We start from the raw sequence: 54,830 nt of genomic DNA, 5'->3' as shown, positions 1-54,830 counted from the left end.
TAATAATAAGTTAGTTGTGTTGTTTTTTAAGGGCCGAATAGCACCCGGATTCTCGTCATCTTTTGTAAATTCTCATTTACTTCTGGATTTGACATTTGATAAAAATATTTGGAAGGCTCGGATGTATAACAGATTTTATGTTAAATGAGAAAACACAGAACAAGAGGAAAGGAGGGGTTTGACGAAAGTTCTTGGTTTTGTACAAGGAGGTGGGACTTTGCTAGCAGGGCAACGAAATTGAACTTATTGGTGTCATAATTGCAAAAACTTGTGCTATGAGACTGATCTTCTTCACGATTTTCTTTTTGACAACTATAGTGGCTCGTGCACAGTGGAAAACGAGTCTAGGGATCAATATCCCTCCGGTCATAGCTAAGTCCATTGAAATTAGTTCAGAATTGAGCCGACATTCAGGATATTCCCTGAATTTTAATATCGGCCATACATTCAATACAGGGCATACCGGCTTAATAGATCATAAAGTCAATGACGGGATCAGCGAGAGAAGCACTTCTGGAACTTTTGTTAAAGCAGGGGTAAGGCTATATCCTACATCGATTTCGGGAAAACAGAAAAGAAATCATTTTTTCGTAGGGGCATCCCTTATCCTGTCACAGTACAAGCAAACTGCTTTACAACAAAATTTATTAGAAGATGCGGGGTTTATGGATATCCGTATACCTGTCTCGGTAAAGGGAACGACCCTATTCCCTGCTGCGACTATTGGGTTTCAGCATAACTTGACCAGGTTTTTGATATTGGATTGGGGTGTTCAAAAATCGTTTGTTATTCGGGAGAACAATTATTTGGGGCGAAGGGAGCGCAACTATCAACCTGGTGCAGGATCTGCCCAATCTGATCCGTTTATCGGATATTTTCAGGGGATAATTGCCTTCAAATACCGGTTTCGTTAATAGAAGTTAGTCTAATAATTGATAAAACACACAGTTATGAACCTAGCACGTTTTATCTTGATACTAATGGTGTTGGGATGTAAGAGTGTTGAGAACCTCAAGCCGGAGTGCTTGGAGAAAGAACGAGACAGCTCAGGCTGCTATGCTGTTTATAAGCCGGTCTGTGGATGCAATGGGAAAACGTATAGCAATGATTGCGAGGCCAGAGCCCATAGCATCACATCTTTCACTGATGGCGAGTGTGCAAAGTAATTTGTCTTGAAGAACGCTCGTTCTGTGCGACACTGCGCGCCGGCCTGTCGGACGGCCAAAATCTATCCTAGGTTTGAATATGAATCACTCAGAGAATAGCGAAAAGAACACTTACAGCCCTTCTTTTGATAAGAAACTCAAAGAAGCCAGATCCAGTAAAGCAAAAGGGGAGCTGATCCCGGTCAATCCGGAGAATGTATGGGAAAGTATCGAATCCAGATCGGAGCGGGATAGCATATAGATTAGCATAAAAGCTATTTGGTTTCATGACGACAGGATCTTTATCCGGATGGCATCAGGCGAAGAGCGAGGCATGCCGCTAGAGTGGTTTCCCAGGCTCTTCAACGCTTCCCAGGCAGAGCGCGAGCGGTTCGAGCTTTCTCCGTTTGGGATCCACTGGCCGGATCTGGACGAAGATTTGAGTTTTGAGGGGTTTAATACTTATTCGAAGACATAGGCCAAGTTACTGGAGCCAGGCATAGATAGAACAAGGGCCTGTTCTGTGTTTATGCGAAGTTCTTCGATTAGTGCAAATGAAAAATAGCATCTCGCCTCAAATTGAATGGATCAGAAGCGCTTCATGGCGCTAATCCTTTAAAGTTTTAACTGAAATAGTTAACGAAGGTAATCCACCTAAATCACAATAATTCCCAGAAGTAAGCCCTTGAATATAAGAGAATTGGATAGTATCTCCAATTATACGGCGGTCAAGCGGCACATTGCCGACAAGTACCACATTCTCATAAGTGGCAGCGGGGTTAAATGTATCAAATGGGCCTTCTAGATTAGAGAAAAATTTCCAATCTTCTCCTTTAAACGAGCCATTAACTATTTGCATAACTGTTCCGCCACATGTCGGTTTAAGAATTTTGGCTGTTAGAATCTCGGAAACCTCATTTTCGGAACATCCTGTTTCGAAAAGAAATAGGATCGCCATAAAAATAAAGCCTAGTATAGTTCTCGTCATTTCTAAAATTAAAATTAACAATCAAGGCTTATCCTAGACACAGTACTAAGCCGGATCGTTGTAATCATTCTAGCCGCATTGAAATGATAATAGTACGAAAAGACAGCGCCGCACGAAACCCCCGTTTTCTGACACAGTTATTGCTGTTTGCGCTGGACAAAAGTTGATAGGTCTTCTATCGGAAGATTTACAGTACCAGTTTCCATCCAGAAACACTTGTAAAATTTGGCATATGCGCTGGAAAATTGACGCGGGTATATGTCTCAGATAACCTGCGTTTTTTGAGAACAGATGACATATCAACTTACTATGCTTTTAGTTATACCAAAGCCGTCTTAAATCATTATCTCAAATTTCTATGTCTAATTTTTTATCTTTGACTGAATAAGTAAGACAATTGATATGATTTTTGGGTATGCCCGGGTTTCAACCCAAGATCAGAACTTGAACCTGCAAATCGACGACTTGAAAAAATCGGGATGCGAGCGCATCTTTCGGGAGAAAGTGTCTTCTGTCAAAGAGCGGCCCGAGCTGAACAAGCTGCTCGACATGGCCAGGGAAGGGGACACCATCATTGTTTGGAAGCTCGATCGACTTGGACGTTCATTAAAAGATTTGATCCATCTAATCAATGAATTTCAGCAAAGGCAGATCGGCTTCCAGAGCCTGAATGATGCCATCGATACGACAACCGCGCAGGGCCGGTTATTCTTTAACATATTTGCCTCGCTGGCAGAATTCGAGCGTGACCTGATCCGGGAACGGACAAAGGCTGGGCTTTCGGCCGCGCGCGCCAGGGGAAGGATGGGAGGGAAGCCCAAGGGTCTGAGCACGGCAGCCATGTCCAAGGCGCATGCCGCTAAGGCACTCTACGATAAAAGAGATAAGACAGGCGAAGAGATCGGAAAAGTCTTAGGTATTAGTAGGGCCACTGTATACCGGTACATTAAAGAGATCGAGCAGCAGCACCGCCCAGAAAATGAAAAACAATCATCAGCACAAAACTAAGTACGATGCAGCAGACTGTCGCATTTTTGTCCGAATGGGGCAATGATAACCTTGATTTTTCCAAGCGCGGGCCGGAAATATCTACCACTCATTTCATCATTACGGCTATCATCCTCGATAAAAAAGACGTTCCTGCTGCTAAACAGGTCATCGAGACGGTGCGTAACCGGCATTTTTCCGGAGACGTACTGGATTCTAACCTAACGGCCAACAATCACGAAAAGCGCAAGATGATCCTCGAAGACCTTGATGAAGCGCCATTCAACGTTTTCTCCGTCGTTGTCGACAAGCGGCAGTTAATAGGGGAGGGGCTGCGTTATAAGGGCTCTTTCTATAAGTTCCTTCACAGCCTGGCAGATCGGGAGCTTTTCCGTTTGCTGCCAAACCTTGACCTAGTGTGTGGCCCGATCGGGGAAGACACTTTTATGAAAGGGTTTGTCAAGTATGTTGAGCAGAACCATATCTCCAATCTATTCAATGAGTCCACCTTTGGCTTTGCCGGAATTGAAAATGACGGCTTAGTCCAAGCGGCGGGCTACATCGCCGGTACACTTGCGCGTTGTTACGACGAGACTGTAATCACTGACCAGCGCGGTGAGTTTATTGAACTGCTGCGGCGCAAGCTACTGTCGATACAGTTTTTCCCTGACACTTTCGGTACGAGCATGGCACCCGCGCCATCTACTGGCGAAAACTTCAATGAGACTCTGGCCACATTAAGCACCAACCTGGCCAACGACTTTCTGCACCGCAAATCAATGAGCTTAGTTCCGCAGGTGAAAGACCAGGTAAGCTCCCTGGGATACCTGCTTTTTCATTTCAGGCATATCAATCCTACCCGGTACATCACCAGCTTTGAACTAATGGAGCACATCAGGGCAAGGACGGGCAAGAAAGTTTCCTTACATTACTTTCAGACAAAAGTGATAGCCCAACTCCGGGACGCAGGCGTTCTGATCGCAAGTAGTTCCCGAGGGTACAAGCTGCCGGCGAGCGAAGCTGACCTTTATGATTTTATTAGCCACAGCAACACCATTATCTCGCCTATGCTATCCCGGATAAAGCGGTTCCGCGACCAGGTGCACACAGCCACTTCCGGACAAATCGATATCTTGGCTCACGACGAGTATTCCTTAATACGAAAAGTTGTGGTTGAGTTCTAAACTTAGCATCCATGGAGTACAAACCTTTGGCAGATCTAATTGAGGATCAGAAAGCGTATAATGCGATTTTCGAGCTGGTAACAGCTGACTACGGGCCGACTGAATTTGGGTACGTGGAAGACTCCGAACTCGGCTGTCTAACCCTGTGGGAAAAATATAGAAGCGGTACTACCCGGCACATTCATAGTACACATGATGGCAGTATCGAGCACTCTTGCGGAGACCAGCTTGAACCAATTGGTAATGTCTTTAGCCTCGTTGACCAGATCAGGTCTTTGGGATATTCTGCTTTTCTTCCAGGTTTGCCGCAAATACAAATATGTTCAGGGCTTCAACTAGGGTAGCTCGCATTTTGATCTTTTCAATGCCGATGCAATCACCTGATGCATGTCGTAGTATTGGTATTCTGCAAGCCTGCCGCCGAAAATTACATTCGGTGTGTTTTCTGCAAGTTTCCTGTAGGCTTTAAATCGTGTCGTATTTTTGTGGTCATTGATAGGATAGTAGGGCTCTTTTCCCGCAGTCCACTCAATTGGGTATTCGTAAGTTATAATTGTTTGCTTTTGGTTACCAAATTCAAAATGCTTGTGTTCCACTATTCTTGTATATTCCGAGACAGGGTCAGTGTAGTTGATGATTGACACTCCTTGGTAATTAGGAGTGTCGATGAGCTTTGAGACGAACTTTAAACTTCTATATTCTAGATTGCCGAAGTGAAATTCGAAGAACGCATCGATTTGACCAGTAAATACAATTTTGGACGCCAGAGAGTCCCAATACGACCTGTCTTTAAAGTAGTCAGTATTCAGCCTGACTGGTGTTTTGGCTAATAGACCATTGGTCAGCCTGTTGTATCCTCCGATTGGTATCCCCTGATATTTATCCTGAAAATAGTTGTTGTTGAAGGTGAATCTCAGAGGGATTCGTTTTATGATTGATGCCGGCAGATGTTTTGGATGTCGCCCCCATTGTTTGCGGGTGTAATCTCTGATCAGCGTTTCGTAGATATCCTTACCTACCAGGCAGAGAGCCTGGTCTTCCAGGTTTGTTATCTTTCGACTTATAAAGTCGGCAGTCTGATCCGCAATTTTTTTCCGGGCTTGCTCAGGAGTTGAAGTTCCCCATAACTGATAAAATGTGTTCATGTTGAAGGGCAAATTGAAAAACTTTCCGTTAGCGTTGGCCAAAGGTGTATGTACGTAATTGTTAAATTCAACAAACAAACGTACGTAATCCCATATACCTTGGTCGTTGGTGTGAAAAATGTGCGGCCCGTAGCTGTGAACATGAATACCCTCAGTAAACTCGCAGTACGTGTTGCCTCCAGCATGAGATCGTTTGTCAATAACGAGGCACTTCTTTCCCGCTTTTGTCATTTCGTGTGCGAAAACAGCGCCCCATAGCCCGGCGCCCACGATCAGGTAGTCATATTCTTTCATCGGATAGTTTTTTATAAGTCAATGGCTGGCTCTTGCTCTTGATAATCCTTTCAAGAAAGCCGCGCTTTTTATTTATTTTGGAAGCATATCGTAGGCGGCCCAGTTTCCAGGGACTCTGTTTGTGTTATTTGACCTTTGCGCGATAAAGGGTATTCTGATTAAGTTTATTTTAATAATCCTGCGGCGGGGCAATTCCGCGACAGAGACGGCTATGATCGTTTGTTAATTTATCACCCCTGATGTTAGTCAATGTCAGATCCAGATTCTTATAAACTGGTTACTTTCTGATTTTTTGATGGAAGTAAAATGGTCGGTACAAAAAATACAATTACAGGCAGGTACGAGATGATCCCTCCGCAAATTCCCACTGCGAGGGAAGTCCAGAATACCTGGTTTGGAGCGATAACGAGCATCGACACCTGCGAGATCACGATGCATGCAGCGTATAACAAAATCGATTGAAGTTGTTGTGTCACGGCCAGACAATAGGCTTTCAGCGGGGGGAGACCTTCGGTTCTGGAGATGTTGTTGTAAACATTGATAAGCAAAATCGTTGGGAATGATATCAGACCGGCTAAAAGAAGCAAAGATGCGTAGCCTCCATAGTCAAAGGGTAGGTCAAGTCTGTAGAAGGCCGCCATCAAGCCGGCATATGACATCATAATTGCTCCAAAGAGTGCAAAAGGTTGTCTAAGCGATTCAAACATGACTGCTGCGATGATGAAAGTCAGGATTAGTGAAACGCCAATCAGCAAGTAGTGCTTCGAACCTTCAGATTCCCATAGTCCAGAAGTTTTCCTTTCCGCAGTGAATCCTATCGGAAGCTCTGCCCGCAGAGAGTCCAGCGATCTATCCAAGAACTCGCGTCCGAATGCTACACTTCCCAAATAGTCAAAAGTGATCAACCTGACGTAGTTTTGATCTACCTTCCGTATTGTTGGGGCAATTCTTTCTCTAACCAAGCTATTTTGTGATACGAACTTTACATAGCTACTGTCCGATATCCCGACTGGTTCGTTGTAGAGCTGATACACATCCAGGGTGTTGTTGCTTTTTGGGCGAACCCTTATGCCGATCCGTACATCGTTGTGAAATGTAAAAAGGTCTGCTTCTGGCCTGGTATTATATCTGCGAACTTCCTCGGTTAGTTGATTTTGCGACAGGCCGTATGTTGCCATTAAGAATGGGTCGGGGCGAATTCTGAAAGCTTGTAGGTCTTTTAGAAAGGTAACGCCTGGAACGTTATTGATGTCGATATTTTGTATTCTCGGATGCAGGAGAAAGCGAGCCTCAAGGTTTTGGGCAATGCTGGTAAGTTGGCTATAGCTATAGCCTTTTAAAAGAACTGTGAAGCTGGCGCTTCCAGCGTCATTGACATTTACATTAAACCCCTGTCCAACACCAACAATATTCCAGTCAACGCCACTCATTTCTGAGGAAAGGAGAATAGCCCTTTCTTTCAAAAGATGTGGGAAGCTTCCAGTAGAGTAGGGTTCACGAAAGTAAACCGTTATTGAGCCAAACTGACCGCTGCGAACCTGCGATACAAACCGCCTAATCTCAGTGAATTTGAGGAGCTCCGTTTCAAACCGTGCAATCAACTGGTTCATCTGCTCTGTCGTACTGTGATTTGGTAAGCCAGCGTTAATATGTAAGGTTGTTTGCTCGGAACTCGGTCGGGCTGCCCTTTGTCGAACGTAAGTGGTGAACAACCGAAGGACTCCTCCAAGCCATTTGTTCGAGAGCTCCCTCATATCATTGTTCTGCCACTTTTCACCGATAAAGTGATTGTAGGTTCGAGCCAGATTTGAATCAGCTTTGATTTCGGGAGGAATTAAAAAAAATGGTAATCCAAAAAGTAAAAGTCCGACAAGGAGTACCGACTTTCTGTATCGAACAACTACATTCAAGGCGCGGAAATACGACTTATTTAATTGGAAGATTATTGCATCCGGAGCCGGTGGTCTTGGATAAGTTCGGAGACTGAACTGTGCCAGAATTGCAGGCACAAGCCACATACAGGTGAAAAAGGACAGGAGCTGAGTAATTAGCGTTATGGTAGCGAATTCTGTCAAATTTTCTCGCGACTCAACCGGAAGTATCCAGATTACGGACAGGGTTGCAGCTGCCATTATAGAGCTTCCAAGGAGCGACAAAATGCCAATATTAATCCGGTATCGATGGTAGTTGCGGTAGACAAAAAACAAGTTTCCGCCCATTAAACCGATAGAAAAAACAATCGTGGATATAGAGGAGAGGTCAACCGGAATTTGGAAGATGTACAGTATTAGAAAAGTTATAAAAGTATTCGCCAGAACGCCGGACAACAAGATACATACTCCCTGCATGCTACGGAAGCATACAATGTTGAGAAGGGTCAAAAGAGTTAAGGTAAGTGCAAGCTGCCATTTTATTTGAGAAAGCCGGCCGGTCAGTTCTTCGGCGGCATCATAGTCTAAATCTACATTATAGGTAGGTTGCGATTCAGCCTGTATTTTTGCAAGCACTTCCCGAATAGCTCTCCCTGTGCTAATTTGGTCGGCGTGTGGCGAAGAAAGGATGATCATCTGGATAGCTTGCTTACCATTGATCCTAAAGTAGCTCATTGGAGGCTGTTCGCTTTTTTGAGAGACGGCAATATCTGACAGTCTGAGGATCCGTTTCTTCGATATGAGAGAAATGGGTAAGTCTCCAAAGTTCGCCGTATCTGATACGGGTGCCAGCGAAAGACTCGTTTTGCTCCCGTTTGGACTATTTATCCAGCCAAGATGTGTCCGTTGTTCATTCAATCCGAGCATTTTTGTCAAGTCGGTGTCATTAATTTTGAGGCTATTAGCTAATTTTCTGTCGTATTCTATTTGCCATTCCTGGTCGCGGCCTCCAAAAATTTCCACTGAACTTACTCCAGCTAGTGCCAGCAACATCGGTCTCAATGAAGTTTCTGCATAGCGACGCAACTCTGCGGATGATTTGTGACCACTCAATTGCAGGCTCAATAATGGCTTTATGTTATGCCCATTAGAGTTGCCTATCGTTATTTCTGGATAACTGACGCCGGGCGGTAGTTGCCTATATACATGCCTGATCAGCGATGCGATTTCGAATCTAGCACGATCCAGGTCCGCTCGAGAGTCGAGCTCAATTGTAATACTTCCACGATTGTAGTCTGATGATGAGCTGACATGGTCTACTCCCTGCACAGTTCTAATAATCCCTTCAAGTGGGGTGGTTACCTGCAGTTCCAAGGAACTTGGCATCGCATGTGGCCAGGAAAAGGATACCAAAAGACTTTTCTCATAGTGATCATTTATCAATTGTAGCGGAATGAAAGGTATTAGAAAAAGCCCCAAAAGACTCAGTGTAGCAAAAACCGAAATGATTGTGTACCCCTTGTTCATATGCGAATCTTTTGACCACCTGCGACGTCGATGAGTGATCTTTAAAGACAATTTATCTGATATTGTTTTTGACCAATTTTACCAGGGAAACTATGCCGGAACGACCTTTATAAATAAAATTGCGCAAAATTGGTTAAATCAAATATTTTCTTTGCTTTTTTTTATACGTATACATACATTTACTTTCAGTTACATTGCTTGAATTTGATATTCAAAGAAATATCTTAGCTGCGAGATTATAAAATATTTTATTGTTTTTTAGCGTAATATCTAAAATTAATTAGAGAATTCAGTAAATACTTCCTTGTTGGATAAGAAAAAATAGTAGGTGACGATTATTCTCATAGTTGAACACCGAACACCTATATTACTTTCAATTAAAAGGCAAATAACTGACATTAATAAAGCACCTTCTTAATCCGTGTTTAAAAAATTTAACTCAACTGTTAAATGAAAAAAGCATTTGCAAAGGTATTAATCGCTAATAATGATTCACTACAAACTGAGGCACTGATCGGACTACTTTCAAAAGAAGTTGACTTAGAATTTCGACATATATCTCACCAGGATCACATTCTTGAAGCATGCAACGAATTAAATCCAAATTTTATCATACTTGGCCATACCATGCAACCAGCCGGTTTGGTGGACTGGATCTGTAAATTGCAGAAATCAACTGGTGGGGCGCACTTTATCTCGCTGATTCCTGATATCTGCCCAATTGAGATTGCGAAGCTAAGGGCCAGGTGCTTAACGACAATTCTACATGTGGTTGATGCCAGGCTACACTTGTTGCCAACAATCCGTAATGCAAAGCAATTACCCTATATATCACCATGTATTCAAGCAGTTGTTGGTCATTTCCCTCCGAAGGATCATGCTTTGCGAAGGCTCTCTAAAACAGAGTTAAAAATCACCTCGTTAATTCTGGGAGGATATAGTAATAAATGTATTACAGAAAGACTATCCAGATCGCAGCAAACTATCGAGGGGCATCGTAAGAATATAAAAGAAAAACTTGGCGTGACAGGAGGCAAGAATTCGCTAATTGATCACCTTGTTCCATTCACGTCTTGGGTTGTAGCGGAAGTGCTTTAAAATGCCTTTTTTATAATTTAAAATAGGTATATTGATAATTTGTTTTGTTCTTACTTTTGGCCCAGTGCAGTTTAGTTGTCACTTAAACAATTTAATTTCATGGAAAAGTCAGAAGTTACAAAAAGCCGGGTTTTGCGTAAAATTATGCTGGGTACCAGCGCAGTAGTGATGGCTGTTGGTCTGGTTGCGTCCTTCGACGGAGAGGCCCAGTCAAGCGGTAGTGGAGGAGGGGGCTCCGATAAACCGGAGTTTAAAATATATGAGGAAAGCTGCTACGAACTGATTGATAATGAGTGGAAATATGTTGGATCTGGGAATACTTGCGGCCCGGGAACCCAATATTGTACGCCCAACCCTTGTGGCTAATATGGCCTAGCTATCTTTGAGAAAGTGATCGCGTTGCATGTTTTCGACATTGCGCGACGCTTTCTTATGAGTTTATTTTTTACTTCATAGCCGATCGTGTTTTGAATGAGAACCTACTTATTTTTTATAGCTATTTGTTGCTCATATTGTTCCTGCTCTAACCGGGATTCGACAGGAAAATTTACGACAGTTACAACTATCGATTTTTCAGGTGTTGATAAGAGTCATTCGGGGAAATTTGGAGATTATTTTGAGGTAGAAAAAGTTATTCAATTAGAAACAGACAGTGCGTCCATGCTCGCAGAGGTAACAAAAGTGGGTGTTTATGATTCTTCATTGTTTGTTTTCGATAGGAAATATTCTGCTTTGAAAGTATTTGATTTTTATGGAAAATATAAGTTTTCGATAGGCAAAATTGGGCAAGGTGAGGGGGAGTTTACCAAAATAAGCGACTTTTCGTTAAATGAATTTGATCGAACTATTTGGCTCTATTCGGATTCTGGTAGGGGGATTATGGTGTATTCATTCGATGGAAAATTTGTAAAAAAAATACAATTGCCATTTTTTGCCTACTACATGTCTCCGATTGATAAAAATAGCATAGCTTTTTATATTAATTTTAATGAAAGTGAGAGGGTAGGAAAGAACAATTTGGTGATTACTGATAGTGATGGAGAAATAGTAAAGATGTTGGCTCCCTATAAAAGTTCAGAAACACATGCTTTTGGATTTACGGGTTATGTGGCCCACAATAGAGGCGGTGTTTTATTTGGGAAGGCATTTAACGATACTTTGTATCAGATTAATGGGAATGGCGATGTGTTGCCAAAATACCACCTTGACTTCGATGTCAGCAAGTCCAGAGATTGGGAAAGTTTTCCTGTCCATAAGCAGAATTTTGAGACAAGAAAAGATTGGACTTTTGTGCAATCTGGTTTTGTTGAAACAGATAAAGTTTTATCGTTTACGTTGGCAGAATCTATGACGCTTAAAAAGTACTTTTACTTTAAGCGAGATAGTCTTTTGCTTTCTGAGGATTATTTTAGGAAAGGTTCATTTGCTAGATTTTTAAATCAACCTAGGAGTTTTTACGGAAATACATTGATTTCGATGCTTAATTCAGAATATTTCCTGCCAAGTAGGAACCCGGAGTTGTTGAGCAGAATTAAAGAAGAAAGCGCAGAAATGTTCGCAAAACTATCAACGCACAAAGAGACTGATAATCCAATTATTGTTTTTTTTCAACCTAAAATGCGATGAAGAGCTACCTCTTGATATTCTTGGCATTTTTTGCCTGTTCCCGGACTGATAAGGAGTTCGCTGAGGTCAGAATTGATCGTGAATTAGTTGACCTGGGCACTTACGCTCAGAGTGAAATTAAGGTGGCTTCATTTAAGATCTCAAATGTGGGATCACTTCCATTTGTCATTGAGGATGTTTCCATGGACTGTCAATGTACGTTGGTTGATTGGTCAACCCTAAGGGTTCCACCTTCGGGCAGCACAGTCATAAAGGTCAATTACGATAACAGTAATACTGGGATCTACCAAAAATTGGTCTACATAAAGGCAAATACTGCCAAACCGATCACACTTGTTATCCGTGGAAAAATTGTATAAGCGGAATTGTCCTGTTTTTTGGGTTGTGTGGGCTCGTGGGGATTCGAACCGGATTTACAAGGCAGCTGGCGGTTTTTTGTTAAATTGAGTAAAGTCAGGCCATAGACGTAATGTATCAAGAGAAGCTATTTACCTCGTATTTGCATTTGAATGCATCTTTTTCGGATAACATCGGGATTGCCAATGGCAAGGCGGGAGCGGTGCTGTATTTGAGCTCAGTTCAGGACGAATACTATCGAGAGGAGATAAGCTTTATTTTTCTGGAGGAAATTCTTTCCCAGATTTCACAGCATACCCCATTGAATTTTGCAGACGGTATCGCTGGGGTTGGCTGCCTTCTGGAGTATTTGAGCCGCACAGGGGTAATGCAAATTGAAGTCAATCAGGTTGTTGAAGACTTCGAACCGTATCTGCTTAAAACGATAAAGGCGGACTTATGTGCGGACCTGACTCTTGGGAATGGACTTAGTGGCTATGGACTTTATCTGCTATCTCGTTTGTGGTCGGGAAATCTGTCAGCTAGTGACCGGGCACGTATCAGTGGCTCGTTGATATATCTAGTTGAACAAATCACTAAATCTTCCGAAGCGTTTGGGCTGCTCCTTGGAAACAATTCATTGTGGGACGGCGCGCCGGGGGTCTATTTATTTTTGTCTGGCGTGGCGGCAGCCGGGTTTTTACCTGCTGAGCTAATGCCCGGGGTATTTCATATTTTGTCATCAATGATTCAAAATATTAGTTCGCGAGAGATGAACTGGCGTGAGGTGCCTTTGTGGTTCGTATTGCTGAATTGCAGGTCTGGCTTACTGGCAAATTCAGGTTACGCCGAAAAAATCGCTGTCGATTTTGCGAAATACTGTGATTGGTGTATAGTTTCGAAAGTAAATGTCAATTTTAAGGAAGCAATTTTTTACGCTGCTCTTCTACGATATACACATCACTTTCGGGGCATTTCCGCTTGTCAACAAGTCTACGACCGACTGATTGAGTTTGCACTTAGTAAATTCGAAAGATACGCTTTGCCATCGCTTTTTCCGTATGATGCCGGGCGGCGTTCCGTAAGAATTGGAATGGCCGGTGGGGCGGATGGTACAGCTCTTTCTCTTAGAGCTGCCTTGGAAGGCGAATTCAGGTGGCTGGGTATTCTGGGGTATTAAGTGAGTGGCTTTCTTGAAATTTAGCGATAGGTAGTATGACTATTAATTCATCAACACCGGCTGGCAAAGACGTAACGCTTGTGCTTCTTTACTGCGGGATCAGGACCGGAAATTTCGGTATGGGCTCGCACGCCCGATATTTAATGGATTATTTCTCGTCGTGTTCCGGGTATGATCTTATATTGCTCAGGGTTGATTCTAAGGACATCGGATCGATCGATCATAGATTTGAGGGAAATGTTGAAATTATAGAGATACCTCAGCCTGAGAATCAAATTTTTTTCACCGACGACGATTCGTTTATCCAAAAAGTCTATGCTAAAAGAATAAGTGAGATAGTCTTTCCAATTCTTCGTGGGAGGAAGCATTTGGTCTTTCTCTGTAATTCTGTTGTGCACTATGAACTTGCTGCGGAGCTAAAGCGCAGCCTTAGCGGGCATCTTGTTTATGTTCATCATAACTTTACCTGGAAGGCATGTCTGAAGACCTCTTACGATTATTTTGCTACTCAGTGGCAGCGCAGGAATTTCAAACTTCATCCAGCGGCCTTCAGGGGGACAGTTTATCAGGCCAACCTTGCAAACTTGTCGGATTTCGTAATCACTGTTACGTATCAGGCGGAACGTTTCTTTGTAGATGTTCTCAACATTCCTGCCGCAAAAATAATGACCATTTACAATGGGCTGCCTTCGAGTACTCGTTCCGAACGCACACGGAGGGCAGAACTACGTAAGAAATATGGCTTTGGACAGACTGAGAAGATTATTCTTTTTTGCGGAAGAATAGCTGATGAAAAAGGAGTAGATTATTTGATCAGAGCGTTCAAACTATTACTGCCGAAGGTGCCAAATGCCAGACTATTGGTTATCGGAGGTGGTAAAATTCAGGAAAGCTTGTCATTGGCCGCTCCCTTCTGGTCTTCGGTCATTTTTACAGGTAAGCTTAGCCAACAGTGTATCAATGAAATGTATGCTATCGCAGACGTGGGCGTAATGCCGTCTACGCAGGAGCAGTGCAGTATATCTTCGATCGAAATGCGTTATCACCGGTTGCCTGTGGTCGTCAGTTCGGTAGAGGGCTTGGATGAAATGTTTGAAGCAGATTTCGATGCGCTAAAGCTACCTGTGCACTATGACGAAAATCAGCTGATTTTCTTTTCCGACGAAGAGCTGTGCGAGAGATTGTTCAAAATTTTAGAGGACGAGGCGTTGGCCTCACAATTGGCAACCAATGCGTATCTAAAAGCAACTGACATGTTTACTTCCGAACGAATGTGTGCAGCGTATGACAAAGTTTTCAGATCATTTTTTGTTGGTCACGAAGTTGTCAACCAATGAACGGGTCATTTGTCGAGGTGACAGTTAGCCCGGATGGTGCTGTTGCGTTTATTTCCCATGGTGGTTATGAATCGAGAAATCAAAGTGTAACCCTGTTATGTAAGTCGGCCTTTGAGCTAGTAGAGCCTACAAAAATCAGGGGGAAGAGTTTTTTTATATCAACAGATGATATTGCGTGCAGCGTGACCGGTAAGGTGACTTTTGGCTTTACACGCTCAGAGAATGTGATAGTGTGTCCTGATTTTACATTCGATAAATGGATTGAATGTGGGATCGACGACTATGAGCGCACGACCTCAATGATTTTGGTAAATTCCCAGGAACCGCCAGTTTCTGAAAAGCTCTTCTGGATTGGGAATCCAAGGACACAAGAATTACGATTTAAACTGATTTCGCTGGGGATTCAGAATGCGGAGCGACTCAGGATCATTCCTATGAACTGGCTAAGAGACTACTCCAAGGGGCATAAGCATAGGTTTACACATTACGTCAGCCTTGAAGACCATACTAAATACAAATATTTGATTGATTGTGGCGCTGCCGGGTTCAGTGGAAGGCTGAAGTTTCTCTTGCATAGCAATCGAACTCTTTTTTTGGTGGATCGCCAGCAAAATAATAGGGAGTATTTCTATGACCAACTAGTCCCTTATGAGCATTTTATTCCCGTTGCCGAGCACCTACATGATTTACTTGCCAAGATAACCTGGGCTGATAATCACCCTTCGGAGGCCCAGCAAATTGCGAAGAATGCCAAAGAATTTGCCATCCAATATTTGAGCCGGCGGGCTGCCGTGGAGTACTTTGCAAAGGCAATAATTGAAAACATATAAAGGTGATTTGAAAATAGTAAATCTATGAACAAGGTTTCGGTATTGATGCCGACTTATAATCAGGCAGCTTTTATTAATAGGGCGATTAACAGCTTAAAGGCTCAGACGTTCGGCCAATGGGAGCTGATAATTATAAATGATGGTTCGACTGATCATACCGAACAGATTGTCGAGTGGCATTTGTCGGATCCGCGAGTGATTTATGTTCGTAATGATCACAATATCGGTCTGGGTGCAAGCCTTAATAGAGGTCTTGAAATGGCCTCCAACGAACTGGTTGCTTACCTTCCTTCGGATGACGTTTATTTTTCAAACCATTTAGCAATACTTCGGGAAACAATAATGGTCAATGATGCTTATTTGGCTTGTTCGGGGATTGTTCATTCCTATAACGAATCGCTAAATACCAGTTCTGGCAGGTATAGTACTGGCAGGGTTGAGAATGCAAGCCTTCAATTGGTTCAGGTCATGCACAGGAAAACATCGCGTCGCTGGCTCGAACGGACAGAATTGGTCACCTCCGATTTAGACCTGATGTTCTGGGATGACCTACAGGAAGAAGGGAAATTCGTTGAGACAGGACTAGTAACGGCTGAATGGGTGAATCATCCAAAACAGCGCCATAAGATCATTAGTGAATTGCATGGAGGGGGACTCAAAACCTACAAGGAGCACTACCGGGTTAGTGCTCCAGTGATATTTGTGGGTGCGGGGAACTATGTTAATGAATTATCGCTCCCCTCGTCGCTTTTAAAAGTTGAAGCGAAACAACAGCGGCACCCACTTAAAATTTTGCTTGTCGGGGAGCTTTCGTTTAACCCTGAGAGGATATTGGCTTTTGAACAGCATGGCCATAAGCTTTATGGACTTTGGATACAAGCTTCTGGCTTCCTTTGTAATGTCGGGCCGTTCTTTTTCGGAGATATTCATAACCTGAATTCCGTTGACCAAATTGAGCAGATTCAGCCGGATGTGATTTACAGTCTTCTTAATTATGGGGCAGTAGCTTTGGCGCACAGCATAATGAGACAGTTTCCCCGGATCCCGTTTGTATGGCATTTCAAGGAAAGTCCCTTCTTCTGCCGGCAAACCGGGCAATGGGATAAATTAGTAGATCTGTACAGGTGTTCCGATGGCCAGATTTATCTCAATGATACGGCTAAGTCATGGTTCGATCAGATTACAGGCAATGTAGACAAACCATTCCTGCTTCTGGATGGCGATCTTCCTAAAATTGACTGGTTTGGCGATTCAAAATCAGCGTTGCTGTCTGCTACTGACGGCGCCTTCCATACTGTCGTTCCCGGAAGGCCGTATGGGTTGCATCCCGATCACGTTGCGATGCTCGCGCAGCAAAATATACATCTTCATTTTTATGGAAATTTTCAGCAAAACCTCTGGGCGCGATGGATCAGTGAAGCGAATAGGTTAGCTCCCGGATATCTTCATATGCATGATAACTGTGAACCAGACGAATGGACGGAAGAATTTTCAAAATACGATGCTGGTTGGTTACACATTTTTGATTGCAATAATTATGGAGAGCTCGCAAGGACTACCTGGAATGAGCTTAATTATCCGGCGCGAATTCCTACTCTTGCAGCAGCGGGCATCCCCATGCTTCTTAAGGACAATAGTGGTCACTTGTGCGCAACGCAAAAGTTAGTCGCCGATTTTGAAATCGGCATTCTGTTTAAAGACTTTTATGAAATTGGAGAAAGGCTTGGGGATGATCGATCCATGGGCATTATCAGGGATAATCTTTGGAATCAGAGGCATTTCTTTGCTTTTGACACGCATATCGAGCGGCTGATTGCTTTCTTTAGAGAGGTAATTGATCAAAAGCTGAGTAGTTGAGACGATAAGCTGCTTTCTAGGAGTTTGGAACTGGATATCTATTGATAGTTTAAGGTTGATTAACTTAATTCAAGCGGTTTTGAACTTTTTTTACTATATCTTTTTCGCGTTTTTTTTTATTGCCTGTGCTGCAAACGATCAGGAGGACGTTGAATTGAATGCTCCTGCGAGTGAGTCAATTGATGTGCCGGCAGTCAGTCTGGACAAGGCCGTCCGTAAGTCTTTTGTAGCAAAGGTCTTCACTAATGGGAAGTTGTCGACAGTTAACGAAATTCCGATGGCGTTTCAAAGACAAGGTTTGATAGAAGATATCTCAGTAAAAAATGGTATGCAGGTTAAATCCGGGCAATTGCTGGCATCCTTGAAAAATGATCAGCAAAAGCTGGACCTTCGCCAGGCCAGACTTGAACTCGATGAAAGCAAAGTTGAATTAAATGACCAACTGATCACTCAGGGGGGGAAGAGGGGAGATACGAGTTCAATAAGTGAAGAAGTTTTTGCTTTTATAAAACTGCGCAGTGGCTACACTCGTGCGTTGCTGTCAGTTCAGAAAGCGGAATTGGAGCTTTCGAAAACCTATCTGTATGCTCCTGTCGATGGGATTGTTGCAAACCTTTCCATAAACTCACATGGGCCGGTCTTAGCGGACAAACCTTTCTGTATTTTGTTGGATCGACGTAGTATTTTAGTGCAATGCTCCATTCTGGAAACAGAGCTTGATGCTGTCCGCACAGGTCAGAGCGTTAAAATCGAACCGGTGGGGCGGGCGGGGCAAATTTATGATGGGGTTGTTTGTGAGATTAATCCAATTGTAAGCCCTCAGGGCTTAATCGAGGTGACACTAAGAGTTGTTAGACATGACGCCTGGCTTTTGCCAGGAATGAACGTGCGAGTCAGCATAGAAAAACGTATTAATAACGAAATAGTTATTCCCAAGGGTGCAGTTGTTGATCGTGCAGGGCGTAAAGTGGTTTTTGCCTACGAAGAGCATAGGGCTAAATGGCGGTATGTTAAGGTCGGACATGAGAATGACCGTGAAGTAACCATACAGGCAGGACTAACACATGGGGAAAGTATCATCGTCTCCGGTAACCTGAATTTAGCAAACGACGCGAAGGTAGAAGTACGACAGAAGTTGATGGAGCATTGATTGCCCTGTCAGACCTGATACGCGGGTAAGTACAAAGCGTCAAACGGATGAAACTACTTGAAAAAAATGACTGTGCAGTGCGAACTAATGGTTTTATGGGGGGATACCTTAGGTTGATAAGCAACTTTGATACAATAAATTGCTTGTTAATCTTTTTTAATACGGTACCGATAAGAACAGTGAAAACTGCGCGTATGCTAATTTGCCTGCTTGGTATGAATTCGGGTGCTTTTGCTCAGAAACAACTTTCTCTGCCTGATGCTATTGCTTATGCCCAAAAACATTCTCCGCATTTTCACCGGGCTAAAAATACCTATGAACGCAGTTACTGGCGGTTTACAAATTTCAAAGCCTCGTTCAAGCCGCAGATCAGGTTGAGTGCTACTGTTCCAACATTCTTTCGCGCTATCAACCCAATTACTCAGCCAGACGGATCGATACAGTTCATTCGCGTATCCCAGGCTAATAACAGTGTGGGAGTTGGCGTAAGACAGAACATCTCTTTTTTGGGAGGCACCTTACGTGCAGGAACCAGTCTGCAGAGGACGGATAATTTTTCTGGGAACCAATCTAGTTATTTTCTGTCAACACCGATTCAAGTATCCTACTCCCAAAATTCCCTGCTTTACAACGACTTTCATTGGCAAGGAAGACTCGAGCCGTTGTTTTTTGAAACAGCAAATAAGGCATTTGCGGAGGATATGGAGTCTGTTGCTGTCGAGACAGTCAGTTTATTTCTTTTGGCGTTGGAAGCTCAGAGTGAAATTGACATTGCGCAAACCAATCGGGCCAATGCTGATACATTATACCGTTTGTCTAGAGAGCGGTTTGCGATCGGCACAATTCCCAAGACAGACCTCTTACAGCTGGAGCTTAATCTGCTTAAAGCAAAGGCACAGCTAAATGAAGCTTTAATCACCAGAGAGGCAACAGTAAAGAGTTTGCAGGCAATCCTGGGTATCAATCGTGGAGATACACTGCGTCTGTTACTTCCTGAACTTTCGCCACTACTTTCAATACCCTATGATAAGGCGTTGGAACAAGCATCGCTGAACAGATCGGCCATAGTGAAATTTCGAAGCGAGCGGTTGCAAGCTGATCAGGAGGTGGCCAAAGCAAAAGGGCAGAATAGCCTAGAAGTAAGCCTTTTAGCTAATTTGGGGACACAACAAACTGCATCGAGATTGGCAGATTCATACCGCAACCCGCAGAATCAGCAATACATCGGCCTCACACTTGACGTTCCGATTCAGGATTGGGGATATCGAAAGTCGCAGATACGTCTGGCGAAAGCAAATCGGGAACTTGTTGAAGTTAATATGCTACAGGAGGAGCTATTATTTGAACAGGAAGTAATGATGCAGGTAATGCGGTTTAACCAGAAAAATACCCAGATTCAAATTGCCAAGCAGACTGATGTTGTTGCTAACCAGCGGTTAGCGATTACAAAAGAACGCTACCTTTTGGGGAAATTGTCAATCCCGGACTTGAACCTTGCTATTCAGGAAAGTGTGAATGCACGACGGGAGTACGTTAAAGCCCTGAATGGCTACTGGCAAGCTCTTTACACGATCAGAAGACTTACCATGTACGATTTCGAAAGGGATTTGCCTATAAAATTTGACAAATAACAGTGAAAAGAATGTTCTTCTTAATACATTTTTCAGTCGTAAAGAAGGCTTTTGAATAAAGTCATGGAGATGCAATGCCCGCTCAAAGGCATCATGAGATTAAAGAGTCAGCTTTTATAATGACATGGTAAAATATCTGATATTCCGTCCTATTGGAACATGCGTGGTAGCGCTTACCCTTGTAATCCTTGGAATCTTTGCTGCTCGATTTTTGCCTATCTCGCTTTTGCCAAATATTCCTGTGCCGGAAATTACTGTGCAAGCGACTTACCCTAATGCCGATGTTCGTCAAGTGCAACAAGTTCTGACTTTACCTCTGCGAAATCAACTCCTTCAATTAGAACACTTGGATGATATTGAAGCCGTCTCTAACGACGGACAAGGAACACTTAAGCTCAGATTTGACTACGGTGCTAATATCGATCTAGCCTACCTCGAAGTTAATGAAAAGGTGGACATGCTGATGGAAAGACTCCCTAGGGAGGTTGCAAGACCGCGAGTGATCAAGGCAGGTGCGACGGATATACCCGTCTTTCAACTAAATGTATGGCAAAAGAAGAGTGAGGGGAATTTTCTTGAACTTAGTAACTTTTGTGAGAGTGTGTTGCGACGACGGTTAGAGCAGTTAGATGAAGTCGCTTTGGTAGACATCACTGGCTTATCCAAGGCTGAGGTAGTAATTCAGCCGGATATCGTTTTATTGCAACGTAACGGTATTTCCGTTGCCGAATTTACTGAAACTATCAAAAGTCAGTCGGAAGGAGCGGGCAATGTTGTTGTCCAGGATGGTTTGTATGAGTACAGTGTTAGTTTTGATCCGTCTTTAAAAGATGCAAGAGATATCGAGAACCTATATTTTAGGGTCGGGCAGGAGAAACCGCGTTTAGTGAAGTTGGGAGAGGTGGCAAAGATTGTCCTCAGAGAGCAAAAGCATAAAGGGCTGTACACATTTAATGGGAAGCGGGCAGTCGGCTTGGCCGTGATGAAGCAGAGTGACGCCCAACTTCTTGCGTTGCGGCAAACAATGAAAAGTCTGATCAAAAGTTTTGAAAGGGACTATCCGGGTCTTGGTTTTAAAATTAGCCGCGATCAATCCGAACTGCTGGATATTTCAATCAATAATTTGATTAGCAGTCTTTTTGCTGGCGCAGTCTTGTCGTTCATAATGATAATTTTCTTTATGGATGACAAGCGCATTTTGTTGCTTATTGCGTTGGTGATCCCGGTTTCCCTGGCAATCACTCTGCTTGGTTTTTATGTTTTTAGTATTTCGATCAATATTGTATCTCTTGCTGGGCTTGTTTTAGGCATAGGTGAAATTATCGACAGTGCAATTATTATCGTCGAAAGTATCGAACAGCACCGGCATGACGAGGTAATTTCGAGTGAAGATAATTTAGAGAAAGCCTGCATTAAAGGAACAGAAGGAGTAATCAGACCGCTTTTTACTTCCGTTCTGACGAATTCTGCGGTTTTTTTGCCGTTGTTATTCCTAAGTGGAATTGCGGGAGCTCTTTTTTTTGATCAGGCTGTGGCAGTTTCTCTTGCGCTTGGGCTGTCTTTACTAACTTCATATACACTCGTCCCTGTTTTGTTTTTTCAATTTTTCAGGAATAGTAGGTATTCAAAACCACCACTTACAATTGCCTCAAGAGTTACAGACAGAGTGTATAACGCTGTCTTCAGTTTTGCAATGAAAAGGCCCGGGCTTATGATCTCATTTTGGTTGATGCTACTCATCACCTCTGTTTGGGTCATTCCCAGGATAGAAAAGAGGGGTATGCCATTGATCAGCCGTACGGAAGTAGAAGTAAATGTGAATTGGAACGAGGCGATCAGTCCGTTTGAAAGCGAACGTCGTCTTTTAGAAGTGGCAGCTAAGCTAACTTTCAAGCCGGTGGATTTCAGCTTTTTTCTCGGTCAGCAACAATTCCTTCTCAATAATTACATGCATCAGTCTTCAACGGAAGCAACAATTTTGGCAAAAATGAAATCAGCTTCGGATTTTAATCCGTTCAGCGAGGCGCTGATGGAACGCTTACATGGTAGTTACCCCCTCGCGACGCTAGCTGTCCGTCCTTCGCTAAATGTTTTTGAGCAACTGTTTCATACGCAGGAATCCCCCTTACGGATACTTATTTCCCAGACCGGGAGCCTTGGGCCACCTTCATTGTCATCGATAGATTCGGTGGCGAATATACTCAGTCAAAACCATTTTCCAATCCAGTTGCCTGCCAGGCGAGAACGTATACAGCTGCATATCTTGCCTGAGATGCTGCGGCTGTATGAGGTGGATCACGATCATTTGCTACAGGTGCTGAGAACCCAGTTAAATGAAAACCAACTGGGAATTATGAAAACAGATGGTCAACAGATTCCGATTTTGTTGGGAAACACAACGAATTCAACCGGACTACTGGAAGTGATTGGAAAGTCTTTTGTGTCAAATAGAGCCGGAGACTTTATTTCCGTTAAAAATCTTGTCAGCTACTCAAAAACTCTTGATTATACTGCACTTTTTTTAGGCAAGGGAGGGGCATACGTTCCACTCTCGCCAGAACTTTCGGATACACAAGTGCCTGAGAGTACCCAAAAAATCAGCCGGATATTACAGGCGCACCCATTATTAGAAGCGAATTTGACTGGAAGTTATTTCAGGAATCAATCTTACATTCAGGAGCTTGGACGGGTGATTTTGGTCGCGATAGTGATGCTGTTTTTTATTCTTGCTGCACAGTTTGAGTCGCTGCATCAACCGTTTATTGTACTGATAACTATTATATTCGGACTAACAGGAGCATTGCTCAGCTTGTACTTTGCGGGAAGCAGTCTGAATATCATGTCGGCGATCGGAGTTGTTGTGCTGGTTGGCCTGCTGGATAACGATTCAATTTTGAAGATTGATAGTATGAATAACTATCAAGATGGGAACTCGTTAATTGAAGCAATTCGTCTCGGTGGCCAGAAAAGACTCCAGTCCCAGATGATGACTGTGTTGACGACTATTCTTGGACTAATGCCCATTTTGTGGTCGTCTGGATTAGGTGCCGAGCTGCAAGCGCCGCTTGCCATTGCGGTCATTGGTGGAATGATACTGGGTGTTTTTATTTCTTGGACATTTATTCCTCTCACATATTATTGGTTAAAAAAGTACCTAAATCGGTGATGTCCCAAGGAAACTTATGCCGCTGGTCAACTGTGGTTAAGGTACTTGCAAAAGTACCCGGCATATGTGGTGTGAGTGATCTTCAAATATGCAATGGATTTTTGCTGACCGGGAGGTCAATCGCTATTAATGCAAATTAGGATGGTGGATTCTCAGACGAGCAGGAGTTTTTAGAGCTTGCAGTTCCCAGACAGATTTCTTTATAATCAAGTTGACCGAAGAAATTACTCCGGTCAAAGTGTACTATCACATCTAACTGTTCCTTGATAGCAAGGTCCAGGTATTTTTAGTAACGCCTGAGAAACAGGTTAATTTCTAAAATCAGCAAAAGTATGATGCTCACATTACAAGAAGGTTCGAATACTGCAAACCTGGGCATAAGGGAATTCAACTCCACATACCTTATCCACTTCCTGGATCAGGTCACCGCTTTGCAGTTTGTTACCAAAAACAAAATGACCGTTAAGGACGCTAAAAAAATGGCTTTTGAGATTCATCATCGCTTTTATTCTCGATTGCGTATTGAAGTAATGTTGATCCACCGTCCCCACACTTTAAGCCCGTCACTTTCATCCTTCTTAAACCGAATCCAAACCGGCGTAAATTCCTTGTTATAAGGTGCAGCAACATCGGCTCGGTACTGAACTGAATCAATTTGAACGAACCAGCCACCACATGCACCGCACATTGTGTAATCCCTTTGTATAATAACAGCAGCTCTTTCAGGGTCTACATCCGAGCAACCTGATAAGCTGCCTCCCGCTATCAGAATGCTCACATAAATCAGAATGGTCTCTTTCATATTGCCAACGGTATGTAAAGCGAAGACCATATTAGACTTAAATGGTTGTAAAACTACCTATACAAGATAGTTATATCAAAAAGAGAGGGATCGCAATATCGAATAACCACCAAGGTTGAACATCTGTGCGGCCCCCCACTCAAAAGCAATTTACAAAAAGTCCCACGTCATTGTACCATCCCAAGAATCCTAAAACGGCTCCCAGGCTCTAGTTCTGTGTTTTCTCACTTAATGTCAAATTCAGACGTAAATGAGAATCTACAAAAGATGGTGAGAATCCGGATGAAATTAGCTCCGAAAAATAGCAAAACTACCTTATTAAAAGATCATTATTTGCTAAAATATAGACAAACGGTTCTCATCTTCTCTTGTAAAAACTCAAAGTAGTATGACCTTCTATTGTAAATTTTCACAACCTCGCTTGTAAAACCGCCTAGAATTCGCTGACTATTCTCATTGTCTTTTGGATTTGACAACCAGTCACAGAACAGGGTTATTCTACCAAATTGCAACTAGAACCTATGCAAGAGCTGATTGCTCACAAAATCGATGGATTTTAAAATAGAAATCGACTTACATGTAGGATTCTGGACATGATCGCGATACCGACCTGGCAACGGAACAGGGTTATTCTACCAAATTGTCAAATAGAAATTAGCTTCCATGTAGGATTCTGGACATGACCAAACACCGACTATGTTGAAGGCTATCTCGTCAATTGTCGCCAGGACCTGGGCCGATACAATCCGCAGCGCCAGCGATCAGCATTCCTAGACACGACCAAGTGTCAAATACAGAGGCAAATGAAAAATTACAAACGTTGGTGAGAATCCCCATGTAATCATTACCAAACAATAAAAACAACCTACTCATTAACAGTAATTTAGATATCATTATTCAAACAAACCCATCTCATCATCTTTTGGATTTGAGAAACCGGTAGACATCTTGTTCATGAACAAGATGTGATTTGAAGGCAATACACTAACAAATGACTCATTTTGTTAGCCATAGTAATGAAATTATCCATCTTTTTATCATTCCAGTCCATTTTGGTACACTTTTACCCTCTCTAACTTTACTAGGTTAAATAAAAAGCGGACACTCAGGTGTCGGTCGGGGCGAAAGTCTCGGTTGACATGTTCAAAACAAGGATTTGCCTATAAAAATGGATTTACAACTTCAAAACAAAATAGTGATCGTCACAGGTGGCGCCAAAGGGATCGGCGAAGGCATTGTTCAGGTCTTGGCATCCGAGGGAGCAATTCCTGTGATTGTGGGAAGAAATGCGGAAGACAACCAGAAGCTAGTCGACACATTAGCACTGGACGGAATGAAGTCCTTCCAAGTATCAGCCGAACTGACGCAGCCGAAAGATTCGCAGCACGCAGTAAAGGCAGTGCTTGAAAAATACGGCCGTATCGATGGCCTGGTAAATAATGCCGGCGTCAATGATGGCATCGGGCTCGAAAACGGCAGCTATGAAGGCTTTATGGCATCTTTACATAAAAACGTGGTGCATTATTACCTAATGGCCCATTATGCATTACCGGCACTAAAGGAATCAAAAGGTGCAATCGTCAACATCAGCTCCAAAACGGCTGATACCGGTCAGGGCGGCACGTCAGCTTATGCCGCTTCTAACGGAGCTCGCAACGCCTTAACGCGCGAATGGGCGGTGGAGCTGCTGAAATATGGCATCCGCGTAAATTCGGTAGTTGTTGCCGAATGCTGGACACCGCTATATGAAAAATGGATCCAGACCTTGCCTGACCCGAAAGAAAAACTGGCTTCAATCACCAGTAATATACCCCTGGAAAACCGAATGACAACCGCCGAAGAGATCGCTAATATGACTGTCTTCCTGCTTTCAGGAAGATCTAGTCATACTACCGGCCAACTGATTTATGTCGACGGGGGCTATGTCCACCTGGACCGCGCGTTGGCGGCAAGCAAACCTGCCCCAGAGCATATATTGAAATAAGTGGCACACCTTGAAACCAGACAACTAATTAAAATTAAGAAAAACCCGACCACATGTATTGCAAGACCATATTTACCATAAGCATTGTTTTTTTTACGACAATCTGCTGCTTAGGCCAACCTCAATCCCCCGCCCCCCTTCGATTATGGTATGACAAGCCAGCCGGGCAATGGGAGCAAACTATCCCGCTTGGAAACGGAAGGCTCGGCATGATGAGCGACGGAGGCATAGTGAAAGAAACTATCGTGCTCAACGACATTACGCTCTGGTCGGGCGGACCACAGGACGCTAATAATTACGAAGCGAAAAAAAGCCTTCCCCAGATACGAAAGCTGCTTCTTGAAGGCAAGAACGACGAGGCGCAGGCATTGGTCAACCGCAATTTTGTTGCAAAAGGGGAGGGGTCTGGACGCGGCGACGGGGCAAACGTACCTTTTGGCTGCTACCAGGTGCTGGGTAGGCTGCATATGGAATTTGGCCACCAGGGCCTGGACACCTCTCGCATCAACGCTGAGCATTATAGTCGGCAGCTGTCGCTGAACACCGCTGTGGCTGGCACCACTTACACCGTCAATGGTGTAACCTACAACAGAGAGTACTTTACCAGCTTCGGCGACGATGTGGGCATAATCAAAATCACTGCCAGCAAACCGGGGCAACTGCAAATGCGGCTGGTACTTGACAGGCCTGAGCGCTTTCAAACAATTGTTAAAAATAAGGCGCTGGAAATGTCGGGGCAGCTCAACAATGGTACCGACGGAAATGGGATGCGCTATCTTGCAAAGATCAAACCGCAGGTCAAAGGGGGTAAACTGTCTAGCACAGGTAATCAGCTAATCATTACCGATGCTGACGAAGTGATCCTTTATTTTTCAGCAGGTACTGATTTCAAGAATAAAACTTTTCAGGGTGAGGTGCAGGCCGCTATCGATGCAGCCTTGAAAAAACCCTACGCGGCTCAGAAGGAAAAACACATCACCAATTTCCAAAAGCTTTTTAACCGGGCAAGCATTAAGCTGGGCGCAACTAAGGCCGAAGAAATGCCAACCGATAAACGAATTGTTGCATATCAGCAAGACCCAGCCTCTGATAATGCACTTGCCGTATTGTATTTCCAGTATGGGCGCTACCTGACCATTAGCAGCACACGCGTGGGATTGTTACCGCCTAATTTGCAGGGCTTGTGGGCCAACCAAATCCAAACGCCTTGGAACGGAGACTATCACCTGGACGTGAACGTACAAATGAACCATTGGCCAGTAGAGGTCGCCAACCTTTCTGAACTGAATTTACCACTGGCTGATCTGGTAAAAGGGATGGTCAAACAGGGCCAGAAAACGGCCAGGGCCTATTATGATGCAAACGGTTGGGTGGCCCACGTGATCACCAATGTTTGGGGCTATACTGAACCAGGCGAGGAAGCTTCGTGGGGCGCGACCAATGCAGGTTCTGGTTGGCTTTGTAATAATCTTTGGGCCCATTATGCGTTTACCCTCGACAAAGATTACCTGAAAACCATCTATCCGGTACTCAAAGGCTCCGCCGAATTTTATAGCAGTGCACTGATCAAAGAGCCTAAACACGGCTGGCTGGTCACAGCGCCATCAGTGTCGCCGGAAAATACCTTTTACTTGCCCAACGGTAAAACAGCATCGATCTGCATGGGACCGACAATTGACAACCAGATCACGCGTGAGCTTTTTACTAATGTGATAAAGGCTTGTGAAGTCTTGGGGGTGGATGATTCTTTCAAAGCAGGACTGCAAGCGAAGCTAAAAGATTTACCGCCGCCAGGCGTAGTGGCCAAAGACGGTCGCATAATGGAATGGCTGGAAGAGTATAAGGAAACCGATCGCAAGCATCGCCACATCTCCCATTTATATGGCCTTTACCCTGCGGCCCTGATCTCGCCAGAAAAAACGCCGGACCTTACGGCCGCTGCCGTCCAAACGCTGGAAGTGCGCGGTGATGATAGCCCAGGCTGGTCTAAGGCATATAAAATGCTCTTTTGGGCACGTCTTCACGATGGAAACCGAGCCAACAAACTCCTCAAAGAGCTACTGACACCCACTTTACAAACTAATATAAACTATGGCGCAGGTGGTGGGGTATACCCTAACCTGCTCTCGGCTAGCCCCCCCTTTCAAATTGACGGAAATTTAGGTGGTGGGGCAGGAATCGCTGAAATGCTAATCCAAAGCCATGACGGCTATATTGACCTGCTGCCTGCCATTCCTGATTCCTGGAAGGCGATCGGGGAAGTAAAGGGGATGAAAGCACAGGGGAATTTCACAGTTGATTTCAGCTGGAAAGACGGTTTGGTCACCGACTACAAAATTACCTCCAACCAGCCTAGAAAAGTAATAGTGAAGATGAACGGGTCAAAAAAGGAGATCATCGCGGGCTCCGAGTAAGTTGCTTGTGCCGGATCCATTGTTAAGCCACCGCTATGATTAGGTTCTATTTTGGGACAGGTATCATTTCGCCTTAAATCCGGATCCGGCAACTGATTTTTATGATTGATAAAAAAATGAACTTAACCCATATTTAGAGCATATATAATTATTATACAGGTGATTAACACTTCATTAGCAACTTTTAAGCTGAAACAACTTCTGGTTTCTGTAAAAAAAAATAACAAAATTTTCCAAAACTGTAAGTAGTACCTATGCCGAAAACAGTCCTACCTCTGATTGAACCGGAAATACCCGGTAGTATGTTGTGTCGAGCTTTGATATGGGAGTAGATCCACACGTTCACAATTTCGATGGCTCTAATGAAGCTAAGGCTGCTACCGGGCCAAGACAGCTCCCTTTACACGGGGGGGATGGCTTTTCGGACAGTGAGTTTTTCATCCGGGCAGCAGTTATGGAGAACCCAAAACTAGGCACCGAATTATTATTCAAACGTTACTACTCGGTACTATGCAAACATGCAATGCGGTTTGTCGGCTCACGGGAAATAGCCGAAGACCTGGTTTGCGATATTTTCTGCCAGTTCTATTCCGAAGGGATTTTTGAAAGAATAACCACTTCCTATCGTGCCTATTTGTTCAGGGCTGTCAGAAATTATGGATATGATCATCTCAAAAAAGAAGCTTCAAAGCTGCCGATAGGTGAAATGGTCGAACTTTCAGCGTCGGAGGGGCTTCAACCCGACCATATCACACAGTATGAAGAGTTGTACCAAGATTTGGATAAGGCAATTTCCGGGTTGCCTATACAGCGAAGGAACATTTACATGCAGTTTCATTTAGAGGGAAAATCCCAGAAAGAAATCGCATTGGCACTGGGGATTTCAACACGGACTGTCCAGGTGCAGATGTACCGTGCCCAGCAAACAATACGTACGCTTTTGCGTAATAAATGGTTTGTTTCAATCGTGATAGCGATTTTCACTCACTGAGACGAACTGTCACTCAACACATAACGCTATGGAAAATCAGGAAATATCGAAAGAATTGCTATTCTCCCATTTCGAAGGATCGGCATCTGTCCGGCAACGGCAGCTGATCGACGAGTGGGCGCGTAAACCAGAAAACGAGGAGCAGTTTTATTGGTATTTAACGGAATGGGAAATGGCCCAGCCCGGTCTGGCCGTGGATGTCGAGCAGGGAATGCGCCGATACCGATCACGGGTAGAGCTAACGAATGTCGTTACAGAGGAAGAAATTGGAGTACCCGCCAGGCATTACTGGCCCCGTTACATAGCTGCATGCGCAGTATTGCTGTTAATAAGTATCGGTGTATTATACCGCAATGATATCTTATACGCAAATTTAACCACTGGGCCTGGGCAGGTACGTTCCTGGACATTGTCTGACGGGAGCCGGGTGAAGCTGAATGCAAGTTCCGAATTGCGCTTACCCAGATGGGGGTTTGGCCAAACCAGCCGGGAAGTGTCGCTAAAAGGAGAAGCTACTTTTAGCATCACCCACCAGGCGAACAACCAACGCTTCATTGTGAAGGCAGGTGACGGGGTGAACGTGACCGTACTCGGCACTGAGTTCTCCGTATATAGTAGACCGGGTAAAACGGAAGTTATACTTTCGAAAGGCAAAGTGACATTACAGCGCCGTGAACAAAAGCTGGTCATGAAACCTGGTGACAGCGTCATTGTTGAAAACGGCACCCTGAGTCATAACCGCTTTGTTGGCGCTACACACAACACTATCCAATGGGAATCGAGGTTCGATTTTGACCGGACATCACTTTCCGAAGTTGCTCATATCCTGGAGATAAACTACGGCTTGACAGTCGATTTCAGTAGTCCGGAACTGAAATCGCTGACTGTTTCTGGTTCTTTTCAGGCTAGTAATGCGCAAGAGCTAATTCGATCTGTTTCGCAAATTCTCGGTATCGGTTACTCTTTCAAAGCCAGTAGGGTGGTTTTCCTTTCCGAACCAGCCGAACGCTGAATGTTAAATTTTTCTGAACCAATTTTTTAAAACCCTTTAAGCATGAGAATTTTTCCATGGCTGCTATTTGCTGCCCTGTGTTGCGGCGTGGCCTCCGCGCAGCCGCTGGCGATGAAGATTTCCTACCAGCAGCCGGCTTCACAACAGCCGACTCGGGCAAAACTCGCCGACGTGTTGCAAAGATTGAAGGAACACTATAAGGTGGATATCTTCTATGGCGATCAATTTGTTAACAATCAATATGTTGTTCTTTCCCAGGTCCGCTTTGAGGACAAACTCGAAGCCAACCTGGAACGGATCCTTCCTGCGTTCGGTCTGCGGTATATCCAACAAAAAGCCCGGACCTACCTTCTGGTTCCCAATGGAAGGCCCTCAGAGCAAAAAGCTGTCCAGGACCCTTCAAAAGAGGAAGCATCAAACCCACAACAGACCATACAGCAACAAACGCTTGCAGTGGCACCTGTGTTACGCAGTATTTCAGGGATTGTGACCGACGAAAAAGCCGAGCCGCTTCCAGGCGTTAGCATACTCATCAAAGGAACCCAGAAAGGCACCATATCTGATGTCCAGGGGCGGTACACATTTACCGACCTTCTGGATAATGAACAGATACTGGTATTTTCCTATGTGGGCTACCAGAGCAAAGAAGTACCGATCGGAACGGAGACAAAATTGAATGTGGTAATGCAGGCTGATGACAAAGAGCTACAGGAAGTGGTAGTAGTGGGTTATGGTACTAAAAGCAGGGAGACTGTGACCGGAGCGATCTCACAAATCAGCGGCAGTGCATTGACCGGCCGGCCGGTAACCAAGGCAGGCCAGGCATTACAGGGGTTGATTCCCAATTTGAATGTAACCAATCCGGACGGCAACCCGAACGCAAACCCATCATTCAACATTCGGGGGACTACTTCCCTAAGTGGTGGGAGCGCGCTGGTACTGGTGGATGGTATTCAGATGGATATGAACCTTCTCAATCCGGCTGACATCGAGAGTATTACTGTTTTGAAGGATGCCGCCTCAGCCGCCATCTATGGTGCCCGTGGCGCATTTGGTGTGATCCTGGTCACGACAAAAAAGGGGACCAAGGACAGGAAGCCTCAGATCAGCTACTCGGGCAGTGTTCAGTTTAACAAACCTACCTATCTGCCCGACCTGCTTTCAACGACAGAATACCTCGAATCACAGAATATTGCGCAGATGAATTCCAATGGTACCCAGAAATATTCCGATGAGCAGGTACAGTGGGTACGGGACTACATCGCAGATCCGGTCAAAAACCCAAGCTATCATATGCTGCCTAACGGGAAGATTTTCTGGAATGCGAATCCGAATGTACTGCAAACCATGGTACAACCATGGGCACCAGGGCAGAACCATACGCTCAATGTCAATGGGGGCAACAGTAAAACCTCTTACTATATTTCGGGAGGCCTTTTGCGGCAGGAAGGTCTGTTCAAAACCTCTACTGATGTTTTCAAACGCTACAATTTTACGACGAATGTCAATACCGACCTGACCGAATGGCTACGGGTTGGAGCAAAGGTCAACTACATTTCGACCGGATACGACGAGCCACATAAGTATCCCAACAAAGGGTCTGACTGGTGGGAACAAATGACCAGGGGAGAGCCTCAAATCCTTTTCCCGATCAAAACGCCCGCCGGTTCGCCGGTAGGGGAAGGGGTGCCTACCGAAAATTTTGTGAATTTTCTTGAAAGTGGGTCGCGCAAAATCACCAACGGTTCCACAGGTATTTACAGTGTCGATGCGCAGGCCAAGGTCATTAACGGACTAAAGGTCAACGGAAACTTTTCCTATACCTCGACAAGACAATCGATGAAAGAAAACCAGGTACCATTCCCATATGTGCGTGACACCTGGATCCCTCAGACTTCGGGAACCTCCCCATCGTTTGTACAGCGGGATTTTACATCTTCGGACTATTTCGCAGCGAACCTATACGCCGATTACAGCAAGGTATTTAGCGGCAAGCATGCTATTTCCGCCATGGTAGGTTACAATCAGGAGTGGTTTAACCTTACGAGTTCCAGTGTAAAGAGACAAGACGTGATCAGCGGATCAGTACCGGTACTCAACCTGACAACAGGTACAATTTCCGCATTCGATCAGGAAACCTCATGGGCAATCAGGGGTGTTTTCGCCAGATTGAATTATGACTACATGGGTAAATACCTGATTGAAGTCAACAGCCGCTACGATGGCACTTCACGTTTCCCGTCAGGACGGCGTTTTGGATACTTCCCTTCGGTGTCGGCGGGGTGGCGGATTTCGCAGGAGAATTTTATGAAGCCGCTCTCGCGCGTGTTGCCTGAGCTGAAACTCCGCGCTTCCTATGGAAGTTTGGGTAATCAACTCTCATCGACCAATTTCCCATATGTGGCTTTGTTCGGCGTAACGCAGCAGGTGCAATACGTTATGAATGGCGCACTACCGGTAGGGATTTCGGCGCCTGGCCTGGTAAGCCCGGATTTGACCTGGGAGAAAGTATCGACATTAGACTTTGGGGCCGACGCGATAGTATTAGGGAAACTGAGCCTGGGTTTTGACTGGTACCAACGTATTACCTCGGGAATGCTCGTCGAAGGTGACCGTCTGCCGGCAGTACTGGGAGTAGGGGTGCCGCAACGCAACGCTGCCGAATTAAAGACCACAGGTTTTGAGTTCAGCGCCAAATGGAGCGAGCAGAAAGGGGAGCATTTACGGTACGATGTAGGCTTTGTCCTGTCCAATTACAAAGCCGTGATCTCTAAATTTGACAATAACCCCAACAGGCTCATTAGCAATTACTACAAAGGCCAGAATATAGGCGAGATATGGGGCTTTGAAACGGCTGGCATATTCCAAAACTCAGGAGATGCTACCGCGGCCGCTAACCAGGACCAACTGGGTAATTCAGGAAAATGGGGTGCAGGTGATGTTCAGTACAAGGATCTGAACGGCGACAACAAGATCACGCGGGGCGATAACACCGTATCCAACCCAGGTGACCAACGCGTGATTGGGAATACAACACCGAAATTTCAGTTTGGTGTTACCGGTAACCTGAACTGGCGGCAGTTTGATTTCAACGTTTTGTTCCAAGGAATTGGCAAGCGTGATTTTATCCCGAAAGGGGCCTATTTCTGGGGAGCAATCGCTTCACCTTCGGCAGTTGGGACCGGGGAGGTCTATCATGACTCATGGTCTACTGAGCACCAGGATGGTTACTATCCGATCTACAAGGCAAATTCCGCATTCAACATCTTGCCTCAGACCAAGTACATGCAAAGTTCAGCATATGTAAGGTTGAAAAACATATCGCTTGGTTACTCATTGCCGCCAAAAGCTTTGGAAAAGCTGCGGTTGACACAGTTCAGAATTTATGCAACAGGCCAAAACCTTTGGGAATTTACCCGTCTGAAGGGCAATTTCGACCCCGAAGTTACCGGAGTTACCGATACTAAAGACCCTTCCAGAGATTCCGGAGACGTAGGGGTGTTCTATCCATTGCAGCGCGTTGTCTCATTCGGAGTTCAGATTACCTTATAAAATTGACCAAGCATGAAAAACTTTCTTAAAATATTTTCTACAACATTGTTCTCGTTGGCCCTCGGCTCGTGTTCCGACGATTTCCTTGACCGCGTTCCCACGGATTCGCTTAACGAAAGCAATTTCTGGCATAACGAAGGCGAGCTCAAACAATATGCCAATAACCTGTACAGCAATTTTGTTGGGCATTCAGTAGGTACAAATGGCAGCCCGCTCTTCTCCGGCGATAATCAGAGCGACAATATGGTTCCTGTTGATTTTAACCTTATTGCGGCGGGAAAAAATATCGTGCCGACTTCCGGAGGCGGGTGGAACTGGACAACAATCAGGACCTGCAACTATTTTCTTGCTCGCTACCAGCAAACCCCCATCAACCAGGAGGTCAAGGACAAGTATGCTGGCGAGGTCCGCTTTTTCAAAGCGCAGGACTATTTCGAAAAAGTAAAGAATTTCGGGGATGTTCCATGGTTGTCGAAAGACCTGAGCACCAATTCACCGGAGCTCTTTGCACCGCGCGATAGCCGTATACTTGTCATGGATTCACTCCTGGCGACAATCAACACTGCCATCTTGAACCTTCCTGATAAAGCTAGCGCGGAGCCGGCACGGGTAAATAAGGATGTTGCCCTGGCCCTAAAAGCCCGGATATGCCTCTTCGAAGGAACTTTCAGGAAATACCATGGGATTGACGGCGGGGAAAAATTCCTGCGGGAGGCCGTAGCTGCCAGCGATCAGCTTATAAACGAAGCACATTATCAGGTACATAACACCGGCAACCCATCGTCTGACTACGCGGCTTTGTTCAATTCGCTTGATCTAAGTACCAACAAAGAAATGATTCTATATAAATCTTACGAAACTGGTATATTAGGAAACGCCAACTCCTGGAATGTGCAGCTTAACAACTTCAACACCAGTGCCTCGAAAGCCTTGGTAGAATCCTATCTGTGCACGGATGGTAAACCTATTTCGCAAAGCCCGTTGTATTTGGGTGACGACAGCATTCAGGTAGAAATGAAAAATAGGGATGCACGGTTGTCGCAAACGATCGTAGTACCAGGTACAGGTATTCAGGCGGGTTTTAAACTGCCCGCCATTCCAGGCTCAGGTTTTGCAGGGGTAGGTATCGTTGCTACGGGCTATCAGATCACCAAATATTGGGTTGCAGATCAGACTGAATTCGTCAGGATCCAGAACGGGATAGTCGATGCGCCAATTTTTCGCTTCGGAGAGGTATTACTGATTAATGCGGAAGCTAATGCAGAGTTAGGGCAGGCCACACAGCAGATAATCGACAAAACCATCAATGTACTTCGTAAACGTGCCGGGATGCCAGCGCTTGTTATCGCCACATTGGTGAAAGATGCGCATTCTGAATTCCCTGCAATTCCCGTGTTACTTGACGAAATCAGACGTGAACGACGCGTGGAACTAGCTATCGAAAGCCTAAGGTTCGACGATCTGGTACGTTGGAAGGCAGGGAACCTTCTCAATAAACCTGTATTGGGAATGAAATTCGTTCAGAAGCAGTACCCAAAAGCTGTACCGGGTACCAGTATTTTCCTCAACAACCAGGGCTTCATACTGCCTTATGGAAAATCCCTGCCTGGTGGACGTACTTTCGACGAAAACAAAAACTACTATCAGCCACTACCGCTTGACGAACTTAGCCTGAACACTAATCTCAAACAAAATCCGGGCTGGTAAGGTCTGTCAAAACTATGAAACGATCTGGCTTTCTAATTCTTTTACTAAGTGCGCTGGTTCTCTCTACCGCTGGCCGGCGACGGGAAGGGCCCGGTAAACCTGCGGGCAAGCCCAACATTATTATCATATTCACCGATGACCAGCGCTATAACACGGTACATGCACTGGGCAATGACCAGGTAATCACACCAAACCTTGACGGTCTGGTCCATCATGGGACAGTTTTCACACATGCATTCAACATGGGCGCCTGGCACGGGGCCGTATGTGTGGCAAGCCGGGCGATGCTACTGACAGGGATGTCGGTGTGGGACGTTAAGAACCAGGAAAAGGATTATGCTCCCCTCATTGCCAGACAGGGCTTCTGGCCCCAACAAATGAAAAACGCGGGCTATGAAACCTATATGACAGGCAAATGGCACGTGGCCACCGATGCGACCAAACTGTTCGATCATGCGAGGAATATCAGGCCAGGCATGGCCGATCAAACACCACAAGGCTACAACCGGCCGCAATCCCCAACAGATACGCTGTGGCAACCCTGGAAAGAAGAATATGGTGGTTTTTGGCAAGGTGGTAAGCATTGGAGCCAGGTCGTCGCTGACGACGCTGTCGACTATCTGACCGATGCATCCAGGAAAGATAAGCCGTTTTTTATGTATCTGGCCTTCAACGCCCCGCACGACCCACGCCAAGCGCCCAAGCGATGGGTTGACCGCTACCCGGTCAACAAGATCATCGTGCCCGAAAGCTTTGTGGCTGAATATCCCTACAAGGATGAAATGGGTTGTGGCAAAGATTTGCGCGATGAACAGCTGGCACCGTTTCCAAGGACCAAGTATGCGGTTCAGAAGCACATTCAAGAATATTATGCGAGTATTTCCTACATGGATGAACAGGTAGGCCGCATTCTGGAAGCGTTGAAAAAAAGCGGTAAGGCAGAGAATACTTACATCTTTTTTACGGCAGATCACGGCTTGGCAATCGGTCATAACGGTTTACTTGGCAAGCAAAGCATGTTTGATCACAGTGTCCGGCCGCCGCTGGTCGTTAGCGGGCCTGGCATTCCACAGGGCCAAAGGCGTGATCAAAATGTTTACCTTCAGGATGTAATGGCGACGAGCTATGAGCTTGCCGGCGTGAGCAAACCATCCCATGTTTTCTTTAATAGCTTGCTACCGATCGTAAGGGACCGACAATTGAAAAGTCCCTACGAAGATATCTACGGATGCTATATGGACTTGCAGCGAATGATCAGGACCGACCGCTACAAGCTTATCGTTTACCCCAAAACCTCAAGGGTCCTGCTCTTTGATCTGAAAAAAGACCCGTTGGAGATGCATGATATCGCAAATCAGCCTGCAAGCAAACCGGTTCTTGACAATTTAAAAAAGAGGCTTATACAACGTCAGAAGGCTATGCATGACGAACTTAGTCTTTCTTGGCTCATGTGAAGATAAGGCAAGCGAGGGGTCTTTTAGGGTTCACGATCACGTACCTTAAAAGACCCCTTGATCTTGCTATGAATACAGGGCATCCATTTCAACACAGAGACGACAAAGACACAAGCATAGATTTTCGAAGCCGGCATGTAAAGGCCACAGCCCTAATCTCCAATCAAACAATGCGCTGTCGGCTAAATTGCCCACTTATTCGATTAATAATCCATTCCAGAAAATGTCTTCTTTGCAGGTTAAACCAAAAATAAAGTTTATAGGAATTAGAAAAAATACTGCAAGATCCTGACACTAAATACCTACTTCGCTGTTGGCATGGCAAATTAATGAAAATCTAATCTTCTGCCCATTCATTTCACAAGGGCGAAATCTGCCAATTGGCATCGTAAAAAACAAGAATATAGTCCATTATTTCATAAGATGTACTATTTCAGATTAAGAACCAATGCGACAAATTTGGCCCCTAATTCATCATCATTTGAAGATTTTGTAAAACATTAATAATGAAAAAAACATCCTTCCTTTTCAGATATGCCCCAATTAACGCATTTCTGCTGCTGAACTTGCTCTTAAACCCCGTGAAAATGTTTGCGCAAGCGCAGCGGCAGGAGATAATCCGCATAAATACGCTCGAAAATTCCCTGGTATTAGCGGCTGATGATAAGGGGCAGCTAAAACAATTGTATTTCGGCAAGAGAATGAACGATTCTTTGCCCACAGCCGCCATGGCGCAGGCTGCGGTCGCGTTCCCTGCTTACGGGACCAATGTCTCCGACGCCGCGCTGCGCATAACCCACGCCGATGGAAACCTCACAACGCGCCTGGTGTACGAGCGCAACACGGTCACGAAAATCGATGCGAATGTGAGCAAGACGACGGTATATCTGAAAGATTCCTATTACCCCCTCCACGTGCGGCTTTGTTACAAAACGTATTCGGAACAGAACATCATCGAGCAATGGATGGAGCTGGAACACAAGGAGAAAACGCCCGTTACGCTCTACAACTTTGCGTCCGCGAGTTTCGCATTCCAATCGCCTGCGCCGCACCTCAATTACTTTTACGGTGACTGGGCCAAGGAGTTCAATGCGGTCGAAACTGCTTTGACCGAAGGTACAAAAGTGCTGGATTCCAAACTCGGCGTCCGCACCGACCAGATGACAAACCCATCGTTTTTACTGGCCCTGAACGGGAAAATGGATGAAGATAATGGCGAGGTATTTGCCGGCGCATTGGCCTGGCCGGGCAACTGGCAGTTCCGTTTTGAAATGGATTATCAGAAACGCCTGCAAGTGACTACCGGCATGAACCCGTTTGCGTCGCAATATCAGTTGGCGCCCAATACGGTTTTCAAAACGCCTGCCTTCCTTTTTACATTCAGCAGCGAAGGCAGCGGCGAGGTTTCGCGGCGTTTCCACCGCTGGGCTCGTAAGTACGGTATCAAGGATGGCTACGCTTCCAGGGATATCCTGCTCAACAACTGGGAGGCGACCTATTTTGATTTTGACGAAACCAAACTTTCAACGATTATCAAAGACGCATCCAGCATGGGTTTTGAGTTATTTTTGCTCGATGACGGCTGGTTTGGCAACAATTACCCGCGCAACGGCGACAATGCAGGTTTGGGCGATTGGGAGGTCAATACCAAAAAGCTGCCCCACGGCATCCCGTACCTGATCGAGCAATGCAGGAAGTATAACCTGAAATTCGGATTGTGGGTAGAGCCGGAAATGGTGAACCCCAAAAGCGAATTGTACGAAAAACATCCAGAATGGGTGCTCACCGCGCCGCACCGCGATATCGACCTGCAACGCAACCAGCTCATCCTCGACCTGAGTAACCCGGTGGTGCAGGATTATGTATATGGTGTTTTAGAAAAAGTCGTGGCAGACAATAAAGGTATCAGCTACCTGAAATGGGACTGCAACCGCTACCTGACCAATCCCGGCTCGACTTATCTGCCCAAAGACCAGCAGTCACACATTTTTATCGAATATTCGCGTGGGCTGATAAAAGTACTCGACCGTTTCCGCAAGAAATTCCCCGACGTGACCATGATGGTATGCTCTGGCGGCGGCGGCCGGATGGATTATGGGACGATGCCTTATTTCCAGGAGTACTGGCCCAGCGACAACACCGACGCGCTCGATCGCATTAAAATCCAGTGGGGCGCTAACCATTTTTACCCTGCCATCGGCCTGGCCTCCCACGTTTCGGTGACGCCAAACCACATGACCGGCCGGACAACCCCGCTAAAATTCCGTTTCGATGTGGCGATGTCGGGCAAGCTGGGTATGGATTTGCAGCCGGGCCAAATGACGCCGGAAGAGAAAGAGTTTTCCAGGAAAGCCATTCAAACGTATAAAGAAGTCCGTAATGTGGTGCTGCACGGCGACCTTTACCGCCTGCAATCGCCCTACTCACACGACCGCGCCGCCATTGCATATGTAAGCGAGAAGCAGGATAGTGTATTGGTTTTTAACTATTTGCAACAAAAATCAATTTACGGAGACAATACAGTGATCAAACTGAAAGGCCTCAAAAAAGAAGCCCGGTACAAAATATCCGAAATCAACAAAGCCACATTCAGCAGGCTCGACGCCTACGAAGGCAAAACCTTCACCGGCGAATTCCTGATGACAACCGGCTTGCAGTTTACGATGTACAACGAGTTTGAAAGTGCCGCCCTGCTGTTGACACTCCAATAATACACATATAGAGTCATTCCATTTTCCAATATTCAATATCCGACATGAACGTATCAGCTTGGGCCGAAATAATTACAATTCCCACCTATCGCGCTGGTGAACCCGAAAGGAACCCGATGTTCCTTGAAAAGAGGGTATATCAGGGTAGCAGCGGGGTAGTATACCCACATCCGGTGATCGAAAAAATTTCCGACCAGAAGACCGAGCAGGAATACAATGCGGTGTTCCTCGAAAACGAATACCTGAAAATCATGATCCTGCCCGAGCTGGGCGGCCGCATTCAGCGCGCCTGGGACAAGGTGCAGCAGCGTGATTTTGTATATTATAACCAGGTCGTCAAACCTGCATTGGTAGGACTGGCCGGGCCGTGGATCTCAGGCGGCATCGAGTTCAACTGGCCGCAGCATCACCGCCCGAGCACATTCAGCCCGGTCGATTTGTCCATTGCCGAGAATGCGGATGGTAGTAAGACCGTCTGGGTCAACGAGACCGAAATCATGTTCCGGACCAAAGGCATGGCCGGCTTTACTTTATACCCCGGTAAAGCCTATCTTGAAATCCAGGGTAAGCTTTTTAACCCGACACCCTTCCCGCAGACTTTCCTGTGGTGGGCTAATCCGGCCGTAAAGGTCAATGATGATTATCAATCGGTTTTCCCGCCGGATGTATTTGCCGTTTTCGACCACGGTAAGCGCGATGTTTCGGACTTCCCGATTGCGACCGGAAAGTATTATAAAGTGGATTATGCGCCGGGTACAGACATTTCACGCTACAAAAACATTCCTGTACCCACTTCGTATATGGCGATCCAGTCGCAATACGACTTCATGGGCTGCTACGAGCACGATACGCAGGCTGGTATGCTGCACGTAGCTGATCATCATGTTTCTCCGGGTAAAAAGCAATGGACATGGGGCAATGGCGATTTCGGTTTTGCCTGGGACCGCAACCTGACAGATGAAGACGGCCCATATATTGAGCTGATGACCGGGATGTTTACCGATAACCAGCCCGATTTCTCGTGGATACAGCCCAACGAAGGCAAAACTTTCGAGCAGTATTTTATGCCTTATGCTAAGATCGGTGTGGTAAAAAATGCCAGCAAGGAAGCGGCATTGAATCTGGAATTTGTCGATAATCAGGTTTTGATCAAAGTATATGCGACCGCATTATATGAAAACGCACTGATTACGCTACTTAGAAATGAAGAGAAAGTAGTTGAATTCACATCCACGATTTCTCCTGCTGACATTTTTGAAACAGTCGTAAACATCGATGAAGCATCAAAACCCGAACTTTGGAAATTACTGGTAACCGATAACAACGGTAATGAGCTCATCAGCTGGCAACCCGAACCAACAGATATTGAAAGGGAGATACCCAAAGCAGCCACGGCAGCCAAAATGCCTGCTGATATTGAGCAGATCGAAGATTTGTACCTGAACGGTATACATCTGGAACAGTACCGGCATGCGACATTCAAGCCAGAGCATTACTATGAGGAAGCCCTGAGGAGAAGCCCGCAAGATGTGCGTTGCAACAATGCGATGGGGCTCCTGCTGCTGCGTCGTGGGCGATTCGCGAAGGCACAGCCTTACTTCGAAAAAGCCATTGCAACACTGTTGAAACGCAACCCAAACCCTTACGATGGCGAGCCGCATTACAACCTGGGCCTTTCGCTGTTTTTTCAGCAGGAATACAAGGCCGCATACGATGCATTTTTCAAAGCGACCTGGAATGATGCTTTCCAACACAGCGCATTCCTGCTGCTGGCGCGCATTGCAGCGCATCAGCAACAGTGGGTTCAGGCTTTAAAACTGGTCGAAAAATCATTGATCCGAAATTATCATAGTCCGTCCGCGCGGCACCTGAAAACGGCTTTGCTACGCAAAACTGGGCAATATACTGCTGCAACGAAACTGGCCCAGGAGTCGCTGGAAATCGACCGGTTTAATTTCGGCTGCTTGCTGGAATTGTATTGGACTCAAACCGAGCAAAATATCGAAAGCCCTGCGCTCCTGCTAACGCTGCAAGAGCGAATGCGTAAATCATCGCAGAATTATCAGGAGCTTGCGCTTACCTATGCGCATGCCGGGATGTTTCAGGAAGCAATGGACGTTCTAAAGGTCCAGCTTGCGCAAGACCGCAATACAATATCCCCATTGACTTGCTATTACCTTGGATGGTTCGCCCAGCAAAGTGGGGACGAGCAGAAAGCTTTAAATTATTACCAAAATGCAGCTGTGCAAAATCCTGCTTTGTGCTTTCCCAACAAGATCGAGGAAGTCTCGATCCTGAAAAGCGCTATCACTTTGAACCCAACCGATGGTAAGGCCCATTACCTGTTAGGAAATTTGTGGTATGACAAAAGACAGTATCCAGAGGCAATCGCCGCATGGGAAGCTGCAATCGTGCTGGCACCCGCCTTTGCGACGCCATACCGGAACCTTTCGCTTGCTTATTACAACAAGTTGGGCAAAAAGCAGGAAGCATTGACCTTGCTCGAAAAGGCATTCGCATTAGACACCAAGGATGCCCGGGTGCTGATGGAGCTCGATCAGCTGTATAAAATCCTGAACAAACCGGCAGCGGAACGACTTGCACTGCTGGACCAATACCCGGCGCTGGTCAACGACCGCGACGACCTGTACCTGGAAGGCGCAACACTGCTCAACAGCCTTTTCAAATACGAGGAAGCGAAAACATTGCTGGCCGCCCGCAAATTTCATCCCTGGGAAGGTGGGGAAGGGAAAGTACTCGGTCAGTTCCTGTTATGCCATATCGAGCTCGCCAAACAGGCCATCCAAAGACAGGATTATGAAAATGCACTGGCATTACTGAATGCTACGCGCATTTATCCCGAAAATTTGGGGGAAGGCAAATTGTACGGGACACAGGAAAACGACATCGATTATTTGACCGGATTGGTTTATGACGGTTTGCGGCAGGAAGTACAAGCCATTGCTTATTTTCAAAAAGCCACCGTCGGCATCAGCGAGCCCGTTCAAGCTATTTACTACAACGACCAGCAGCCCGACAAGATTTTTTATCAAGGACTGGCATGGCTCAAACTCAATGCCCCCGACAAGGCCCACTCAATCTTTGAGCGGTTCGTCCAATTCGGCGATGCGCACCAAAACGACCAGATACGCATCGACTATTTCGCGGTTTCCTTGCCGGACATGCTGGTTTTCGACGCTGATCTCGATCTGCGTAACCGGGTACATTGCCTGTACCTGAAAGGCCTGGGATATCTTGGATTGGGCGATTATCAGGCTGCCAAAACATTACTGGAAGCAGTGGTTTCGCTCAATGTAAATCACCAGGCCGCGGCCACCTACCTGCACATGTGGCCCTTTTTCGAGCAGCTGGCCCGCGTGCAGACGCCTGCCTAACCGAATTGAACATTGCACTGCGATTTTAAGAATATTGATTAACTAACATGCAAACCCTTTCCAGAAACGAGCTGGCCCAGCTGTTCGACAACACTTTCCAAGGTGCCCCAGATCTGATCGTCCGCTCGCCCGGCCGGATAAACATCATTGGTGAACACACAGATTATAACAATGGGTACGTGTTGCCGGCAGCGATCAGTCAGGCCGTCTATATAGCTATTCGTCGGCGCACCGACAATGCAGTCCATTTGTATTCAGCCGATTATGGCCAAATGATCAAGGCAGATATATCCGAACTGGCGCCTACGGGCACCTGGGCAGACTATATCCTGGGCGTTGCCGACCAGTTTCAGGGTGCTGGGCACACATCGCCAGGCTTCGAGTTGGTGATGACGGGCAATATTCCCATGGGCGCAGGGCTTTCATCCTCGGCAGCCATCGAATGTGCCGTCGCATTTGGCCTTAATGAGCTGCTGGACGCTGGTTTGGACCGTCTGCGGCTTGTTAAAATGGCACAGGCGGCTGAGCATACATTCGCAGGTGTGCGCTGCGGCATTATGGATATGTTTGCAAGCATGTTTGGCAAAAAAGACCATGCAATCCTGCTGGATTGCCGCTCGCTGGACTACCAGTACGTCCCGTTGCTCATGGATGGTTACAATCTGGTACTTTTCAATTCAAATGTGAAGCACTCACTAGCCTTCTCTGAATACAACGTCCGTCGGCAGGAGTGTGAACAAGGGGTCGCCATCATGCAGTCCCAATACCCTTCATTTCATGATTTGCGAGATGTAACCCCGCAAATACTGGCGGACTTTACAGGCCGGATGCCTGAAAATGTATTTAAAAGGTGTAGTTATGTGCTCGGCGAAAACGCCCGCTTGCTGGCCGCTTGCGACGACTTGAAAAAAGGTGACTTAGCTGCATTAGGCAGCAAATTAAATGACACTCATGTGGGTTTGAGCCAGTCTTACCAAGTCAGCTGCCCAGAACTCGATTTCTTGGCAGACGTTGCACGTACCCATCCCGCTGTCCAGGGTGCGCGTATGGTAGGAGGGGGGTTTGGGGGTTGCACTATTAACCTGATCAAAGACGGATTTCTAGGGGAAGTGATAGAAACGGTCACCGGTGCCTATCAACAAAAGATGAACAAAAGTGCGGACGTCTACCAGGTCATAACCGCCGACGGAACTTCACTCTTGTAACAAGCAGAACACTCATTTTGATACTAATAAAACATAAATACTTATGAATGAGGCTCCCGCATACAACAGTTCCTATATACTGGGCATTTCACTGATTTCCGCCCTGGGTGGTTATCTTTTTGGCTTTGATTTCGCCGTAATCGCCGGTGCTTTGCCGTTTTTGCACCAGCAATTTGGGCTGGATGTGTATTGGGAAGGATTTGCCACAGGCAGTCTGGCGCTGGGCGCAATTTTGGGCTGTATCGTTGCAGGTTCGATTTCAGACCGTTACGGCAGGCGTCCGGGTTTATTGCTCGCCGCAGCAATTTTTGGCATTTCCTCCATCGCAATGGCCCTCGCACCGGACCGCAATGCATTTATCGCTTTCCGTTTTGTGGCAGGGATTGGAGTTGGAATGGCCTCAATGCTTTCCCCGGTTTACATCGCTGAAATAGCCCCGGCTCATTTGCGCGGCCGGATGGTGGCCATCAACCAGCTTACCGTTGTAATCGGCATTCTAATTACAAATCTTGTGAATTACAGTCTTCGCAACCACGGGGATGATTCGTGGCGCTGGATGTTTGGGTTGGGGGCTGTGCCTTCGGTTGCCTTTATGATCGGGGCGATCTTTTTACCGGAAAGCCCACGATGGCTGCTGATGGCCGGACACGCTGAAAAAGCCGAGCAAGTGCTCGGCAAGATTGGCAACCAGGCCTACATGCAGGACGGTTTGGAAAAAATACGCGCCTCGATGATTGGCAACAAGAAACAGGGAAGCTATATGGATGTTTTTAAAAAAGCCTTCTTCCCCATTGTGTTAACGGGTATTGCCCTGGCCGTTTTTCAACAACTCTGCGGGATCAACGTCGTTTTTAACTATACCCCCAAGATTTTCCACAGTATTGGCGTCTCGCAAGATGGGCAGCTGTTACAAACGATTTTTATAGGAGGTATTAATTTGGTCTTCACCATAGCCGCCATGCTACTGGTAGATAAATTGGGCCGCAAACCGCTCATGCTCATCGGTGCGGGGGGCCTGGCGGTAATCTATATTATCGTAGCGATGATGCTGGCCAAGAACTCGCCGGACGTGGCCTGGTTTTTACTGGCAGCCATTGGAATTTATGCGATGACTTTGGCGCCGGTAACCTGGGTCCTCATTTCGGAAATCTTTCCAAACCAGATTCGAAGCCAGGCCTCGACTGTCGCAGTGCTATGCCTGTGGGCGGCCTATTTCGTGCTCGTGTTCACGTTCCCGATCCTTTTTGAAAAATTTAAAGACCATACTTTTTACATCTATTCCGCCATTTGCTTCGCCGGGTTGCTATTTACCTGGCTTAAAGTCAGGGAAACCAAAGGAAAGACCCTGGAGGAGATCGGCGAAGTTTTCAGTGTACATTAATGATGAATACATTCGATTTGACCCAACATCCGCACCGGCGGTACAATCCACTCACCGGCGACTGGATCCTGGTATCGCCCCACCGCGCCCTGCGGCCCTGGCAGGGGCAGCAGGAAACGCTTCAGCGCCCCGTATCGCTCCCCCACGACCCGGAATGTTATCTCTGCCGTGGTAATGCGCGATCCAACGGTGTTATTAATCCTGATTATGCTTACACATATGTATTTGAAAATGATTTCGGCGCATTAAACCAGGCGGTACCCGAAGGTAGCTATGAAGATGGTGGGTTGCTTTTGGCCCAAGCCGAGCGGGGCATTTGCAAAGTAATTTGCTTTTCTCCACGTCACGATCTGACACTGGCCGATATGGAAGTGGCTGACATCCGAAAGGTCGTTGATGTTTGGCGCAAAGAATATGCGGCACTAGGTGGCCTGGATTTCATCAACTATGTGCAGATCTTCGAAAATAAAGGCGCGATGATGGGATGCAGCAATCCGCACCCGCACGGGCAAATCTGGGCCCAGAGCGCTGTGCCGGTCGAGCCGGCGAAAGAAACAATTATGCAGGAGGCACATTTTGCCAAATCTGGCCGCAGTTTGCTTTCGGACTACCTGGAAATTGAATTGAAAGAAGGAAAGCGCTTAGTAGCCGAAAACAGACATTTTGCCCTACTCGTACCGTTTTGGGCTATCTGGCCATTTGAAACGATGGTGGTCAGCAAAAGGCATTTCGGCAGTATCCTTGAAATGAACGCTGCCGAATGCGACGCTTTCGCGGAAATTACCAAAACCGTGACCGCCGCTTATGACCAGCTCTTCGGCGTTTCTTTCCCTTACTCCTCGGGCATCCATCAAACTCCCACGGATGGAAAGCAGTACAACGGGTGGCATTTTCACATGCATTACTACCCCCCACTGCTGCGTTCTGCCACCGTGAAAAAGTTCATGGTCGGCTATGAGCTGATGGGTAACCCGCAGCGTGACATTACACCCGAGGTTAGCGCCGAGCGCCTGCGCGCTTTGGTTGGCTCCTTCGAATCATTTGCCAAATGGGACTAACATGGAATCCCAATACAAATCGCCAATGAAAAAAGCGACAAGAAAGAGCGAGGGGTTTAAAGGCCAACGGCTGATCGTACTACCTTTAAAGATCCAAAATGAATTCCTGGTTGAAGACCCGATCACCAGGCAAATCTTTATCACAGATATCGGCTATTATCCCACAGCCCAGTACCATTACGTCGAGCGGCCGCAGGGTATTAGTCAACATATTATTATATACTGTGTCAATGGTCACGGATGGGTAGAAATAGATAACAAGAAAATCGATGTACGCCCCTCCCAGTTTATCACCATTCCTTCCGACAAACCACACCGGTACGGTTCAAATACAAACGATCCGTGGACCATTTACTGGATCCATTTCAAGGGTGAGACATCTGCCTATATTGTGGACCTGATTCTGGATAATGTCAAGAATTATAAGCCCATACTTGCATATGATGCCAACAGGATCAAGCTTTTCGAAGAGATTTATACAAATCTCGAAAAAGGTTATAGTGCTGATACCCTCAGATATGTGAACATGACCTTCTCGCATTTTCTGTCTTCACTTCTCTATGAAGACAAGTTCAACAACATGGACAAAGCTTATGAAAATCATGTCATCGCCCTAACTATTGAACTAATGCAGAGACGCATCAGCGAAATGATCAGTCTCAACGAATTTGCTTCCTTCGCAAAACTATCTGTCTCGCATTTTTCACTCTTATTCCGCACCAAAACCGGGCACGCACCCATAGAATATTTCAACCATTTAAAAGTTCAAAAAGCCTGTCAATATCTGAGTTTTACCAGGATGACAATAAAAGAAATTGCAAATTCGCTTGGCATAGATGACCAATATTACTTTTCGAGGATGTTTTCAAAGCTCATGGAAATTCCGCCGACAGCCTATCGAAAAAGGAATGTTATGAATATCTGACCAGCATCTTTTTCAAAATTCATGGTCAGATGTTTTGGTATTCAGTGCAAATACAACCCAACTCCGGCATCAACGGCGCAGCATCGCTACGGCTCCACCGCCTTTGGCAAGATATAGTTTCAGATGTGTTTTGCGGGACACTTTCATGGTTTTGACGGCATAGTGTGAGGCTTCTGTTCCCGAGTCGTCGGCATCAATATACAGGGTCATATCATATGACTTGCCATCAGGCAGAAATGAAAAGTCCAGCTCAACGGAACGGGATTCCCAGTTGTTCATCGCGCCGATATACCAGGCTCCGTCTTTCTTTTTAGCCATCAATGCATATTCACCGACTTTTCCATCGAGCGCAATGGTTTGCTCGAATGTCGTTGGAACAGCAGAAAGAAACTGCATGATATCCGGATACTTTATGTATTCCATCGGCGAGTCACAGAGCATCGCCAGTGGCTGGTTGAAGATCACAAACATCGCAAGCTCGTGGCAGCGTGTGCCCTGCGTAGACGGCAACCCCGGATCGACAGGTTTGAAAGTTGCCTTGGTTGCGTTACGCATTGAACCAGGCGTGTAGTCGAGCGGACCTGCGAGCATGCGGATGAAGGTTGTGAGCAAATGTTGATCGGGATTTGCCGTCAGGTCCCACTTGGAACATTCCGCGCCGCGCACAGCTTCGTAGTTTACAATGTTGGGATATTTTCTTTCCAGTCCGGTCGGCTTGGGACAGCCGTGGAAATCGACCATCAAATGTCGCTCGGCGGCGGCTTTGGCGATCTTTTCAAACCATTGAATGGCAAGCTGATCGTCACGGTCGAAAAAATCAACCTTAATACCCACTGCGCCAGTGGAATGGATGAAGTCAAGGTTGCCTTCAAGGTCGCTGAGTAAGGTTGTAGCCACGCACCACAGGAAAATATTCACATTTTTGGCTTTCGCATACCGTGCCAGCTCGAATACGTCCGTTTCTGGTTTGACCTTCCTGAGGTCATATACGTCAGACCAGCCCGCGTCAATCATCAGATATTCCAGACGGCTGTCTGCTGCGAAATCAATGTAACGCTTATACAGTGCTGTACTGCGGTTTTTCATGCCCGAAGGCGTCTCTGAGCCGGGTAGCATCGCGTCGTGCCACCATTCCCAGGACGCTTTCCCAGGTTTGATCCAGGACATATCCTGAATGGCCGCCGGTGTAGCCAGCTTGTAAATCAATTGATTCGCCAGCAAGTCTTTTTCCCGTTCTGTTACGATCGCTACGCGCCACGGATAGTCTCGTGTACCTTCGGTTTCTGCCAAGTACCCCTTTCTTTCCTTTACCACGGACACAAAATTCCCCCAGCTTCCCAACTCGGTTTTGGCTGGGTAAGCAGCCCAGTTTCCCCGGATCGTCCCCGCGCTTTTTTGAAGGTACATTCCCGGATAATCCAGTAGGTCTGACTCTGCAACCACAATTTTGGCACCATCCGGCTGGCTGAATAATGCCGGCGAAATAGCTTTCTTGCCTTCGGCAATACTCGATACGTTTTTATACTTCACATACGGCACCTCCCAGGAGGTGTACACATCCGATTCCGGAAAAACAACCTCAGGGTTTCCCGCCAGCCTAAACGTGGCCTGCTCGGAAATCACCTTTACACGCTGACTGAACTGGGTCGAAAAACGGTAGGCGACGCCCTCATCATAAGCTCTGAAAATGATTGAATAACCTTGTTTAAAATTGATTTTCAATTCATTATAATCATTTCGCAACGTAGTAAACTGGCCGTATGGCGGCGTAATTTGCTCCCGGACATTGTTTTTCTGCTGGTTGCTTACGATGGCATTTCTCCCGGCAATCACATGCCCAAAGTCCATTGAAATTGCCGAAGGCATCAGCACCGGTTTACCATTCAGCGTCACTGCGTAAGTCACGCTATCCTGTACGTTGATATCGATTTTCAGTTTCTTGCCTGGGGATCCGATGGTTAGCTTTTTCAATGCGGTCTGTGACCAGGCCTGCGTGGCCATCAACAGCAGGGCAGCGAGTGTGATTCTGATTCGCATGAGATTGGGCTTCTGATAAGGTTTAGCTAAAATAAAGTTCGATCAAATGGTCATATAACTCACCCGGGCGTAGTGTCGCGCTGGGAAATACCGGATGATTGGGACTGTCAGGAAAATACTGGCATTCCAGACAGAGGCCTTCAAAAGGCTGGTGTATTTGGCCGGCAATGTACTCACCGGTATAGGCAATGATGGCTGGATAGGTAGTACGCATTATAAGCGAACGGCCCGATTTAGGGTCGGAAAGCTTGCAGGCCTCGGATAGATTATCTGCCTGTTTATCCAAAATATAGCAAATATTTATCCCCGTCTTCTTGCCGTTTTCTTGCCTAATTTTTTGACCAATGTCATTTCCGCCAAAAGCAAAGGCGCCTGCTGGTTTGATAAGGCCGGTCGGAACATGATCGGCGCCGGCTTCAACAATGTTTTGGGCAAAAATTTGAAGCTTATGGCCGTCAATTACGCTTTTTTCTGCTGACAAATTAAAGTAGGCATGGTTTGTGAAATTGGCAATTGTTGGTAAGTCGGTGGTCGCCTGGTAGCCGATGATCAATGCGTTGTCTTCGGTCCATTCATAGCGGACCCTAAGTTCTAGCGTGCCGGGAAAACCGCCCTCTCCATCCGGGCTAGTGTAATGGAAGGCGATGTAATTCTCACCGATTTCATGGTTGAATACTTGTCGATGAAAACCTTGGGGACCTCCGTGGTTGGTGTTAGCTCCGTCGTTAGCCTCAAGAAGGTAACGTCTTCCATCCAGCTCAAATGCTGCGCAGCCGATACGGTTGGCAAACCTGCCGATCGTAACCCCCATATAATTGGGGTCTGTCAGGTAGCCTTGCAGATTTTCGTAACCCAGTACCACATTGCCCAAACGGCCGTAGCGGTCGGGCACGTGTGCCGACACAAGGGCCGCGCCAAAATTAGTAAGTTCTACAAATGCCCCGCTACTGTTGGTCAGGCGGAACAAATATACCGGTCGGCTCTCAATACCTCCCCAGGGAGTGCAAGCAATTAGGTTCATGAATAAGGCAGAAAGCCAAATGAAAATGGGCAGCTGTTAAATGTTCAAAACTACCTGGTGACCCGATTGCAATAAATGGACGATTAGTACAAATAAATGGATAAAAATGTGGATTTATGAAGATTGTAGTCTTAATGGATTGCCCAACGATTGATTATGTCTGCCAAACTTTCTTTCATTTCACAAAGAAGATACCTGAACAAATCAGATAGAAAATCCGTTACCCGACGAAACTGAAAGTCGGTTTTTCCTGATTCGAAGACTGATTAGCAGCCAGAAAATACCTATGCTCAACAGACCAGCGGAGATAAGTCATCTGTATCGTCAACTCGTCAGGCAACATTTAAATGATTTGCTTGATAGGAAGATTGAACGCATGTGGGATATAGATGACTTTGCCGAGCAGTTGTGTATTCACCCTATCCATTTAAGTAATACAATCAAAAATCATACGGGAATATCGGCTTGTGGCATCTTACAGTTAGAGATTGCCAGGGTTGCCCGTAAGCTTGTGGCCAATCTGAGCAATCCAATTCAAGACATTGCGTTCCTTCTGGACTTTGAGCCCTCCCAGTTTACAAAATGGTATAAGCGAGTGGTGGGTCTGACGCCAAAGCAGTTTAGGACCCAGATTAAGCGAGGGACTACCACCCAAATATTAAATACCTCCCTCTTAGAATGAAGATTGCAAGGTCATTAACCACAACAATTGGGAAATTAAGGGTATATCTAAACGGACCTAATGGGCCAGTTTAAAATTTTGATTGAACCTTATTTAACTCACTTTGAGCGATAATCCGCTGCTGGTTAATCTGCCACGAAATCAGGAAGTCAAATTACCGACTCAACTGGTTCACTTCATTTTCAATTTTACGTTAAAAAACCTGATTTGATGGTAGCCCGCAGTCAATATCTTTGCAGCTGGTTACACTTGAAGCTGTTTTCGGGAAATGACAATAAAATATGCCGATTGGATAAATAAAAAATATCCACAAAACTACCTGATCCAAAAACCGGTGATTGGCTCGGTCTTGCTGGCCTTTTACAGTCTGCTTTTTTTGATTATTTACAAGCCATTTAATCTGACCGGGAGCGGTCAAATGAGCTTCGAGGCCACAATGTCGCTTTATGCATTGGCGATGGTACCGTTACATATTTTTTTAGTTTTAGCTCTGAGAAAAATTAAGTTTTTTTCGATTCAGGAGCAATGGAGCATCCGAAAGGAGCTTGCTGCGATTCTACTGATCCTGACAGGGCTGGGCATTTTTATCTTCGCGTTTGGCTTCTTGGTACAGGGTCCGTCTAACCGGTTGAACCTTGCTACATTTATCGACTCCTGCAAGATTGTATTCCTGACGTGCGCGATCTTGTATGGGATCTTGACGTTGATCAATCTGAGGTACTTGGATACCACAAATCTACCTGCCACCCTCATCCAGGATCCCAACAAGGAAATTATCCAGATCAAATCCCGTCTTAAAGGCGAAGCATTTACACTTCATCTGTCCGATTTGATCTATATAGAATCGGAAGGAAATTACATTGTTTTTCATTTGTCCCAAAACGGACTCACCCGAAAAGAAACCATACGCAATTCTATCAGTGAAGTAGAGCAGATGCTCGACGGCCTGCCGTTCATCGTCCGGACCCACCGTGCGTTCATTGTCAATATCAACAAAATCAACAAGCGGAGCGGAAATTCATCCGGCTACCGGTTGCAGCTCGATGGGGTTGCTGAGCAAATCCCGGTCTCCCGAAGCAACGCGGAAAAATTCGATCGGTTGTATTCTGCCATGCGCTAGTCATTCGTCCCAAATTGCTACTATTCGTCCCAAAAATGGCTGCATAGTCATGCATTGACGTCATATTTTCGTCAAGTATCCCACAAGGTTGTCTTACAAACCGGGGTTGCTTCACTTTGTGCCCGATTATCAATCAATTCCTGATAAAAGGTGCAAAAGTGTTTTTTTCTAAGAGTGTTCCAAGCAGCCATTTCTACCATACCCTTGCTGCTTTCAGTGCATGGCGCAATCGCTCAGCAAGATACTAAAGGCTCTGTGAAGGGGGTTTTAATGGAAAGCGGCCGTGGGGGTCCCGCTCGATTTGTCAATGTAAGCTTGTATAGTATAAAAGACTCTATGCTGTTAAGTGGCACCCAAAGCGGCGATGATGGAAGTTTCGGGCTGGCCGGCATTGTAAAGGGAAGGTACATGCTGCGGTTCACATCATTGAGCTACACCGGGAAAGCTGTGGAAATTGAACTTGCAAATCAACAGGCACTTGATTTGGATACAATACAGCTGCTGGATTCGCAATTAAGCTTAAAACAGGTGACAGTCCGCGGCGAGCGCGAAAAGGCAAAATCCGATGTATCCAAAACCACTTTTCAGATTGGCGCCAGGATGCAACAGCTTGCAGCCAGTGGGGTGGACCTTCTCAAACAACTACCGGGTATCAGTATCGACCTGGCTCAAAATATTAGTTTAGAAGGAAGCACCAAGGTGATTATTCTGGTAAACGGCATGGAGCGTGACGGGAAATATTTAAATCAACTTCCGGCGTCAGATATCGATAAAATCGAAATAATGGCCAATCCCCCCGCCCGCTACGATGCAGGTGCATCCAGGGTGATCAACGTAGTCCTAAAAAGTGACCGCAGGGCCGGACTGTCAGGGAACATAAATATGGAAACCCCGACCATTAAAAAACAGATTTATACCTTTCCCTCGGCCAGACTTAGCTATGGTAGGGGCAAGGTAGACGCTTTCGCCTCGTATAGCGGCTCGTTGGGCTACTTCGATATTGTTGAACAAAGCCGAAGGGAAGGTTCAATATCAGACCAAAAAACGAGCATTTCATCGAGCAGGAACGAAAGGCAAAAGAACTGGTCGCATCGATTCAGTTATGGCCTGGACTACACATTCAATGAGCAGAACTCGATTACCCTGTATGGAAATTTTAATCCCTACTCACAGGAATTGGATGGCAATATACGGGCGCTTTACCAAGGACGCTCGACCACCAAATGGGACTACCTCAAAGAAGATACTGACAGGAACCTGGGGAGCTTCTATTCGCTATTTTATAAAAGTGCCCTGGGAAAGCGCAAGAGGGGTGAGCTTACCGTTGATGGGAGCTACTATCACCTGCGGGCAAAAAATCAGAGTGTTTTTACAGACCTGGTTACTGGTTCAATACAGGCCAATTTAGTCAGGCCTGTACAGAACACTTTCAACCTCAGGACAGATTACGCCCTGCCCATTTCGAAATCCCTCAGGTTGGCCACTGGCTTTCAACTGAAATCTAACCGCTTTGCCGACCAAAATCAAAGCAATTTTCGATATGGCGGAACTAACCAGGCGTTGCACGGGAGCGTCAGATTTTCCAAACAAAAAGTCGTTTCCGAAGTTTCGTTAAGGCTGGAACAGGCAGTGTTTGGTATAATCGGAAGCAAAGCCCTCAGATTTGTTGCCTTTCTTCCTAATGTGGCCTTCCAATACCAACTACGGGAAGGTGTAAGCCTGAAAGCCAATTACCAAAAAGTGCTAGAGTATCCGGGGTTATATCAGCTCAATCCATTTCAAATGTTGGAAGATCCCAACACTTACCGAAGCGGCAATCCTGGCCTCAGGCCAGCAAAGGTCACTAACCTGGGAATAGAATACAGCCGTTCATATGGCAAAAACTTTATCAGCCTTAGGGCATTTTATAATAATAGGGAAGGGGCGATCAATGATCTGACGCGCCTGACTGAAAGTGGAGAATTCATTACTCAACTTTTCAACCTGGGCACAATACAACAGATTGGCAGCCAGTTCACAGGTACATT

The 54,830-nt window shown here is 45.8% G+C and carries 39 protein-coding genes (1 of these 39 cut by a window edge); 33 read left to right on the top strand and 6 right to left on the bottom strand.

Annotated elements, in window-relative coordinates:
* Positions 1-275: 275 nt before the first annotated feature.
* The 4 genes from BMW93_RS31710 to BMW93_RS31700 all read left to right on the top strand — a co-directional run bounded on the left by BMW93_RS31710 (position 276) and on the right by BMW93_RS31700 (position 1,623).
* Entirely contained in the window at positions 276-914 is a 639-nt protein-coding gene (locus tag BMW93_RS31710; RefSeq protein WP_090386238.1) for a hypothetical protein, read from the top strand.
* 36 nt (positions 915-950) lie between these two features.
* Positions 951-1,166: a Kazal-type serine protease inhibitor domain-containing protein gene (locus BMW93_RS31705; RefSeq protein ID WP_090386236.1), complete on the top strand. Its 216-nt coding sequence runs from the start codon at positions 951-953 to the stop codon at positions 1,164-1,166.
* A gap of 79 nt (positions 1,167-1,245) precedes the next feature.
* Positions 1,246-1,407 (top strand): hypothetical protein, encoded by a 162-nt coding sequence (locus tag BMW93_RS35620; RefSeq protein ID WP_177194256.1) that lies wholly within the window; start codon positions 1,246-1,248, stop codon positions 1,405-1,407.
* Positions 1,408-1,623: a DUF2442 domain-containing protein gene (locus BMW93_RS31700; protein ID WP_090386233.1), complete on the top strand. Its 216-nt coding sequence runs from the start codon at positions 1,408-1,410 to the stop codon at positions 1,621-1,623.
* Positions 1,624-1,752: 129 nt separating this feature from the next.
* Here BMW93_RS31700 and BMW93_RS31695 read toward each other — a convergent pair whose 3' ends face one another.
* A complete protein-coding gene (locus BMW93_RS31695; RefSeq protein WP_090386231.1) occupies positions 1,753-2,133 on the bottom strand; it encodes a hypothetical protein in 381 nt (126 codons plus the stop codon).
* 402 nt (positions 2,134-2,535) lie between these two features.
* Between BMW93_RS31695 and BMW93_RS31690 the strand changes: the two genes are divergently transcribed.
* Positions 2,536-3,141 carry a recombinase family protein gene (locus BMW93_RS31690; protein ID WP_090386228.1) on the top strand — a complete coding sequence of 202 codons (606 nt, stop codon included), beginning with the start codon at positions 2,536-2,538 and terminating at the stop codon, positions 3,139-3,141.
* Positions 3,142-3,146: 5 nt separating this feature from the next.
* Positions 3,147-4,304 (top strand): DUF3800 domain-containing protein, encoded by a 1,158-nt coding sequence (locus BMW93_RS31685; RefSeq protein ID WP_090386226.1) that lies wholly within the window; start codon positions 3,147-3,149, stop codon positions 4,302-4,304.
* A gap of 335 nt (positions 4,305-4,639) precedes the next feature.
* Here BMW93_RS31685 and glf read toward each other — a convergent pair whose 3' ends face one another.
* Together glf and BMW93_RS31670 are read right to left on the bottom strand one after the other, a co-directional pair.
* Positions 4,640-5,743, bottom strand: coding sequence for a UDP-galactopyranose mutase (gene glf, locus BMW93_RS31675; RefSeq protein ID WP_090386221.1), 1,104 nt, complete (start codon positions 5,741-5,743; stop codon positions 4,640-4,642).
* A 266-nt stretch (positions 5,744-6,009) separates the two neighbouring features.
* Entirely contained in the window at positions 6,010-9,141 is a 3,132-nt protein-coding gene (locus BMW93_RS31670) for an efflux RND transporter permease subunit (protein ID WP_090386218.1), read from the bottom strand.
* A 450-nt stretch (positions 9,142-9,591) separates the two neighbouring features.
* Here BMW93_RS31670 and BMW93_RS31665 point away from each other — a divergent pair, with 450 nt between their 5' ends.
* From BMW93_RS31665 to BMW93_RS31615, 11 genes are all read left to right on the top strand, one after another.
* Positions 9,592-10,239 carry a LuxR C-terminal-related transcriptional regulator gene (locus BMW93_RS31665; RefSeq protein ID WP_090386216.1) on the top strand — a complete coding sequence of 216 codons (648 nt, stop codon included), beginning with the start codon at positions 9,592-9,594 and terminating at the stop codon, positions 10,237-10,239.
* 99 nt (positions 10,240-10,338) lie between these two features.
* Entirely contained in the window at positions 10,339-10,605 is a 267-nt protein-coding gene (locus tag BMW93_RS31660; protein WP_090386213.1) for a hypothetical protein, read from the top strand.
* A 105-nt stretch (positions 10,606-10,710) separates the two neighbouring features.
* On the top strand, positions 10,711-11,865 hold the full coding sequence (locus BMW93_RS31655) for a 6-bladed beta-propeller (RefSeq protein ID WP_090386210.1): 1,155 nt from the start codon (positions 10,711-10,713) through the stop codon (positions 11,863-11,865).
* A complete protein-coding gene (locus tag BMW93_RS31650; protein WP_090386206.1) occupies positions 11,862-12,224 on the top strand; it encodes a DUF1573 domain-containing protein in 363 nt (120 codons plus the stop codon). Before BMW93_RS31655 ends, BMW93_RS31650 begins: the two co-directional genes overlap by 4 nt.
* A 110-nt stretch (positions 12,225-12,334) precedes the next feature.
* The gene (locus tag BMW93_RS31645) at positions 12,335-13,381 is read left to right on the top strand and encodes a hypothetical protein (RefSeq protein ID WP_090386202.1); all 1,047 of its coding nucleotides are present in this window, start codon (positions 12,335-12,337) and stop codon (positions 13,379-13,381) included.
* Between the two features lie 35 nt (positions 13,382-13,416).
* A complete protein-coding gene (locus BMW93_RS31640) occupies positions 13,417-14,718 on the top strand; it encodes a glycosyltransferase (protein WP_090386199.1) in 1,302 nt (433 codons plus the stop codon).
* The gene (locus tag BMW93_RS31635; RefSeq protein ID WP_090386196.1) at positions 14,715-15,548 is read left to right on the top strand and encodes a glycosyl transferase family 90; all 834 of its coding nucleotides are present in this window, start codon (positions 14,715-14,717) and stop codon (positions 15,546-15,548) included. Before BMW93_RS31640 ends, BMW93_RS31635 begins: the two co-directional genes overlap by 4 nt.
* 24 nt (positions 15,549-15,572) lie before the next feature.
* On the top strand, positions 15,573-17,405 hold the full coding sequence (locus tag BMW93_RS31630) for a glycosyltransferase family 2 protein (protein WP_090386193.1): 1,833 nt from the start codon (positions 15,573-15,575) through the stop codon (positions 17,403-17,405).
* Positions 17,406-17,484: 79 nt separating this feature from the next.
* Entirely contained in the window at positions 17,485-18,555 is a 1,071-nt protein-coding gene (locus BMW93_RS31625) for an efflux RND transporter periplasmic adaptor subunit (protein ID WP_177194255.1), read from the top strand.
* 47 nt (positions 18,556-18,602) lie between these two features.
* Entirely contained in the window at positions 18,603-20,186 is a 1,584-nt protein-coding gene (locus BMW93_RS31620; protein ID WP_090386187.1) for a TolC family protein, read from the top strand.
* A 124-nt stretch (positions 20,187-20,310) separates the two neighbouring features.
* Positions 20,311-23,352 carry an efflux RND transporter permease subunit gene (locus BMW93_RS31615; protein ID WP_090386184.1) on the top strand — a complete coding sequence of 1,014 codons (3,042 nt, stop codon included), beginning with the start codon at positions 20,311-20,313 and terminating at the stop codon, positions 23,350-23,352.
* Between the two features lie 505 nt (positions 23,353-23,857).
* On the opposite strand, the gene BMW93_RS31610 is transcribed toward BMW93_RS31615, so the two are convergent.
* Positions 23,858-24,154, bottom strand: coding sequence for a hypothetical protein (locus tag BMW93_RS31610; protein ID WP_143061759.1), 297 nt, complete (start codon positions 24,152-24,154; stop codon positions 23,858-23,860).
* Positions 24,155-25,322: 1,168 nt separating this feature from the next.
* On the opposite strand from BMW93_RS31610, the gene BMW93_RS31605 reads away from it, so the two are divergent.
* From BMW93_RS31605 to BMW93_RS31545, 13 genes are all read left to right on the top strand, one after another.
* Positions 25,323-26,138 (top strand): SDR family oxidoreductase, encoded by an 816-nt coding sequence (locus BMW93_RS31605; protein WP_090386180.1) that lies wholly within the window; start codon positions 25,323-25,325, stop codon positions 26,136-26,138.
* Positions 26,139-26,191: 53 nt separating this feature from the next.
* Entirely contained in the window at positions 26,192-28,552 is a 2,361-nt protein-coding gene (locus BMW93_RS31600) for a glycosyl hydrolase family 95 catalytic domain-containing protein (protein WP_090386176.1), read from the top strand.
* A gap of 322 nt (positions 28,553-28,874) precedes the next feature.
* Complete coding sequence (locus BMW93_RS31595) at positions 28,875-29,543, top strand: RNA polymerase sigma factor (protein ID WP_090386173.1); 669 nt, start codon at positions 28,875-28,877, stop codon at positions 29,541-29,543.
* A 28-nt stretch (positions 29,544-29,571) separates the two neighbouring features.
* On the top strand, positions 29,572-30,555 hold the full coding sequence (locus BMW93_RS31590) for a FecR family protein (protein ID WP_090386170.1): 984 nt from the start codon (positions 29,572-29,574) through the stop codon (positions 30,553-30,555).
* A gap of 42 nt (positions 30,556-30,597) precedes the next feature.
* Positions 30,598-34,107: a TonB-dependent receptor gene (locus BMW93_RS31585; RefSeq protein ID WP_090386167.1), complete on the top strand. Its 3,510-nt coding sequence runs from the start codon at positions 30,598-30,600 to the stop codon at positions 34,105-34,107.
* A 12-nt stretch (positions 34,108-34,119) separates the two neighbouring features.
* A complete protein-coding gene (locus tag BMW93_RS31580) occupies positions 34,120-35,814 on the top strand; it encodes a RagB/SusD family nutrient uptake outer membrane protein (protein WP_090386164.1) in 1,695 nt (564 codons plus the stop codon).
* A 14-nt stretch (positions 35,815-35,828) separates the two neighbouring features.
* The gene (locus BMW93_RS31575; protein WP_090386161.1) at positions 35,829-37,268 is read left to right on the top strand and encodes a sulfatase-like hydrolase/transferase; all 1,440 of its coding nucleotides are present in this window, start codon (positions 35,829-35,831) and stop codon (positions 37,266-37,268) included.
* A gap of 506 nt (positions 37,269-37,774) precedes the next feature.
* The gene (locus tag BMW93_RS31570) at positions 37,775-39,979 is read left to right on the top strand and encodes an alpha-galactosidase (protein WP_218147758.1); all 2,205 of its coding nucleotides are present in this window, start codon (positions 37,775-37,777) and stop codon (positions 39,977-39,979) included.
* Positions 39,980-40,023: 44 nt separating this feature from the next.
* Positions 40,024-43,374, top strand: a complete 3,351-nt coding sequence (locus BMW93_RS31565; RefSeq protein ID WP_090386157.1) for a DUF5107 domain-containing protein — start codon at positions 40,024-40,026, stop codon at positions 43,372-43,374.
* A gap of 47 nt (positions 43,375-43,421) precedes the next feature.
* Complete coding sequence (galK, locus tag BMW93_RS31560) at positions 43,422-44,579, top strand: galactokinase (RefSeq protein ID WP_090386154.1); 1,158 nt, start codon at positions 43,422-43,424, stop codon at positions 44,577-44,579.
* Between the two features lie 43 nt (positions 44,580-44,622).
* Entirely contained in the window at positions 44,623-45,960 is a 1,338-nt protein-coding gene (locus BMW93_RS31555; RefSeq protein ID WP_090386151.1) for a sugar porter family MFS transporter, read from the top strand.
* Positions 45,960-47,018, top strand: a complete 1,059-nt coding sequence (locus BMW93_RS31550; RefSeq protein WP_310590251.1) for a UDP-glucose--hexose-1-phosphate uridylyltransferase — start codon at positions 45,960-45,962, stop codon at positions 47,016-47,018. Before BMW93_RS31555 ends, BMW93_RS31550 begins: the two co-directional genes overlap by 1 nt.
* A 25-nt stretch (positions 47,019-47,043) precedes the next feature.
* Entirely contained in the window at positions 47,044-47,943 is a 900-nt protein-coding gene (locus BMW93_RS31545; RefSeq protein ID WP_090386244.1) for an AraC family transcriptional regulator, read from the top strand.
* A 69-nt stretch (positions 47,944-48,012) separates the two neighbouring features.
* On the opposite strand, the gene BMW93_RS31540 is transcribed toward BMW93_RS31545, so the two are convergent.
* A complete protein-coding gene (locus tag BMW93_RS31540; protein WP_090386148.1) occupies positions 48,013-49,980 on the bottom strand; it encodes a glycoside hydrolase family 97 protein in 1,968 nt (655 codons plus the stop codon).
* Between the two features lie 22 nt (positions 49,981-50,002).
* Entirely contained in the window at positions 50,003-51,001 is a 999-nt protein-coding gene (locus tag BMW93_RS31535) for an aldose epimerase family protein (protein ID WP_090386146.1), read from the bottom strand.
* A gap of 286 nt (positions 51,002-51,287) precedes the next feature.
* On the opposite strand from BMW93_RS31535, the gene BMW93_RS36365 reads away from it, so the two are divergent.
* From BMW93_RS36365 to BMW93_RS31520, 3 genes are all read left to right on the top strand, one after another.
* Entirely contained in the window at positions 51,288-51,683 is a 396-nt protein-coding gene (locus BMW93_RS36365) for a helix-turn-helix transcriptional regulator (protein WP_090386141.1), read from the top strand.
* Between the two features lie 721 nt (positions 51,684-52,404).
* The gene (locus tag BMW93_RS35615) at positions 52,405-52,803 is read left to right on the top strand and encodes a LytTR family DNA-binding domain-containing protein (protein ID WP_177194254.1); all 399 of its coding nucleotides are present in this window, start codon (positions 52,405-52,407) and stop codon (positions 52,801-52,803) included.
* A 150-nt stretch (positions 52,804-52,953) separates the two neighbouring features.
* Positions 52,954-54,830, top strand: the 5' portion of a protein-coding gene (locus tag BMW93_RS31520) for a TonB-dependent receptor domain-containing protein (protein WP_143061757.1). It continues 490 nt past the right edge of the window; the window shows 1,877 of its 2,367 coding nt (coding positions 1-1,877); its start codon is at positions 52,954-52,956; the stop codon falls past the right edge of the window.

This window comes from Dyadobacter sp. SG02, from assembly GCF_900109045.1.
In the GTDB taxonomy this organism is placed as follows: Bacteria; Bacteroidota; Bacteroidia; order Cytophagales; family Spirosomataceae; genus Dyadobacter.
The sequence above is the reverse complement of the archived record's forward strand: the minus strand, read 5'-3'. Positions and strand labels throughout refer to the sequence as shown.

What these genes read in the sequence shown, in the direction of transcription:
- BMW93_RS31710 (WP_090386238.1), top strand. Translation starts at nt 276, where the DNA reads ATGAGACTGATCTTCTTCACGATTTTCTTTTTGACAACTATAGTGGCT.
- BMW93_RS31705 (WP_090386236.1), top strand. Translation starts at nt 951, where the DNA reads ATGAACCTAGCACGTTTTATCTTGATACTAATGGTGTTGGGATGTAAG.
- BMW93_RS35620 (WP_177194256.1), top strand. Translation starts at nt 1,246, where the DNA reads ATGAATCACTCAGAGAATAGCGAAAAGAACACTTACAGCCCTTCTTTT.
- BMW93_RS31695 (WP_090386231.1), bottom strand. Translation starts at nt 2,133, where the DNA reads ATGACGAGAACTATACTAGGCTTTATTTTTATGGCGATCCTATTTCTT.
- BMW93_RS31690 (WP_090386228.1), top strand. Translation starts at nt 2,536, where the DNA reads ATGATTTTTGGGTATGCCCGGGTTTCAACCCAAGATCAGAACTTGAAC.
- BMW93_RS31685 (WP_090386226.1), top strand. Translation starts at nt 3,147, where the DNA reads ATGCAGCAGACTGTCGCATTTTTGTCCGAATGGGGCAATGATAACCTT.
- glf (WP_090386221.1), bottom strand. Translation starts at nt 5,743, where the DNA reads ATGAAAGAATATGACTACCTGATCGTGGGCGCCGGGCTATGGGGCGCT.
- BMW93_RS31670 (WP_090386218.1), bottom strand. Translation starts at nt 9,141, where the DNA reads ATGAACAAGGGGTACACAATCATTTCGGTTTTTGCTACACTGAGTCTT.
- BMW93_RS31665 (WP_090386216.1), top strand. Translation starts at nt 9,592, where the DNA reads ATGAAAAAAGCATTTGCAAAGGTATTAATCGCTAATAATGATTCACTA.
- BMW93_RS31660 (WP_090386213.1), top strand. Translation starts at nt 10,339, where the DNA reads ATGGAAAAGTCAGAAGTTACAAAAAGCCGGGTTTTGCGTAAAATTATG.
- BMW93_RS31655 (WP_090386210.1), top strand. Translation starts at nt 10,711, where the DNA reads ATGAGAACCTACTTATTTTTTATAGCTATTTGTTGCTCATATTGTTCC.
- BMW93_RS31650 (WP_090386206.1), top strand. Translation starts at nt 11,862, where the DNA reads ATGAAGAGCTACCTCTTGATATTCTTGGCATTTTTTGCCTGTTCCCGG.
- BMW93_RS31645 (WP_090386202.1), top strand. Translation starts at nt 12,335, where the DNA reads ATGTATCAAGAGAAGCTATTTACCTCGTATTTGCATTTGAATGCATCT.
- BMW93_RS31640 (WP_090386199.1), top strand. Translation starts at nt 13,417, where the DNA reads ATGACTATTAATTCATCAACACCGGCTGGCAAAGACGTAACGCTTGTG.
- BMW93_RS31635 (WP_090386196.1), top strand. Translation starts at nt 14,715, where the DNA reads ATGAACGGGTCATTTGTCGAGGTGACAGTTAGCCCGGATGGTGCTGTT.
- BMW93_RS31630 (WP_090386193.1), top strand. Translation starts at nt 15,573, where the DNA reads ATGAACAAGGTTTCGGTATTGATGCCGACTTATAATCAGGCAGCTTTT.
- BMW93_RS31620 (WP_090386187.1), top strand. Translation starts at nt 18,603, where the DNA reads ATGAAACTACTTGAAAAAAATGACTGTGCAGTGCGAACTAATGGTTTT.
- BMW93_RS31615 (WP_090386184.1), top strand. Translation starts at nt 20,311, where the DNA reads ATGGTAAAATATCTGATATTCCGTCCTATTGGAACATGCGTGGTAGCG.
- BMW93_RS31610 (WP_143061759.1), bottom strand. Translation starts at nt 24,154, where the DNA reads ATGAAAGAGACCATTCTGATTTATGTGAGCATTCTGATAGCGGGAGGC.
- BMW93_RS31605 (WP_090386180.1), top strand. Translation starts at nt 25,323, where the DNA reads ATGGATTTACAACTTCAAAACAAAATAGTGATCGTCACAGGTGGCGCC.
- BMW93_RS31600 (WP_090386176.1), top strand. Translation starts at nt 26,192, where the DNA reads ATGTATTGCAAGACCATATTTACCATAAGCATTGTTTTTTTTACGACA.
- BMW93_RS31595 (WP_090386173.1), top strand. Translation starts at nt 28,875, where the DNA reads ATGGGAGTAGATCCACACGTTCACAATTTCGATGGCTCTAATGAAGCT.
- BMW93_RS31590 (WP_090386170.1), top strand. Translation starts at nt 29,572, where the DNA reads ATGGAAAATCAGGAAATATCGAAAGAATTGCTATTCTCCCATTTCGAA.
- BMW93_RS31585 (WP_090386167.1), top strand. Translation starts at nt 30,598, where the DNA reads ATGAGAATTTTTCCATGGCTGCTATTTGCTGCCCTGTGTTGCGGCGTG.
- BMW93_RS31580 (WP_090386164.1), top strand. Translation starts at nt 34,120, where the DNA reads ATGAAAAACTTTCTTAAAATATTTTCTACAACATTGTTCTCGTTGGCC.
- BMW93_RS31575 (WP_090386161.1), top strand. Translation starts at nt 35,829, where the DNA reads ATGAAACGATCTGGCTTTCTAATTCTTTTACTAAGTGCGCTGGTTCTC.
- BMW93_RS31570 (WP_218147758.1), top strand. Translation starts at nt 37,775, where the DNA reads ATGAAAAAAACATCCTTCCTTTTCAGATATGCCCCAATTAACGCATTT.
- BMW93_RS31565 (WP_090386157.1), top strand. Translation starts at nt 40,024, where the DNA reads ATGAACGTATCAGCTTGGGCCGAAATAATTACAATTCCCACCTATCGC.
- galK (WP_090386154.1), top strand. Translation starts at nt 43,422, where the DNA reads ATGCAAACCCTTTCCAGAAACGAGCTGGCCCAGCTGTTCGACAACACT.
- BMW93_RS31555 (WP_090386151.1), top strand. Translation starts at nt 44,623, where the DNA reads ATGAATGAGGCTCCCGCATACAACAGTTCCTATATACTGGGCATTTCA.
- BMW93_RS31550 (WP_310590251.1), top strand. Translation starts at nt 45,960, where the DNA reads ATGATGAATACATTCGATTTGACCCAACATCCGCACCGGCGGTACAAT.
- BMW93_RS31545 (WP_090386244.1), top strand. Translation starts at nt 47,044, where the DNA reads ATGAAAAAAGCGACAAGAAAGAGCGAGGGGTTTAAAGGCCAACGGCTG.
- BMW93_RS31540 (WP_090386148.1), bottom strand. Translation starts at nt 49,980, where the DNA reads ATGCGAATCAGAATCACACTCGCTGCCCTGCTGTTGATGGCCACGCAG.
- BMW93_RS31535 (WP_090386146.1), bottom strand. Translation starts at nt 51,001, where the DNA reads ATGAACCTAATTGCTTGCACTCCCTGGGGAGGTATTGAGAGCCGACCG.
- BMW93_RS36365 (WP_090386141.1), top strand. Translation starts at nt 51,288, where the DNA reads ATGCTCAACAGACCAGCGGAGATAAGTCATCTGTATCGTCAACTCGTC.